Here is a 55,822-nt window from a genome sequence, read left to right on the forward strand (position 1 = left end):
CCGTCCCCGACCAGCGCCACCACAGGGCGGTCGGGTTGGGCGAACTTCGCGCCGATCGCGTACGGGACCCCGGAGCCCATGGTGGCCAGCGTGCCGGACAGCGAGCCGCGCATCTGGCCGCGCATCCGCAGGTGGCGGGCGTACCAGTTGGCCACCGAGCCCGAGTCGCAGGTGAGGATGGCGTCCCCGGGCAGCAGCGGGTCCAGGCAGTGGGCGACGTACTCGGGGTTGATCGGATGGGCGGTCAACTCGGCGCGCCGCCGCATCACCTCGCGCCACCGCCGCACCCCCGCGACGATCTCGTCCTGCCATGCGCGGTCCTCCCGGGACCGCAGCAGCGGCATCAGCCGCAGCAGGGTCTCGCGGGCGTCGCCGACCAGGTTGACCTCGTACGGATAGCGCATGCCGATCATGTGCGGATCGAGGTCGATCTGCACGGCCCGGACCTGACCGAACTCCGGCAGGAACTGGGTGTACGGGAAGCTGGAGCCGATCGTCAGCAGCGTGTCGCAGTCCCGCATCAGCTCGTACGAGGGGCGGGTGCCCAGCAGCCCGATGGGGCCGGTGACATACGGCAGTTCGTCGCTGAGCACATCGAGGCCGAGCAGCGCCTTGGCCACCCCCGCGCCCAGCAGCTCGGCGGTCCCCTCGACCTCCGCCCGCGCCCCTGCCGCGCCCTGGCCGACCAGGATCGCCACCCGCTCACCGGCGTTGAGCACATCCGCGGCCCGCTCCACCGCGCTCGCGGAGGGCACCGCCGACCAGCCGCTGCGGTCCAGGCTGGAGGGCACCATCTTGAAGTCGTGGGTGGGCGGGGAGTAGTCCAGGTCCTGGACGTCCGCCGGGATGATCACGGCGGTGGGGGAGCGGCGGGCGTACGCGGTGCGGATCGCCCGGTCGAGCACGTTCGGCAGCTGCTCGGGGACCGTCACCGTCTCCAGGAAGTCGGACGCGACGTCCTTGAAGAGATTGTGCAGGTCCACCTCCTGTTGGTACGAGCCGCCCATCGCGCTGCGGTACGTCTGGCCGACCAGCGCCACCACCGGCGCGTGGTCGAGCTTCGCGTCGTACAGGCCGTTCAGCAGGTGGATCGCGCCGGGTCCCGATGTCGCCGTGCAGACCCCGAGCCGCCCGCTGAACTTGGCGTACCCGACGGCCTCGAAGGCGGCCATCTCCTCATGCCGCGCCTGTACGAACCGCGGCTCGTTGTCGGCCCGCCCCCACGCGGCGAGCAGGCCGTTGATCCCGTCGCCCGGGTAGCCGAAGACATGCCGGACGCCCCACTCGCGCAGCCGGGCGAGTACGTAGTCGGCGACTTTCTCGGTCATGGTGGTCACTCCTGTCGACCGGCTCAACCGGTCAGCTGCGGCAGCACCTTCGTGCGGTAGAAGTCGAAGAAGCCGCGCTGCTCGGGGCCGATCTGGTTGACGTAGACGGTGTCGAAGCCGGCGTCGGCGTACGCGCTGAGCGCCGTCACATGCGCGTCCGGGTCGTCGCCGCAGGTCACCCGCCGGGCCACGCGCTCGGGGGTGACGAGTTCGCAGACATGCTCGAAGTGTGCCGGGGTGACCAACTGGTTCAGCAGCGCGCGCGGCAGCGCCTGGGTCGGCCACAGCCGGTGGGCGGTGCGCAGCGCTTCGTCGGCGTCCGGGCCGAAGCACACCTTCAGACCCCCGCGGACCGGCTTGGCGTTGCCGCCCGCGCCGCTGCCGCGCCGGAACCGCGCGACCAGCTCGGCATCGGGGATCGTCGTGATGAACCCGTCGCCGACCCGCCCGGCCAGCGCGGCGGCGGCCGAGCCGAACGCGGCGATGTCGATGGGCACCGGCTCCTCGGGCACCGTGTACAGGCGGGCGCTCTCCACCGTGTAGTGCTTGCCGTGGTGGCTGACCTGGTGCCCCTCGAACAGCTGGCGGATCACCGTCACGGCCTCCTCCAGCATCTCCAGCCGGATGGCCGCCTGCGGCCAGCGGTCGCCCAGCACATGCTCGTTCAGCGCCTCTCCGGTGCCCACCCCCAGCCGGAAGCGGCCGCCCAGCAGCACCGCGCTGGTGGCGGCCGCCTGCGCGACGATCGCCGGATGGATGCGCATGGTGGGGCAGGTCACCGCGGTCTGCACGGGCAGCGAGGTCGCCTGGGCGAGCGCGCCGATCACCGACCAGACGAAGGGGGACTGGCCCTGTGCCCTGTTCCAGGGGTGGTAGTGATCGGAGATCCACAGATGGGAGAAGCCCGCCTGTTCCGCCATCCGCGCCTGCTCGACGAGCTCGGCGGGCCCGTGTTCCTCGGCGGCCAGGAAATAGCCGTACTCGGTCATGGGGCCCTCCTCGAACGCTCGTGCCCGTCAGGCGCTGGAGCCACTCGTGCCACTGGCGCCACTCACGGTCCTGCTGCCACGGGGCGACGGGTAACCGGGGTGCGAGGAAGGAAACACCGCGGAGCCATGGGGGAGCTGCTGGGGATCTACGACGGATGTACGGCGGATGTACGGCGGATGTACTGCGGAGCTACCGGGGCAGGGCTCGGTTCAGCGCGAGGGCGATATGGCGGGAGACCCGGTCCGCCACGCCCGCCTCCGCCATCTCGAACGCCCCGCGCCCACCCGTACGGAAGAGCGTGAGCGCGCCCCGGACCGGCTCCGCGGGCGAGGCGCGCAGCGGTACGCACAGCAGCGAGGTGACCTCCTCGCGGACCAGGACGGGCGCGCCCGAGGTGTCGCGGCCGAAGGCGTCCGCGTCAGGGGGCCGCACCCGCAGCGCGGCGACCCCGTCGCGCAGCGCCTCGGCCACCAGCGGACAGCCGGCCGGGTCCTGTTCGGCCACCGGGACCACGCGGCCACCCGCGACGGCCTCCGGCGGGCCCAGCGTCACCAGCCGGCGGGCGATCCCGGGCCGCGCCGGGTCCGCGGACACGTCATCCGTGATGACGTCCACGATCACCCAGTCCGCGAAGCGGCCGTGCAGCACGGCGGCCGCCCGCCCGAGCACGGCCTCGGGCCCGCCGTCGGCGGGCGCGGGCGGGGCGAGCAACGCGGTGGCCATGTCGTCGAGCAGGTCGAGCAGCTGGGCGTGGCGGGTCACCTCGTCCAGGTCTGGCCGGGACGTCGACAGCCGGTCGTCCGCGTCGGCCTGCGCGGGGACGGGGTCGCGGCCCTGGGCTGGGTCGCGGCGCTCGGCAAGTACGGGGTCGCCGCCCGGGGCGGGTACGACCGGAGCGGCCAGGGTGGCCACCGCGTCCTCGGCATCCGCCGCATCCGCCGCATCCGCCGCATCCGCCGCATCCTCCGCGCCCTCGGCCGTGGGCTGGAAGGCGGCCAGCACGGCGGGGTACGGCTCGCCCGGCGGATGCAGCGCCGCGAGCGTCACCCGCAGCGTCGTCCCGTCGCTCCCGGGCCCCGGCAGCCGTACCACCAGGCCCCGCCCGCCCTCGCCGCGCGCGACGGCGGCGACCTGGGAGCGCAGCACCGCCCGCCCGCCGGGCCGCAGCGAGTCGGTCAGCGGGCGCCCGGCGGCGTAGCCGGGGCGGGTCCGGAACAGCCGCGCGGCCAGGGCGTTCATCCGCCGCACCACACAGTCGCGGTCCAGCAGGACGACCGCGACCGGAAGCCGCTGGAACAGGGCGCGCAGCAGCCGCTGTTCGCGGGGGTCGGCGCGGCCCCCGCCCCGGGCCAGGTCGTCCGCGGCCAGCCGCTCGTACCGTGGCCACAGCACCTCCGCCGCATGCTGGAGCTCGATGAGAGCGGCGTCCAGTACGGCGAGCCGTTCCTGCGCGGGCAGGGCCCGCGCGGTCTGCAGTTCGGCGACGCGGCTGCGGAAGTCCGCCAGTTCGGCGCCGTATTCCTGTGCCCCGGACATGCGCTCACCGTAGCCCGCTCGAACGAGGGGCGTCGCCCGCAGGCCGTTTCCCCCATGGCGCAGTGGGCAGCCGAAGAGGCGGGATGAAGCAGACGGAGCACCGGACCAGGCGCCGAGAAGCGCGCAGTGAAAGGACTGGACCCGACCATGCCGGAGCGTGCCCCCACTCGCAGCCGGTCCTGCCGGACCGACGCGCCCTCGCTGGACCGTGGCCTCGCCGAGCTGGCGGACCGGGCCGCGTCGTGCACCCCCGCCAGCTGCGGAGCCACCGCCACCGCCCTCCTCGGCCCGGACCTCGGCGGGTTCGGCCCCGAGGAGCCGAGCGCGGCCACCCATCCCGATCTGTCCGCGCTGGTCTCGGTGCAGCTTTCCTCCGGCGAGGGCCCCATCCAGGCCGCCCGGGCCACCGGCCGCCCGGCGGGCGCCGACGATCTGCTGCGCGACCGCAGGTGGCCGGGCTACCGGGCCAGGGCCCTGGACGCGGGGGTGCGCTCCAGCGCCACCCTGCCCTTCGTATGGGAGGGCATGACCGTCACGATCTCCGTCTACGGGCTGCGGCCCGGCCCTCTTGAGGAGGCGGCCCGGGGAGCCACCCGGCTGCTCGGCGACCTCGCCACCGAGAGCCTGGCCCGCGACCGGCGCTACCGCGCCGCGCTGACCGAGCTCGACCAGCTGGGCGCCGCGCTGCGCTCGCGCCCGGTGGTCGACCAGGCATGCGGCATGGTGATGCATGTGCTGGGCTGCGACGCGGACGCCGCCTTCGACCTGCTGCGGCGCGCCTCTCAGCGGACCAACCGCAAGCTGGCCGAGCTCGCCGAGACCGTCGTACGGACCCGCGGCCGCGGTATCGAGGCGGATCTGATCAGGCTTGTGGGGCCGGGCCGGAACCGGTCGGTCCGGAGCCGGAAAGCCACTCCCGCACCCGCTCGGCCAGCGGACGCTCCTTGCTGACCCCGCCGGCGTCGGACGACGGATTCTGTGTCCCGCTGCCGTGCGCTTCGCCGCCCTGGGTCCCGCAGGGGCACGGCTCGGTCGGGGTGGCGGACTTGGCCTCGCCGACCCGCAGCCCGAGGGCCATCCGCTCCTCGGGGGTCAGCCGCTCGCGCAGCTCGGGGAAGATCACGTCCTCCTCGCCGCGGATGTGCATGGACACCACGTCGTACAGCTCGCGGACCAGCGCGTCGAACCGCCGGTCCGCGGTGTCCAGCCGCTCCAGGTCGCCCAGGATCCGCTCGGCCTCGGACAGCTCCTCCATCTCCCGCTCGGCGACCTCGTCCCCGTTGGGCAGCGCCTTGCGGACCGCCGGGTACAGATACTGCTCCTCGGCGACCGAATGCCGCACGATCTCGACGGTGATCTGTTCCATCAGCAGCCGCCGCTCCCCGGGGTCGGCGCTCGCCCGGTACCCCTCGAAGAGTTCCTGTACCTCGCGGTGGTCCGCGGTGAGCAGGTCCACCACGTCGTGTTGCTGAGGCATCCCTGTCATGTGGGCCGGGTGCCCGCCGCCGCACCGGGCAAACGGCACCGGCCACGTGTCGGCTCCGCCGCCACATCCGCCGATCTGCGAAGGTGGACAAGTCGGGACAGATGCATGGATAGGCGATTCTGTCGATCCGGAGGTGTGTTTCGAATGCAGCGGGAGCTGACCGCCCCGACTCCGGCGGACCCGGAGGACGGCGGTCTGCCGGTCCTCCCGGAGCTGACCGCGCGCTTCGCCGGGGCGGCCGGCCGTACCGCCCCCGAACCGGTCGGTGGCGGCCCGGCGCTGCGCACCGCCGCCTGCGGCTACTGGGAGCGGCGCGGCCTGTGGACCGATCCGGAGCATGTCGCCGCCGCCCCCGGCGGGCAGCCGCTGCTGCTCTCCCTGCTCACCGCGGCCGGCGGTGACGTCCTGCTGACCCGGCCCTGCGCCTCCTGGTACGCACCGCTGGCCCGGCTCGCCGGCCGCCCCGCCTACCATGCGCCGGTGCCCGCCGAGTGCGGTGGCGTCCCCGACCCGTTCGCGCTGCTGGAGACCGTACGCCGGGTGCGCGCGGAGGGCGGTGAGCCGCGGGTGCTGCTGCTGTCCGTCGCCGACGACCCGACCGGCACCACCGCCCCGCCCGAGCTGCTGCACGAGGTGTGCGAGGCGGCCGTGGCCGAGGGGATGCTGATCGTCAGCGACGAGACCTGGCGGGACACCGTGCACCACCCCCATGGCACGGTGCTGCTCAGCCCCGCCGAGATGTGTCCCGAGGACGTGGTGGTGCTCACCGATCTGGCGGGCGCCTTCATCCCGCCCGGCTGGCCCGCCGCGGTCGCCCGGTTCCCCGCCACTGAGCGCGGCGTCGAACTGCGCGCCCGGGTGCTGTCCACCCTGGACGCGCTGCGCGCCGCGCTGCTGCCGCCCGTCGCCGCGGCCGCCGCCCACGCCCTCGACGAGCCCGAGCCGGTCCGCGAGCGCACCGCGGCCGCGGCGCGGGCCCACGGGGCGGTGGCCGCGGCGGTCTACCGCGCGCTCACCGCGGTCGGCGCGCTGTGCCGGCCGCCGCAGGCCGGCCGCCAGCTGTACGCCGACCTCGACGAGTTGCGCGGCGACCTCGCGGCCCGCGGCATCACCGACTCGGTGGAGCTGGAGCGCGAGCTGACCCGGGGGCTTCGCCGCCCCGTACCGGGCGGCCACCGCTTCGGCGACGCCCCGCACACCCTGCGGGTGCGGCTGTCGACGCTGCCGCTGCTCGGCGCCGGGGACCAGGCGCGGCTGGCCGCCCTCGCCGCCGCGGACCCGCTGCGGGTGCCGCATGTGGCCGAGGCGCTGGCCGCCTTCGACACGGCTTTCCGCGAGCTGACCCAGGCCGGACCGAGGCCGACCGGCACCGGCACCGGCACCGAAGGGAGCCCACTGTCATGACCGACCAGGCCGACCAGGCCCAACCGGCCGGGCGACGCCCCGCCGGGCGGGCGCGCCCCGCCTCGTGGACACCGCCATGGACACCGCCGTGGACAACCCCGCGGCTGGGCCCCATCCGGGAGATCTTCTCCGGCCCGCGACGCCGGCTGCGGCGGCTCGCCGCGCCGCCGGAGTCGCCCGCCTCGTCGCGGCAGGGGGCATCACCCAGCGGCAGCGGGGGGAGGCATGTCGACCGCGGCACCCCGTACGAGGGCGATCCCTCGTCGTACGCTCCTCCGCCCGGTCATCCTCCTGCGGCGACCGCCGGGAGGGGGCACCTCCCAGCGGTAGCGGGGGGAGACCGTCTGCTGCCGCAGGGGGCGCCTCCCGGCCGGCGGCCGGGGGAGTCGCAGCCTGGGCGACCGCCCGGCGGGGGCCCCGCCGCCCCGCGCCCCCGCGGTGAGCTGCGCACCTGGCCGCGGTCGTTCGCCCACCGGCTCACCTCCCCGCTGCCCGGTGTCCGTGCGATCGCCCGGCTGGCCCGGGAGGGGAGCCTGCGCCCGCCGATCGAGGCGCTGCGGCAGATCCCCGAACTCCCCTTCGAACCGGGCCCGGCGCCGGCGGTCGGGCCCGGCGACACCGCGGTCACCTGGGCGGGGCACGCCAGTTGCGTGCTGCGGACCGGCGGGCTGACCGTGCTCACCGACCCCGTCTGGTCCCGCCGGATCCTCGGCACCCCGGCCCGGGTCACCCCGGTCGGGGTGCGCTGGGAGGATCTGCCGCCCATCGACGCGGTGGTCATCAGCCACAACCACTACGACCACCTCGACGCGCCCACGCTCAGACGGCTGCCGCGCGACACCCCCCTGTTCGTACCCGCCGGGCTCGCCGCCTGGTGCCGGGCGCGCCGCTTCACCGACGTCACCGAACTCGACTGGTGGGAGGCGGCCGAACTGCCGGGCCCGGACGGGCCGGTGCGGTTCGACTTCGTACCCGCCCACCACTGGAGCAAGCGCACCCTGACCGACACCTGCCGCTCCCTGTGGGGCGGCTGGGTCGTCACCGCCCCGGACGGCAGCCGGACCTACTTCGCGGGCGACACCGGCTACGGACACTGGTTCGGGGAGATCGGCCGCCGCTGCCCGGGCATCGACCTGGCGCTGCTGCCCATCGGCGCGTACGACCCGCGCTGGATGCTCCGCCCGGTGCACACCGATCCGGAGGAGGCCGTACGGGCGTTCGGGGATCTGGGCGCGCGGGTGATGATGCCCATGCACTGGTCCACCTTTCTGCTCTCCGCCGAGCCCCCGCTGCAACCGCTGCTGCGGGTCCGCGCCGCATGGGAGGCGGCGGGGCTGCCGCGCGGGGCGCTGTGGGACCTGCCGGTCGGGGGCTCGCGCGTGCTCGACCGCGACGACTGAACACGCTGACCCACGCCGCATCACGCTGAACCGGCGACCCGGCTTGCGCTCTGACGCGTCATGGCAATTAGTGCATCAGTGGCCATAAGTGGCAGGTGGTGCGCACCCCACCTAGCTTCCTGTTCATGCGCACTCGACAGCTTCGCTACCTGGCGGTCCTCACGGCCGCCCTTGTCATCGAACTCGGTCCGCTGCCCACCGCCCACGCCAAGACCCAGCACGTCGTCAAACCGGGTGAGTCGATCCAGGCCGCGGTGAAGGCCGCCAAGCCCGGCGACACCATCCTCGTCAAGGCCGGTACATACCGGGAGAACGTACTGATCACCACCTCGAACCTGACCCTGAGCGGGGAGGGCAAGAAGACCGTCATCAAGCCGCCCGAGAAGGCGTCCGCCAACGACTGCGGCAAGGCCGAGACCGGTATCTGCGTCACCGGTACGGCCGAGCAGCCCCTCACCGATGTGCGGATCCGCTCGCTCAAGGTCACCGGCTTCGCCAAGAACGGCATTTGGGGGAAGCACACCGACCGGATGGACGTACGCGAGGTGACCGCCGCGCAGAACGGTCAGCAGGGCATCGGCCAGGAGAAGTCCACCCGCGGCACCTTCCGCATCAACACCTCCAAGGACAACGGCCAGTCGGGCATCTTCCTCGCCAACACCGTCGACGAGGAGGGCGCGGCCATCGACACCAAGGGCGCGGTCGTCCGCGACAACCGGCTGACCGGGAACCGGGTCGGGGTCGGCATCCGGCGTCTGCGGGTCCTGACCGTCCAGGGCAACACCCTCACCGGCAACTGCGGCGGCGTGTTCGTCGTCGGCGACGAGGGGACGCCACGCGCCGGGGACCTGTCGGTCATCAACAACAAGGTCTACGAGAACAACAAGTACTGCCCGCCCAACCCCCGCCTCGACTTCATCCAGGGCACCGGCATCCTCCTCACCGGCGTGGAGGACACGCGGGTGACGGGCAACGCGGTGCGGGACAACGTGGGCGCCTCGCCGATGTCCGGCGGGATCGTGCTCTTCCCCAGTGTCGTGGGCACCAAGAACGCCCGTAACACCATCAAGGACAACGTGCTGGCCAACAACCTGCCCGCCGACCTCGCCGACCGTGACGCCGGCTCCGGCAACACCTTCGAGGGCAACACCTGCACGGTCTCCGAGCCCGCCGGCAAGTGTGAGAAGGGGGCGTCATGACGTCGATAAGGACCGCTGCGGCCACCGCGGGGGCCGACCCCGCCGCCACGAACACCGCCACCGGCACCAGCACTCACATCGGCTCCGGCTCCGGCACCGCCTCCGCCGGTGGTGTCCCGTCGAAGGCCGCCCCGCAACTGCGCGAGCTCGTCTTCGGCGCGGCCCGGGCGGCGGCCGTCCGGGCCGCGGCCTCCCTGGGCGTCGCCGACGCCCTGGGGGAGCGGCCCGCCACCGTCGCGGAACTGGCGACCGCGGTGGGCGCCGAGCCCGAGCGGCTGGGCCGGCTGCTGCGCTCCCTGGCCTGCTGCGGGGTGTTCGCCGAGACCGGGGACGGCCGGATCGCGCACACCGAGATGTCCCGGCTGCTGCGCGAGGACGCCCCCGACAGCCTCAAGTACATCTGTCTGTGGTGCACCGAGCCGTGGACCTGGGAGACCTGGCCGCGGCTCGATACGGCCGTACGCTCCGACACCATCGCCTTCAACGACATCCACGGCAAGGACTTCTTCACCTATCTGCACGAGGACGCGCCTGCCTCGGCCCGCGTGTTCGACAAGGCGATGACCACCTCCAGCAGACAGTCCGCCGTGGAGCTCGCCGACTTCCTCGACCTCGACGGGGCCAAGGAGGTGGCGGACATCGGTGGCGGCCAGGGGCATGTCGTGGCGTCCCTGCTGGAGAAGCACCCGAAGCTGCGCGGCACGCTGCTCGACCTGCCGCAGGTGGTGGCGAACGCGGACCCGCGGCTGCGCGACGGCGGGCCGCTGGCCTCACGCGCCCGGCTGGTGCCCGGCGACTGCCGCCGCGAGATCCCGGTACAAGCCGACCTGTACATCATCAAGAACATCCTGGAGTGGGACGACGAGTCCACCCGCAGGACGCTGGCCAACGTGGTGGCGGCGGCCCGGCCGGGCGCCCGGGTGCTGGTGATCGAGAACCTTCTCGACAACAGCCCCTCGATGCGGTTCACCACCGCCATGGACCTGTTTCTGCTCCTCAACGTGGGGGGCCGGAAACACTCTTCGGACAGCCTGGTGACACGTATGACGGAGGCCGGGCTGAGCGTCACCGGCATCAGCCCCGTCAATCCGTATCTGCACGCTTTCGACAGCCGCGTACCGGACCGCGTGGCCGCGTGACCACTCACGGCCGGGTGCCCGCGTGACGATGTTCACGCGGGCACCCGGCCGCCCGGCCCCATCCGGCCTTCCTCCAGGGCGGGCTCAGGCCCACTGGAAGGAGTCGAGGTGGGCGAACACGACGACATTGGCGGTGTAGTCGCGGACGGCACGGTCGTACGAACCGCCGCAGGTGATCAGGCGCAGCTGCGCGTCGGGGGTCTGCCCGTACACCCGCTCGTCGGGGAAGTTCGCCTTGTTGAACGTCTCCACCGAGTCGACGACGAACGTCGCGACGATCCCGTCGGCGCGGGTGATGGTGACCCGGCTCCCGGTCTTGAGCGAGCTGAGCGGATAGAACACCGCCGGGCCCGTCTTGGTGTCCACATGCCCCGCCACAATGGCGTTGCCCCGCTCGCCCGGTGAGGGGCCACCGTTGAACCAGCCGACCAGGTTGTTGTTGTCGGCGGGCGGCGGGATCAGCACCCCCGACCGGTCGAGCGTCAGCTCGGTGAACGGTGCGCTCACCCCGATGGAGGGGATGTCCAGATGCCTGGCGGGCGAGCGCGGCAGCGCCGGCCCGAGCCGGACCTCCTGAGGGGCGGCCGTCTGGGGGCGGGGGGTGAGTGTCGGTCCGGAGATCGCGGGCTTCTTCTGCGAGGGCTGTGTGGAGGCCGCGTCGACCGAGTTGTAGATCAGGAAGACGCCGATGAGGGCCGATGCGGCGGCCCAGCGGATGACGCGAGTGTTGCTGTCGGCACCGCCCTGTTTGCCCATGGATTCTGCCTTTCTGGCCGGTGGAGAGCCCACCGGCAAAGAGCGTGGCGCTGCCGTGGCCGACCGCCACAAGCGGTGTCGGCCACGGCAGCGGGGTCGGGGCTACGGAAAACGGTCAGCTCAGATCGCGGTCCCAGTGGGCTTGCGGCGACGCAGGGCGTAGGCGCCGGCGCCGAGGCCACCGAGGAGCAGGACCGAGCCGGCCGCCATGCCGCCACCGGTGGTGGCCATGCCGCCGCCACCGGTGTGGACACCACCGTGCGGCTTCTCGTGCTCGCGCTCCTTGCCGTACGAGCTGCTGCCGCCCCAGCCGTGCTCTTCCTTGCCCTTGCCGTAGCCGGACTCTTCTTCCTTCTCCTTGCCGTAGCCGCTGCCGTAGCTGCCCTTGCTGTAGTCGTCCTTGCCGTAGCCGGACTCTTCTTCCTTTTCCTTGCCGTAGCCGGACTCTTCTTCCTTGCCCTTGCCGAAGCCCGACTCCTCTTCCTTCTCCTTGCCGAAGTCGGACTCCTCCTTGCCCTTGCTCTCCTTCTCCTTCCAGGAGCCGCCGGAGCCGTAGTCCTCCGACTCCTGACCGCTGGAGTAGCCGCCGTGGCCGCCCGGGTCGGAGACGTCAGCGGCGAAGGCGGCGGCAGGTGCGCCCAGAGTCAGGGATGCGACAAGCGCGGTCCCGGCGATGAGTGCGCGAGTTGATCGCATGAGTCATTCCTTCCGGCACCTGCACGATTACTGACATTTGCCAGATAAAGGGATCGCGTAGGTGTCTCATCAACCGTCAGCGACGCGGGGCCCCGCTGCCACTTGGCGCGGCCCGCTTTCGGGCCGGTTGTAAGCCCTCCGAGTGGAGATCGCCGTGGTCTTCACTCGTTCGCCGCGCGAATGGGCTGACGATGAATCATCTTTTCGGCCCATCGTTTCGATCAGCCCCGTGGTGTGCGTCGCCGACCGGAACTCCGGGCGTGCCAGCACCCGCCGCAGAAACCCCAGCGTCGTCCGTACGCCCCCGCCACCGACCCGGAACTCGCCCAGCGCCCGGTCCATACGGGCCAGCGCCTGCTCGCGGTCCGGCGCCCAGGCCACGGTCTTCGCCAGCAGCGAGTCGTAGTCCGGGCCCACCCGCCAGCCCGGGAAGGCGTGCGTGTCCACCCGTACGAAAGGCCCCCCGGGCGGTACGAACTCCGTCAGCGAGCCGGGTGTGGGCGCGAAGCCGCGGTCCGGGTCCTCGGCGTTGACCCGGCACTCGATCGCCACGCCCCGCCGTACGACATCGCTCTGACCGAACGTCAGGGGCTGCCCGGCCGCGATGAGGATCTGCTCCCGGACGATGTCGATCCCGGTCACCATCTCGGTGACCGGGTGCTCGACCTGGAGCCGGCAGTTGATCTCCATCAGATAGAACTCGTGGTCGGGGGTGAGCACGAACTCGAAGGTGCCCGCCCCCACATAGCCCACCGCCGCCGCGCCCCGCACCGCCGCCGCGCACATCGCGGTGCGCCGCTCCTGGGGCAGATTCGGCGCGGGGGCCTCCTCCACCATCTTCTGGTGGCGCCGCTGTACGGAGCAGTCACGCTCGCCGAGGTGGACCACCTTGCCGTGCCGGTCCGCGAGCACCTGCACTTCCACATGGCGGGCATGCTCCACGAACCGTTCCATGTACAGGCGCTCATCGCCGAACACCGCGCGGGCGTGGGCCCGTGTCTCGTTGAAGGCGGGCACCAGGGCGTCCGGCTCGCGGACCACCGCCATACCGCGGCCACCACCGCCCGCCACCGCCTTGAGGATCAGCGGATAGCCGATCCGCCCGGCGATGTCCTTGGCCTCCGCCGGCGTGGCCACCGCGCCCGTACTGCCCGGCAGCACCGGCAGTCCCGCCTCCGCCATCAGCGCGCGGGCCGCGGCCTTGTCGCCGAGCCGCTGCATCACCGAGGCAGGGGGGCCGATGAAGGTGATCCCCGAGTCCTCGCACACCTCCGCGAAGTCCGGGTCCTCGGACAGGAATCCGTACCCGGGGTGGATGGCCTGCGCCCCGGTGCGGTGCGCCGCCTCGATGACCGCCGGGACGCTGAGATAGCTGGCCTTCGACTGCGGCGGACCGATGTGCACGGCCTCGTCCGCGAGCCGGACCACGGCCGAGTCGCGGTCGGCGGTGGAGTACACCGCGACGGTGCGCATGCCGAGTTCCCGGCAGGCGCGCAGAACACGCAGCGCGATCTCGCCGCGGTTGGCGACGAGGACGGTGGAGAACACGCGGATCACACCGGCCCGGCGGCGGGCCCGGGCTCCACCGCGATCAGGGGCTGCTGATACTCCACGGGCTGCGCGTTGGGCACCAGGATCTCCACTACCCGCCCGGCGGCGTCCGATTCGATGGTGCTCATCATCTTCATGACTTCCAGCACACCGACCGGCTGCCCCGGCTTGACCATGTCCCCGACCCCGATGAACGGCGGGGCACCCGGCTCGGGCGCGTGGTAGAAGGTGCCGACCGTCGACGCGCAGATGTACCGCAGCCCGGCCCCCGCCTGCCGGCCCCCGGCCTGCGGCCGCATCCCGTCCGCCACGGCCACCTGCGCATGCGGATGGGGATGCGCCTGCGCCTGCGGATGCTGCGGCGGAGCGGCTGCGGGCCCGGACGGCGGTGCGTGCTCGTGCTCGCGCTTGGGCTCGTGCTCGGCCGGATCGGGCCACTCCATCTCAACTGATGTCTGCCCGTGCCGCAGCGTGATCCGGCGCGGGTGCTTGTCCGCGGCCTTCGCCAGCTCCGTCACACTGCGGCACAGGGAATCCAGCGTGGCATGCGGGGGCAGCACGACCGCGCCCGGCCGGTGCCCGTTCTCGCGATGGTCCGTGATGTGGCTGTCCGCTGTCACGATGCACCTCTTTTGGTGTGTAGCTGTGTGCCGGCCGACCCGGCGGGGACCCCCGTGTCAAGACCGAAGCGGCGGAACCGCTCCGCCCGCGCCGCCAGCAGCCGGTGCGTCTCCCACGGCACCAGCTCGCCCAGCGCCTCGACGAGCGCGTCGCCGAGCAGGGCCGCGGCCTTCGCGGGATCGCGGTGGGCGCCGTCCGGCGGCTCCGGTACGACCCCGTCGACCACCCCGAGCCGCAACAACTCCCTCGGGTCCAGCCGCAGAGCCGCCGCGGCGGCCTGGGCCGCCTCGGGGTTCTTCCACAAGATGGCGGCGCAGCCCTCCGGGCTGATGACCGAGTAGATACCGCCCGCGCTGATCAGCACCCGGTCGGCGAGCGCCAGCGCGAGCGCGCCGCCACTGCCCCCCTCGCCGACCACCGCGGCCACCACGGGCACCGGCAGCCGCGCCATCAGCCGCAGATTCTGCGCGATCGCCAGCGCCTGACCGCCGCGCTCCGCGTCCGGACCAGGGTTGGCCCCTGGCGTGTCCACCAAGGTCACCACCGGCAGGCCGAGCTTCGCCGCCATCCGCATCAGCCGCGCGGACTTGCGGTAGCCACTGGGCGCGGGCATCCCGAACCGGTGCGCCTGCCGCTCCGCCAGGCTCGCCCCGCCCTTGTGCTGCCCGATCACCATCACCGGCAGCCCGCCGATCCGCCCCGGACCGCCGACCACGGCGGGGCAGTCCTCGGCGAGCCGGTCGCCGTGCAACTCGTGGAAGTCGTCGACGATATGGCCGATGTAGTCCATCACGGTCGGCCGATCAGGATGCCGAGCCCCCCGCACCGCCTCCCAAGCGTCCCGCTCCGCCACCTCCCCAACCTCCCGCATGACCGCCCTCCGCGCGGCCCCGGCGCGAGCTGCACCGGCCGCGCCCGGCCCGCCGCCCGGGGCGGCGCGCTCCGCCTCCGCCTGCGCGTTGGCGGCGCCCGCGCGACTGTTCGGGGTGGTGCGCGGCCCGTCGACCGCCGCATCGGCGGGGCCGTGGGCTGTCGTGTTCGGGTGGGTGGCGGGGGTCGCGTGCGACCCGGCACCGGGCACGGCGTGCGATTGCCCGCACTCGGCGGCCCGCTGCCCGCCGTGCGGGCCGGTTTCCGCCTCCCCGCCCGGGGCGGCGCGCTCCGCCTCCACGCCGCTCGGGTGGCGGGCCGCCGCGCTCAGAGGGGCGGCGGGGGCTTGCGGGCTGCCGTCCGGTACCGCGTGCGGTTGCCCGTACGCGGTGGCCTGCCGCTCGCCGCGCGGGGCGCCGTGCTCCGCCCCTGTCTGTGCGTTGGCCGGGCCGTGCGCTGCCGCGCCTGGGTGGGTGGTGGCGGCCGCGTCCGGCTCGCCGTGCGGCGCCGTGTCCGGTCCCCCGTACGCGGGCGTGGGCGCGGTTGGCCGCCCAGCTCCCGGGGCGGCGTGCCGCCGCCCGGTCGCTGCGTCGGGCGGGGCCGTGCCTGTGGCGACTGGCGGTTGCCCGATCGGGGTGGTGTGCGGGCCGACGACCGGCGTGCCCGGATGGGTGGTGGCGGCCGTCTCCGGCTCGTCGTGCGGCGCCGCGTCCGGTCGCCCGTACGCGGTGGCATGCCGGCCCCCGGCCGAGGCGGGGGTTGGCCTCCCAGCCGGTGCGTCCGCCGGCCCGCCGTCCGGGTGGCGTGCCGCCGCGCTCAGGGGGGCGGCGGGCGCCTCCGGCCCGCCGTACGGGGGCGCGGCGCGCTGCCCGCCCGACACGTCGGGCGCGGCCGCGCCCGGGTGGGTGGCCAGCGTCGCCGCCCCGCCCGCCCCGCCGGAGGCGCCCCGCGCTGGGGTCCCGGCCGCCGGGCCTCCGGGCCCCGGCGCGCCCGAGCCGCCCAGGGCCAGCAGCCGGGCCAGGGTGGGGCGCAGGGCGGAGCGGGGGATGATGTCGTCGACCATGCCGTGTTCCATCAGGAACTCCGCGGTCTGGAAACCCTCCGGCAGCCGCTCCCGGGTCGTCTGCTCGATGACCCTGGGCCCGGCGAAGCCGAGCCGCGCGCCGGGTTCGGCGAGGATGACATCGGCGAGGGTGGCGTAGGACGCCGCCACGCCCCCGTACGTCGGATCGGTGATGAGCGAGACCGTCAGGATCCCGGCCTCGTCGAGTTCGGCCATCGCCTGCGCGGTCTTGGCCATCTGCATCAGGGCCAGCGCGCCCTCCTGCATCCGGGCCCCGCCGGAGGCGGTGATCAGCAGCAGCGGGACGCGCCGGGCGAGGCTGGTCCGGGCCGCCTCGCAGATCAGCGCGCCCACGCCGCAGCCCAGGCTGCCGCCGAGGAACCGGAAGTCCATGGCCGCCACGACCACGGGCTGGTCGTCGATCCGGCCCAGGGCGCAGATCACCGCCTCCTTGAGGCCCGTCTTCGCCCGCGCGTCCGCCAGCCGCTCCGCGTACGGCCGGGTGTCGGCGAACTCCAGCGGATCGTGCAGCGGCTGCACCTCGCCGACCGGCGCCGCGGAGTCGGCGTCGAGCAGTTGGTCCAGCCGCTGCCGTGCGGTCAGCGGGCTGTGCCAGCCGCAGTCCGGGCATACGCGCAGGGTGCGCGCGAACCTCTTGCCGTAGATCAGGTCGGCGCAGCGCTCGCAGCGCACCCAGTCCGCGACCACAGTGGTGCTCCCTTCCGGTCCCTTCCGGCCCCTTCCGGCCTTGTCCAGGCGTGCCTTGCTCAGGCGCGGTCGCGCTCCCAGCGGTAGAACTCATGCGCCATGGCGTCCTTGGGCTCGCGCCACGTCTCCGGGTCGTACGCCTGCACAAACGGCTGGAGCCGGGCGCTGACGTCACGGAACTCGGGGTGCTTGGCGTACCGGGCGACCTGGTCGGCCGGCGGCTGCTCGGCCTCGATCAGATGCAGATACACATCGCCGAACTGGAACAGGCTGCGCCCGGTGACCCCGATCAGCCCGGGCAGTTCACCCCGGTCGGAGTGGGCGAAGACCTTGGCGATGTCGGGCCCCGCGTCCCGGTTCATCTTGGCGACGATCATGGTGCGGTACATCGTCAGGCCTCCACCGTGGCGCGGGCGCGCTGTTCGATCTTCTCCCGGATGAGCTCCATCTGGATCTTGGAGTTGCGGTTGATGAGGTCCGTCATCCCCGCGTCGTCGATCGGCGCGTCGGGTCTCATCTCGAAGTCCTGGGTCCAGCGCATCCGGGTGCCCTTGGGCGTCTCGTCGTACTCCCAGCGGATGTTCATGAAGGCGAACGGGCCGGTCTCGACCCGGCGCGCCCATACGGTGTGCACATCGCGGGCGGTCTCGCGCTCGGACACCCAGCTCCAGACCTTGCCGTTCTCGTCGGGGTGCATGGTCAGCCGGAAGGTGGTGGTGTCACCCTCCCGCCGCAGCACCTCGACCGAGGCGTACTCGCTGAACAGGTCAGGCCAGTTCTCGATGTCGTTGGTCATGTCCCACACCAGGTCCATCGGTGCCGCGATGGTGATCTCGTTGTCGGTGTGCCCGGGCATCTCATGCTCCTGCGGTGATTGAGGCGTTGATGACGTCGATGAAGTCATTGGGGGTCTTGCAGCTCTCGGCACCCGGTTCGATCGGGGTGCCGTAGTGGTTCTCCAACTCGCCGACGATGGCGAGCAGCCCGAGCGAGTCGAGCCCGAACTCGGTGAAGGTCATCTCCGGCGACCCCGCGAGGGCGGCCGGGTCGACGGTCAGGCCGGCGCACTTCTTCATGAGCGCGGCCAACTCCTGGTGGGTGAATTGACGGGACATCACATATCTCCTTCCGGGCCGCGGAGCACGAGCGCCGCGTTGTAGCCCATGAGCCCCCGGCTGAGCACCAGCGCACACCGCGGCTCGGCGGGCCGGGGACTGCGGGTGACCAGGTCGAGCTCATGGCAGACGTCGGTGACATACGGCGTGGGCGGCACCATGCGGTGCTCCATGGCGAGCACCGCGGCCGCCACGTCCAGCGTGGGAGCCGCGCAGTGCGCCCGGCCGAAGCCGGTCTTGGGCGCGGTCACCGGGACGCGGGTGCCGTGCGGGCCCAGCGCGTCGGCGATCGCCAGCGCCTCGGCCCGGTCCGCCTCCGGCACGCCGAGCGCGTCCGCGAACACCACGTCGATCTCCTCGGGCGCGCACTGCGCGTCGTCCAGCGCCACGCGGATCGCGCGGGCCAGCCCCTCCCGGGACTCCTCCCACCGGGACGCCCCGGTGAAGGTCGCCCCGTAGCCGCTGATGAACCCGCGGATCGGCACCCCGCGGCGCCGGGCCGCCCCCTCCTCCTCCACGACGAACATGGCCCCGCCCTCGCCGGGTACGAAGCCGCATGCGTCGGTGGTGAACGGCAGATACGCCCGGCCCGCCTCACGGGCCCGGCTGAGCTCCCGCCACCCCAGCTGGCACACCATCGAGTACGGGGCGAGCCCCGCCTCGGTGGCGCCCGCGACGATCGCGTCCGCCCCGTGTCGGATCGACCGCCGTGCGTGCGCCAGCGCGTCCAGTCCGCCGGCCTCGTCGTCCGCCACCACACCACACGGCCCCTTGAAGCCGCCGCGGATGGAGACCTGGCCGGTGCTGGCCGCGTAGAACCAGGCGATGGACTGGAACGGGCCCACATGGCGCGGGCCCTTGCCGTACAGCTGCTGCAGCTCGCGCTGGCCGAACTCGCCGCCACCGGAACCGGCCGCGGTGACCACGCCCACGGCGAACGGCGACAGGTCGTCGACCGGCAGCCGCGAGTCCTCCAGCGCGAGGTCGGCGGCGGCCAGCGCGATATGGGTGAAGCGGTCGGTCTGGACCAGCAGCCGCTCCTCGATCATCGTGGCCGGATCGAAGCCGCGGATCTGGCCCGCGACCCGCACCGGGAAGTTCTCGCTGCCCTCGCGGGTGAGCCGGTCCAGGAAGCTGATCCCTTCCCGGGTCGCCTTCCAGAAGGCGTCGGTGCCCACGCCGTTGGGCGCGATGACCCCGAGCCCGGTCACCACGGCCCCGCGGGCCCGGGCGGGCGCCCGGGCACTCATGCCCCTCCTCCCCGCTCAGTCTTGGCGCGCTTCCACGCGCGGGCTTCCTTCGTCACTCCTCGCTCCTTCGTCGCTGCGCGGCTCCTCAGCCCAGCCCGCGCAGCTCGCCAAGACACGCTCATCTCGAACCCCCCGCCCGGCTCAGCACCACCGCGGACTGGAAGCCGCCGAACCCGCTGCCGACCGACAGCACATTGCGCAGCGGCAGGGCGCGCGCGGTGCGCGGGACATAGTCCAGGTCGCACTCGGGGTCCGGGGTCTCGTAGTTCGCGGTCGGCGGGACCACGCCGTGGGCCAGCGCCAGGGCGCAGGCGGCGAGCTCGATCGCGCCGATCGCCCCCAGCGAATGCCCCACCATCGACTTGATCGAGCTCATCGGCGTCTTGTACGCATGGGCGCCCAGCGACCGCTTCACCGCGGCCGTCTCGTGCCGGTCGTTCTGCTTGGTGCCGGAGCCGTGCGCGTTGACGTAGTCGATCTCGGTGCCGTCGATGCGGGCGTGGCCGAGCGCATGGTTGATCGCCTCGGACATCTCCAGGCCCTCCTGGGTCAGACCGGTCATGTGGTAGGCGTTGCCGTAGGTGGCGAACCCCTTGAACTCGCAGTACGCATGGGCCCCCCGGGCCCGGGCGTGCTCCAGCTCCTCCAGGACCAGCACGGCCGCGCCCTCGCCGAGGACGAAGCCGTCGCGGTCGGCGTCGAACGGCCGGGAGGCGTGGGCCGGGTCGTCGTTGTTCGTCGAGGTCGCCTTGATGGAGTCGAAGCAGGCCACGGTGAGCGGGGTGACCGGGGTGTCCGCCGCCCCCGCCACGCACACATCGGCCCGGTTCTCCTCGATCGTCTGGAAGGCGTACCCGATCGCGTCAAGACCCGACGTACAGCCCGTCGAAACGGTCTGCACCGGCCCGTGGGCGCCCGCCAGCTCCGCCACGCCGGAGGCCAGCGCGCTCGGCGAGAAGGCGTGGTGCAGATACGGGCCCGCCCGCCGGTGGTCCACGTCCCAGCGCGCCCCGGACTCGCTGACCTTGACGTAGTCCTGCTCCAGCCGGGTGGAGGCGGCCACCGCCGAACCCATCGACACGCCTATCCGCCAAGGGTCCTCGGCTCCGGACCCCCCGGGCTCGATCCCCGCGTCCCGCATCGCCTCGGTGGCGGCCACCAGCGCGAACTGCACATACCGGTCCGAGCGTTCGATCTGCTCGGCCGTCAGCCCGCAGGCCACGGGGTCGAAGTCGCACTCGGCGGCGATCCGCGAGCGGAACCTCGCGGCGTCGAACAGCGTGATGCCGCGGGTCGCCGTGCGGCCCGCGGTGAGCATGTCCCAGAAGGCCGGGACGCCCACGCCCCCGGGAGCGACGACACCGAGCCCGGTAACCACCACCCGTCGGGTCACGACGCCGCCTCGGCGGGTTCGGCGGTCTCGGTGTCCACATGGCCCAGCTCCGGGCGCGGGGCCAGCGGGCCGAGGTGGAAGACCATCCGGGCCTCGGTGTCGCCCACGTTGCGGAACCGGTGGCGCATGTTGATGGGGATCAGAAGCCCCTGGTCGGCATGGAGCGGATGCGCCGTATCGTCCAGGTCCACTTCCAGCTCACCGCACACCACGTACACGAACTCCTCGGAGTACGGGTGGTAGTGCTCGGTGACGCGCTCGCCGGGCTGCACGACGGCCATGCCCATGAAGCCGCTCGTGGCGCCCACCGTGGTCGGGGTGAGCATGGCGCGCACATCGCCGCCGCGGCGGCGGTTGGGGGCGACCGCGGACAGGTCGACGATGAGGTGGGACTGCGTGGTCATAGTGGCCTCCAGAAGGCGGCGAGGCCGCCGCACACGACGGAGAATGGGTGAGGGTTGGCGGGTACGGGCTTGGGAGGGGGAGTGTCAGTAATCCGCCGCGCGGCGGTCGGTGACCGGTTCCATGTCGCAGTCGGTGAGGAAGCGCCGCAGCCCGGCCTCGCTCGACAGATCGATCTTCTTCTTGCCGTTGGCCCCCGCGTCGAGGAGCCGGGCGTCGAGGAGCCGGCCCAGCACCGCGGCCGCGCGCGGCCCGCTGACCCCGGCCGCCACCGCGAGATCACGGTCGAGCGGTACGTCCATGTCCACCATGCGCACGACGATGTCGTCGCGCTGGAAGACCGTGCTGCTCACGATCGTGTGCTGCCCCTCGCCGCCGTCGGACGCCATCGCCGCCTTCGGCTTGGTCACCGCCAGGTCGTCCTGACGGGCCAGCAGACTGGCCACCGCCGGGCCGCAGCCCTCCTTGACCGGGTAGAGCAGCATGTGGCGCCGGAGGTTCGGCGGGCGGCTGGGGTCCGCCGTCAGGTGGTGCACCACGGGCAGCGCCGCCCGCATGAAGAAGTCCCGTGCGGCCTCCGGGTCGTCCAGGTCGCGGTCCTCCTCCAGATGCGGGTTGATGGCCTCCTCGACCGCACGGACCTCCGGCTGCCTGGCCACATGGCGCAGCGCCGCCACCAGATCGCCCTTGACCTCGACCGCCCGTACGACACGGTTGCCGCTCATGAACAGCGAGGTGCGGCACAGCCGGGTGTTCTCGTCCACGCGGGCCTCGGGCGCGGCGTAGTCGGCCAGGATCTTGGCCACGCATCGCGAGCTGCCGGGCTTGACGGTGAAGGTCAGGGCGTGCCGCACCAGGCCGTCGCCGACCCGCGGGGCCAGCTGTACGGGGGGCGCGGCGCGGCGGCCGGCCGCCTCCTTGGCCGAGAAGGTCTCCCGCAACACGCTGAACCGCAGCGACCGGGTGTCCTCCACACATCCGTGGAGGGGCTTGACCATCTCGCGGTGCTCGGGGCTCTCCACCCAGCTCAGAAACGGCGGAGCGCTCTCCCACTCGCTGGTGATCAGCCACTGCGAGGGGTTCTCGATCGACTGGCACAACTGGTCGCTGATGTGGCCCGGGACCGCGGCCACCTGCTGGGACAACTGCTCGTAGGCATGCAAGAAACGCTCTTCGGCGCCCGCGTGGACCGACACCAGCAACACCACACGCAGCCGGGCGTCGGTGAGCGTGGAAGGCCGAGGCGGGGGCTCGGTCGTCGTCGCGGACTTCGCGGGCCGCGAAGTCTTGGGCAGGGTGCTCATATGTTCCACTCCTCCTCCGGGGGCGTCCTTCGCCGGACGCGGCGCCCGTTAGTCGATCGTGGAGCGCTCCCACGGATGCCGCGAGATATGTGAGCCATCCGGGCGAAGGGGCTCGCCAGACGCCTGACCAGGGCCAAAACCCCGGGAATAGCAGCGAGATGAATCCCCATGTCGATGAGCGTGTGCCAGTACTCGTCGTGGGCGGATCCCTGGTGGGACTGTCCGCCTCACTTTTCCTGGGCCGGCTGGGCGTCGGACACCTGCTCGTGGAGAAACACGCGAGCACCTCCACGCACCCGCGCGGGCGCGGAAACAACCTCCGCACCATGGAGTTGTTCCGGACCGCGGGAGTGGAGTCCGCGATCCACGAAGCCGCGTCCGTCCTGGCCGGCAACCATGGCATCCTGCAGGCCGAATCCCTCACCGGAGTGGACCACCACTGGCTCTTCCGGGAGATCGACCCGGGCGGCGCCATGCGCGGGCTCAGCCCCTCCGGATGGTGTCTGTGCAGCCAGAACGACCTTGAACCGGTCCTGCTGCGGACCGCCCAGGAACTGGGCGGCGAGCTGCGCTTCTCCACCGAACTGATCTCCTTCGAGCAGGACGCCGACGGGGTGACCGCCGTCGTCCAGCACCGGGAGTCCGGGCGTACGTCCGTGGTGCGCGCCGACTACCTCATCGCCGCCGACGGCCCCCGCAGCTCCGTACGCAGACGCCTGGGCATCGGCCAGACCGGCCGCGGCGAGCTGTTCCACAACGTCAGCATCACCTTCCGCGCCAAGCGGCTCGCCGATGTCGTGGGCGACCGCCGCTTCATCGCCTGCTATCTGACCAACCCGGCCGCCGACGGGGCGCTGCTCCCGGTGGACAACGCCGAACAGTGGGTCTTCCACGCCCCCTGGCACCCCGAGACCGGCGAGACCCTGGAGGACTTCACCGACGAGCGGTGCGCCGAACACATCCGCAAGGCCACCGGTGTCCTCGACATGGAGGTCGAAATCACCGGCAAGGCTCCCTGGCACGCGGCCGAACGGGTGGCCGAGCGCTACCGGGACGGCCGGATCTTCCTCGCCGGCGACTCCGCCCATGAAATGTCCCCCACCGGCGCCTTCGGCTCCAACACCGGCATCCAGGACGCACACAACCTCGCCTGGAAACTCGCCGCCGTCCTCGGCGGCTGGGCCGGCCCCGGGCTGCTGGACACCTACGGCGTCGAACGCCAGCCGGTCGCCGTGGCCACCAGCGCCCGCGCCGCCGCGCGCTCCGCCGAACACAACCACCCCGGCTACACCGCGCCACCGTCCACCGGTCCGCAGCGCGATGTGCTCGCGGTGGCCATGGGCTACCGCTACGCCTCCGACGCGGTCCTCGGCGCCGACCCCGCCACCCCCGCCGTCCCCGACCGCTTCACCGCGGGCGGCGAACCCGGCAGCCGAGCCCCCCATCTGTGGGTCGACCGCGACGGCCTCCGCCTGTCCACCCTCGACCTGTACGAGCGCACCTGCGTCCTGCTCACCGGCCCCGAAGGCGCCGCCTGGCACGGCGCCGCGCTACGCGTCGCCGACCGCCTCGACATCCCCCTCGCCGCCTACCGCCTCGGCCTCGACCCCACCCACGACCTGACCCCCGACCCCGGCACCGACTGGACCGAACTCCACGGCACCACCCCCCAGGGCGCAGTCCTCGTCCGCCCCGACGGCTTCATCGCCTGGCGCGCCGAGGGCGCCGAACACGAACCGGAGCGAGTCCTGGCCGACGTCCTCCAATCCGTCCTCTGCCGCTGACCTGCCGCTGCCCCCGGACCCCGCCCGCCGAGTGCCCGAGCAGGCCCGGCCGACCGCGCCGTGACTCCGCGGCGGCCGGGCCCAGTACGGCCTTCATGCGGCGTCGGGGCCCGAGGTGTCCGGGAACGAGTGGTGCTCATGTGCTCGTCATCGGGCATGGAGCAACCCCCTGCCATCTCGGCCACACCGCCGCGCGGTGATCGCCGCGGCGCGGCAGCCGGAAGGAGCGAGGTCAGCTCGTCGCCTCGCCGTGTGCCTCGCGGCGGGCACGGGTGCGGCGCCAGAGGGTGGGGGCGGTGCTGATCAGGACGGTCAGGGCGATCGCGGCGGCCACGCCCTCCCAGGGCCTGGCGAAGAGCGACCCGCCCAGGATGCCGATGAGGGCGTAGGCCCCGGACCAGGCCAGGACCGCCGGGGCGTCGCCGCGGGCGAAGCGGCGCATCGGCATACGGGAGAGCAGGCAGGCCAGCATCACCGGGATGCGTCCGGCGGGGAGGAGACGGGAGAGCACCAGCACCGCGACCCCGTGCTCGTCGAGGCGGGTGCGGGCCTGGGCCAGACGTTCGGGGGCGGCGCGGCCTTGGAGCTGGGCGAGCCAGCGGGAGCCGTTCTTCGAGCTGAGGCCGCGGCGGCCGAGCCAGTACAGGGCGATGTCCCCGAGGAAGGCCGCGAAGGAGGCCACACAGAAGACGACCAGCAGGGACAGGGGCGGCACGCTCTGGTGGATCGCCACCACCGCCGCCGAGCTCACTACCGCGCCCGTCGGCACCACCGGCACCAGCGACCCCAGCACCACCAGCAGGAACAGCGAGGGATAGCCGACCGCCTGCTGGGTCGACTCGGGCGGCACGCCGCGCGCGAGCTCGCCGATGCCGTCGAGTACATGGCCGGTCATCCGGTGGTCTCCAGGTGTACGCATTCGCCGTGCCGCAGCGCATGCACCACCGCGTCGGGGGCCAGCCGTCCGGCGTGCCGGACGAAGTCGTCGCCCGGTGAGTGGAATTCGTGCGGCCGGATCCCGTCGAGGCCGATCGGCCAGTACGTGCCGTAGTGCACGGGCACCGCGCTGCGCGCGCCCAGCCGGGCGAGCGCCTGGGCGGCCCGGTGGGCGTCGAGGTGGCCGTGGCCGAGGTACGGGCCCCAGCCGCCGACCGGCAGCAGCGCCACGTCGCAGTCGCCGACCGCCCGCGCCATGCCGTCGAACAGCCCGGTGTCGCCCGCGAAGTACGTCGTGGACTCGCCCCGCAGGACGTAGCCGAGCGCGGGCACCCGGCTCGGCCCGTACGGCAGCCGCCTGCCGTCGTGCGCGGCCGGTACGGCCCGGATCCGCACCTCGCCCACCGCGATCTCCTCGCCCGGCCGCACCTCCGTGACCCGCAGCTCCCGCGCCCGGGCCACCCGCCGCAGCCCCGGCACGGCCCGCCCGGCGCCGCGCGGCACCACCAGCCGGGTGCCGGGGCGCAGCCGCATCAGCGAGGGGAGGTGGAGGTGGTCGGCGTGCAGATGGGAGACCAGCGCGACATCGGCGACCTCGGCCGCGGGCGGCGGCACGGGCCCCCGGCGGCGGCGCAGATGCGCCAGCCGCCGTACGAACAGCGGGTCGGTCAGCACGCGCACGCCGGAGTCCCGCACGGTGGTGGTGGCATGCCCCCACCAGGTGATCTCCACCGACACTCGGACCCTCCCTCATGGCGCCGCCCGGAGCGCGCCGCCCGGACCGGCGGACGGCGTGGACGGTTACGTCCGCGTCGATCCTCTCACCGCGCCCGGCGTCGGCGGACGGCCCCCGCCCGTTCACCCCGCCCGTTCACCGACGGGTGCTCAGCCGCTGAGCGCGAACGCCAGCACGACCGCCAGCACCAGCAGCGCCCCCCACCACAGCAGCAGCCTTCCTCGGCGGCTGCCGACGGCCGGGGGCGGCGGAGGAGGGGGGTCTGGCTTCGCCGGCCGTCTGGCGCGCACCCGGAACGGGGGCGAGACGGACCACTGGGCCCGCTCCGCCGATGCGTTCGCAGGGAAGCTGAGGGCCTTGGACCGGACGGGGGCCAGGTCGTACCGGTCCGTCTGCCAGAACCGTTGGAAGGCGGGGACGTTGTGTTCATGGGCGGTCCGCAGCGCCCCCTGCGGCACCCACGGGCGCGGTCCGCCGTCGGACGCGACCGCCGGGAGCGTGCGCAGCACCCCTTCGATCAGATAGATCGGGCGGGAGTGCGCGTCGTACAGCGGCCCCCGCTGTTCCCCCGCCTCGACCGGATCGGGGCGTATCACCCGGAACACCAGGGCGAGGTCGTCCGCGTCGGACCGCTCGACGACCCGGAACCGCAGCTGCCCCTCCGGGGTGGGCTTCCCGCCGGCCGCGTCCAGCAGCACCGGCTCCAGCCCGTCAGCCGCGCCGCCGGGCAGATCGGGCACCACGACCGTACGGAAGGGGGTGCGGCGCCCTCGGCTGATCAGGAAGGGCCACCACTCGACACGCTCCACGGGACCACCCACGCCTCAGGCCAATATGGAGTCCGGCTCGGCCCGCTCGAACTCGCCCAGCTGGCCGACCAGGCGGTGAACGGTGTGGTGCACGGCGGACTTCTCGTCCTTGACGGATTTTACGCGGCGCCCGCGCCACGACCGCTGGAGCCTTTTGGCCCTGCGGACCTCTCTCGGCGACCGGGAGGCCAACTGGCCGAGCACCCCCAGCGCGGCATCCAGGAAGCCCGCCAGCACGGCGGGGCTGACGGTGATCCCGGACTTCATCAGCTGCGCCTGCAACTGGGGTGACAGGCCCGCCGCGAGGAGCTTTCTGACCCGCCCGGGGGAGCCGGGCGCCCCGGCCTCGCTCTGGTCGCCCTGGTCCTGGCCGAGGTCCTGGCCCTGGCCCGCTTCCTGGTCCTGCTGCGGATCCTGGCCGGCCGCCCGCCGGGCCTCACTGATCCGCAGCGCTTCGTATGCGCGCACACACAGATCCGGCAGGACCGAGACGAGCGGGATCTCCACGTTCATGGGCTTGGGGTTCGTCCGGTCCAGCTTGCGCACCTTGCCCTCGCTGTCGAGCACCGCGAACCCCCGGCCGACGGCGCTCACCGGGATGAGCCGGATCCGGCCGGGCGGGACCGGGAATCTTCGGGTCTTCCCGGGCGCGCGGCTGGCGACGAGCTGGCTGAAGGTGGGCTCCCGCATCAGCCGCTGTCTGACGTCGGCCAGCGTGAAGTTCTGCTCCACGAGGTCCCATTTGGTCACCACGAAGTGGATGGGCCCCGGGAAGCCCTGCATCAGGGAGAACATCGGCGCCAGATCGTCCCTGAGGAAGTCCTCCGCGCCCCGGTTCCCGAACAGCAGGCCGCGGATCTTGACCCCGTCCAACAGCCCGAGCAGCGCGTCGGCCGTCTCAAGACGCTCCTCGAACCAGTCCTGGACCTGTGACCCTTCGCCGACGGGGTGGGTCAGATGCTCCCCGGCGTAGTCGATGTACTCGATCTGCATCGTCTCGAACACCCCGAACCGGGTCCACATCCGGCAGGTGAACGTCCACTCGGGGGTCTCCGTACGGTCGGTGGGCGCCGGCCAGTCGCCCGAGCTCGCGACCTCGGAGTACACCTCGGTGAGCTTCCGCTCCTGGTCGCGGGGGAGCCGCACATGGAATCCCAGCTCCGGGTCCTGTGTACGCAGCCGCTCCTGGAGCGCCGCCAGATACACGGTCTTGCCGGAGCCGGACGGTCCCAGCGCCACCACGTTGAACTTCTCCACGCTCATATCCCCCTGGCGCCCCGACAACAGCCATGCCGGTGGGACGGTACCGCTGGAACGGCCGATACCGGCTCATGGATGCGACGATTCATTCGAAAGGGTGTTGACAGCCCCGTCGCTCGACTTGTTGTCCCACCGGATATTCCGTGGCCCGGCGCCCCACCCGTACGGCACCATGGCCCCGTTTCCTGCCTCGCCCCGGCCCTGACCTGAAGGAAAGCCCGCACGTGACCCTGGACCCGCATCTGGAACTCCACCGCCGCGCGGTGGTCGCCGACGCCCATAACGACCTGCTGATCGCGGTCACCGCCCGCCCGCCGCACCGCTGGGCCTCCTTCTTCCGCGACCAGTGGCTGCCCCAGCTGCGCGAGGGCGGGGTGGATCTTCAGGTGCTGCCGGTCTTCATCGAGGACCAGTTCCGCCCCGAGGGCGCGCTGCGCGAGACGCTGCGGATGATCGAGTGCGCGCACACCCTGGCCGAGGGCAACGCGGACGAGGTACGGCTGTGCCTGGACGGGGACGACATCGACCGCGCCCTGGACGAGGGCAAGATCGCGCTGGTCCTGGCGCTGGAGAGCGCCCCAGGACTGGATGCGAACGTGGAGCTGATCCCGACCCTGCACCGGCTCGGGGTTCGCATGGCGTCCATCGCCCACTGGGGCCGTACCGCCCTGGCCGACGGCAGTGGCGAGGACGCCACCGGCAGTCGGCTCACCGAGGCGGGGGTGGCGGCGCTGGCGGAGATGGAGCGCCTGGGGATCCTGTTCGACGTGTCGCATCTGGGCGCCTCGGGCGTGGCCCATGTGCTGGAGCTGGCCACCCGGCCCGTGCTGGCCACGCACTCCTCCGCCCGCGCCCTGCTCGACCACCACCGCAACCTCACCGACGAGCAGATCCGCGGCCTTGTCGCGACCGGTGGCATGGTGTGTGTGAACTTCCTCGGCGAGTTCGTGGCCACCGACCCCGCCGAGCGCACGGTGGACCGGCTGGCCGATCACATCCTGCATATCGTCGAGGTCGCGGGCGTGGACCGGGTGGGTCTTGGGCCCGACTTCATCAAGGAGGTCAGCGCGGACACCAGCCCGCCGTGCTGCGAGGATCTGGAGTACGCCGAGCTGGTGGTGCCGGGCCTCGAAGGCCCCCGCGGGCTGCCGCTGGTGACGGAGGCGCTGGTCCGCAGGGGCCTTTCCGAGGGCGACATCCTCAAGATCCTCGGCGGAAACGTCCTGGAGCTGTTCCGCAAGGAGCTCGGCCGCCCCGCGTGAGTCGTCACCGCTCCGGTGCGGATCCTGTTTTCAGGTGTACGACGTTGGACCCCTTGCCGTAGGAGAAGGCCCGCACCCGGTACGTGGCCCGCTTCTCGTTCGGAAGGGTGATCAGGCCGAAGGAGTTGATGTTCCGGTCCAGGACGGCCACCGGCCGGAAGCGGTCGCCGCCCTGTGGCCGGTCCTCCAGCAGATAGCCCTGCTCGTCGGAGGCGTGGTCGGTCCAGGTGAACCGGATGCCGTTGGCGTGCATGACGGTCGCCTTCAGCCCGGTGGGGGCGGCCGCCCCCACCGTGGCGGCGTCTTTGACGGAGCCGGTGTGCACGGCCGTTTGGCGCAGCGTCCGGGGCGGCGCCCACTCGTGGTCGCTCTTCTGCTCCTTCGCCGTGAAGTCCCCCTTGGGCAGCCGCACCTCGACCGGCCGCGAGGCGGGCCCGTAGTAGGGGCGGACGCGGTAGTAGAAGGGCGTCTGCGGCATCAGATCGGGGTGCCGGTACGAGGTCTGGCCGAGCGGCACGTACTCAAGGATCGTGTACGGCCCCTCGGGCGCGGTCGCGAACTCCACGATCCGCCCGGCGGCCCCCGGCTCCGTGCCCGTCCACCTCAGGGTGATGTCCACCGGCGAGGTCAGGGTGGCGGTGAGCCTGGTGCCGGTGGCGGAGGAAGGGGCCGGTTGGGCGGGGCGGGTGGCCGGCTGTGGTGACGAGCAGCCGGCCAGGGCGGCGGCGACGAGGACCGCCGCCGCCAGGGCTCTCGGCGCGCCGCTCACTTGCGCCAGAACTTGACGTTGCTCCACACCACCGTGGCCGGGCCGTTGCCACTGCTGGTGCGGTAGGCGCCGAACTTGTCGTAGAAGCTGCCGCCGGGGCTGTCGACGGTGTGCTTCAGCGATCCGTTGATGTACGTGCGGTGTTCCCTGCCCACCTGGTGCACGGTGTTCACCCGCACCGTCGCGCCGACGGTCCCGGCGTTCGAGAGGGTGTCCCCGCCGTGCACGGCGTACAGCCGCCCGCCACGCTCGACGGCCAGCATGAAGTACGGGCCCGCGCTGCCGTCCGTGTCGTTGAACGTCTGCTTCAGGCTGATCCGGGTGCCGCCCATGCTGGTGACCTTGAAGTACCCCTCGAACTGGTGGGTGCCACCGGTGTAGGTGTCATACCGCCGCTCGGCGCGCTGGTCCCCGCTCGCCTGATGTGGCGGTGCGCCGCACCACCACATCAGGACGTAATCTATCTGCTACGCTCAGTGCATGGTCGGAGGCGACAACCAAGTCTCCGACAACCCGAGCGAGTCCTGTACTTGCTCCGGCGGCCGGGAGGGTCGTCGTCGGACAGGCATGACCTGTCAAACTCCCCGGAGCGATCCAGGGGAGAATCTCCCGGATTCATCCGGGAGAGAACTTCAATTGACCCAATAGTGGATGTTGCGGAACCGGGCCTCGGCCCGGCCGCTGCCATGGTGGTACACACCGTTCTTGAAGTGGCGGGTCGCGGATCCCCGGTCGGCGACGGTCAGGACCAGCTGGTCGTCGGCGTAGACCTGGATCTTTCCGGCGTCCGCGTCGTGCGCGACCTTCAGGTTCCACCACTTGTTGTAGACACCGGACTTGATGACCTGGTCCGTGTAGCGCTTGACGGTGCCGCCGCTCTCGTTCGACACCCGCAGCATGATGTCGGTCGCGGGGGTGCCGGAGGGGTGCTTGACCCGCAGGATCTGCATGAAGTCCGCGCCGTTGGTGCCGGACGGGATGTACACATCGGCGTCCCACATGTGCTTGCCCGAGGTGTACTCCTGATTCCAGCGCATCTCGGTGCGCGGATCGGTCGAGCTGCCCTCCTCCAGGGGCTCGTCCGTGGAGTACACCCACATGGTGTGCGTCTTGGTGCCCGAGTCGTAGCGGTAGCGCTCGCTGAGGTCGAGGTTCCAGGGCTTGTGCATGGCGTAGGTGAAGGACTTCTGCTGCCAGCCGTCCGTCGGCGCGGTCGCTGTCGCCGGTGCCGCCGACGCCAGGCCGGTCGGCGCCGCCATGAGCGCGGCGACGGCGACGGCCATGGCCACTCGGGTGCGTAACGCGGGCATGCGCTCATCACCTCCAGTCGATTTCCAGTCGAGCTCCGGTTGATTTCCCATCGATGGATCATGGTCTAGACCAAGAATCACGGTAGGCCCGTGTGCATGGCGTGTCCATATCAATGAACGAGATTCTTATAGAGAAACGCCACGGCCGGGCCCGAGATCCGCTGTGACAGGCTGGGGGCCGGTCCGCGAGTGCCGAGCGGGCGTGGATACGCGAGGTGAGTGACGGCGTGCAGATGCCCCGTTGGAAATCCGTGGGCGCGGCCCTGCTGCGGGTGCTCGCGGTGTGGGCCGTGTCCACGCTCACCATGCTGGCCCTCGCGGGCATCCTGCCCGACTTCCGGCTGCAGTCCGCCGACGGGGACAGCACCACCCGGATCGCCATCACCGCGGCGAGCGGCGCCGGGGCCTTCGGTCTGCTCAGCGCGCTGGTGTGGCCGCTGCTGGTGCGGGCCCTGCTGCTGGTGCCCGCGTTTGTGCTCGGGCTGCTGGTGTTCGTGCTCAACGGCTCGCTGCTGCTGGTCGCGTTGAACCTGATACCGGACGGGCGTGGCGCCGCCGAGCCGGAGACCGCCGTGGTGGTCGCGGCCGTGATGTCCGCCGCGTCCTCGGCGACCAGCACCTTCCTGACCGTACGGGACGACGGCGCCTACCGCCGGCGGCTGGCGCGGCTCGCAGACCGCAGACAGGGCAGCCGGCGCAGACAAGGCGGGACGGGCGGGCCGCCGCAGCCGCCCGGGACGGTGTTTCTGCAGATCGACGGCGTGGGACACGATGTGCTGCGGGACGCGGTGCGGCCCCGTGGCAACCGGCCGCCGATCATGGAGACCGTCGCCGGCTGGGTGGACACCACCCATACGCTCACCCCCTGGCGCACCGACTGGTCCAGCCAGACCGGCGCCAGCCAGCTCGGCATCCTGCACGGCTCCACCGAGGACGTGCCTGCCTTCCGCTGGTACGAGAAGGAGGCCCGGCAGGTCATCGTCAGCAACCGGCCGACCAGCGCGGCCGAGCTGCAGCGCCGGGCCGCGGCCCGTACCGGGGACGAGGGGCTGCTCACCGTCGACGGGGCCAGTCGCGGCAATCTGTTCACCGGCGGCGCCGAGGAACTGGCCCTGGTGCTCTCGGTGGCCGCCCGGCGTGGCCGCCACAACCGCTCCCGCAGCGGCTACTTCGCGTACTTCAGGGACCCCGCGAACGCCACCCGCACCGCGGGCTCCTTCCTCGCCGAGATCTTCCGCGAGCTCGGCCAGTCGGCGCGCGCCAGACTGCGGCGCGAGACGCCGCGGGTGGGGCGGGGCGGGCTGTACCCGTTCATCCGCGCCTTCGCCACCGTCGTGGAGCGGGACGTCGTGGTCGCCGCGGTGATGGGGGACATCCTGTCCGGGCGCACCGCGATCTACGCCGACCTGGTGGCGTACGACGAGGTCGCCCACCACTCCGGGCCGCGCAGCCGCGACACCCACCAAGTACTGCGCCGCCTCGACCGCAGCGTCGCGCTGATCGCCAAGGTCGTCGAGCACGCACCGCGCGACTACCGCATCGTGCTGCTCTCCGACCACGGGCAGAGCCCCGGCGCGACCTTCGCCGACGCCTACGGCCTCACCCTGGAGGACCTGGTGCGGGCCGGCTGCGCACTGCCCGTGCCCCGGCAGGCCGGGCGGACCGGGGTGCACCGCCCAGCGGTAGCTGGGGGAGGCGCCGAGGCGCGCGAGGCGGCGCGTGCCGCGCTGCGCAGGCCCGAGCGGGACGGCGACGGACACGGCCCGTCCGACCCGGTGGTGCTCGCCTCCGGCAACCTGGGGCTGGTCTCCTTCCCCGATGTGCCGGGCCGGATGAGCCGCGAGGAGATCGACCGCCGCCACCCCGCGCTGCTGCGCACCCTCGCCGACCACCCCGGTGTGGGCTTCCTGCTCGTACGTTCCGAGCGGCACGGCGCGGTGGTGCTGGGCGCGGACGGCGCCGAGCACCACCTCGACACCGGCCGGGTCGTGGGGCGCAGCCCGCTCAAGGCCTTCGGCGACGGGGCCGTGGCCGCCGTACGGCGCACCGCGCGCTTCCCGAACGCCCCCGACATCATGGTCAACTCCGCCTACGACCCGGCCACCGGCGAGGTGCACGCCTTCGAGGGGCAGATCGGCTCGCACGGCGGGCTCGGCGGGGCGCAGAGCCACCCCTTTCTGCTGTGGCCCATCGAGCTCAGCCCGCCCACCCGGCCGGGGGAGCAGTTGGTGGGGGCCGAGCGGGTGCACGCGGTGCTGCGGCGCTGGCTGCGGGAGGCGGACGGACCGCAGGTCCCGGAGCGTACGGACGGACCGCAGGTCCCGGCGACCCCACCGGCCCCGCAGGTCCCGGAGAGCGAGGAATCACGGCTGCTCGGCGATGTCACCGCAGCATCTCCGGCGGCCCCGCCGCCCCTGCCGGACAAAACGCGGTGATTTGGTGCACCATGCATGATTCCCCGACCATGGCGGGATGCACGACCCGCACCCCGCCCGCCGCTTCGGCCTGCCCACGGCGACCGCGCTCGTCATGGGCAACATCATCGGCGGCGGCATCTTTCTGCTGCCCGCCTCCGTCGCCCCGTACGGCACCGTCAGCCTGCTCGCCTTCGTCGTCCTGACCGTCGGCGCGGTCGCGCTCGCGCTGGTCTTCGGGCGGCTGGCGGAGCGCGATCCGCGCACCGGCGGGCCGTACGTCTACGCGCGCGCGGCGTTCGGCGACTTCGCGGGCTTCCTGTCCGCCTGGTCGTACTGGACCATGACCTGGGTCAGCAACGCGGCGCTTGCGGTCGCGGCCGTCGGCTATGTCCATGTGCTCGTCCCCGGCCATGAGTCCAAGGGCGTCGACCTGGCCGTGGCGCTGCTCGCGCTGTGGCTGCCCGCGCTCGCGAACCTGGCGGGCACGCGGTGGGTCGGTGTGGTGCAGATCGTCTCCACGGTGCTCAAGTTCGTGCCGCTGCTCTTCGTCGCCGTAGCCGGGCTCTTCTTCTTCGACCCGGACAACCTCGGCCCGTTCCACTCCGGTGGCGGCAGCGCGGTCGGCGGGCTGTCGGCGGCGGCCGCGATCCTGCTCTACAGCTATGTGGGCGTCGAATCGGCGTCGATGAGCGCGGGCGAGGTGCGCGACCCGGAGCGCAACGTCGGGCGGGCCAGTGTGCTGGGCACCGTCGGCGCCGCCGTGGTCTATCTCGTCGGCACCCTGTCGGTCTTCGGCACCGTCGCGCACCGGGACCTGGTGAACTCCACGGCGCCCTTCTCCGACGCCGTGAACGCCATGTTCGGCGGCTCCTGGGGCGGCACCCTCATCGCCCTGGCCGCCGTGGTGTCCATCGTCGGCGCGCTCAACGGCTGGATCCTGATGAGCGCCCAGGCACCGTACGCGGCCGCCCGCGACGGGCTCTTCCCCGCCGCGTTCGCCGCCAAGCGGCGCGGTGTGCCGACCTTCGGCGTGCTCGTCGGCACCGTCCTCGCCTCGCTGCTCACCGTTCTGAACTACACCTCAGGCTCGGGTGGGGTCTTCGAGTCCCTGGTCCTGATCACCACCTTCTCGGCGACCGTCCCGTATCTGCTGGCCGCCGGCGCCCAGGTCCACTTCCTGCTGTCGGGGCGCCGGGACGAGGTGCGCGCCGGCCGCTTCGTCCGGGACCTGGTGCTCGCGCTGCTCGGCTTCGGCTTCTCCTTCTGGCTGGTCGCGGGCGCCGGATACGCCGCCGTGTACCAGGGCACGCTCTTCCTCTTCGCCGGTGTGCTGGTCTACATCCTGATGGCCGCCCGCCGCGCCGCGACCCGGCCCCGCGCTGAGGCCGCCGCGGAGACGGGCCCTGCGGACGGCGCGCGCTCGGCCGCCGACACGGCCGGCTGACCCAGGCAGCGCGGCGGCCAGCGGCACCCCGGCCGCGGCGACGGCCGCCAGGACCACCAGCGTGGTGGCCGTCGTGGTGAGGGCCATCAGCATGGTCGCCACGGCGACGCCCAGCGCCGGGCCGACGTTCAGGGCGGTCTGCTGAAGCCCGCCGACCACCCCGGCGTGGTCCACATGCGCATGGCGCACGATCACGGCCGTCGCGGTGACCATCACCGCGCCGAACCCGGCGCCGATCGCAAGGAAGCAGCCGCCGATCGCCACGGCCGTGGACTCCTCGTCGAGCCGGGAGAACAGCAGCACGCCGAGGGCAAGCAGCGCCATCCCCGCCACGGCCGTCCGCCGGGGTCCGTACCGGCGCAGCAGTACGGCGCAGACGGGCGCGCCCAGCACCATCATCGCGGGCAGCGGCAGCGCCCTCAGCCCGCTCTGCAGCGGGTCGAGCGCGAGCACGTCCTGGAGGAAGTACGTGCCGAGGAACAGCGCCCCGAACACCGCGGCCGACGCCGCCACCAGGACGCCGAGCGCCGGGGCGACGGCCGCCGAGCGCAGCAGGCCCGGCGGCAGCAGGGGGTGCGCGGTGCGCCGCGCATGCCGGGCGAACGCGGCGCCTGCCGCTGCCGTGGCGAGGACTCCGAGGGCGGTCGCCGCCGTCCAGCCGCTCTCCGGCAGCGTGACGAGCGTGTACACCACGGACGCCAGGGCCAGCGCGAGGAGGAGGGCACCGGGCAGATCGAGCGGGAGGTCGGCGGTCCGCTTGGGCTCCGGGATCCGGACGACGAGCGCCAGGACACCGATCAGCAGCGCGGGCGCCACGGTGAGGAAGAAGACGGAGCGCCAGCCCAGCTGGTCCGTCAGCGACCCGCCGATCAGCGGACCGGCCGCGGCCGCCAGCCCGATGGCGCTGGTGCGCAGCGCGATGGGCATACCGATCCGGTCCGGCGGATACGCGGCCCGCAGCATCCCCAGCGTGGCCGGTTGCAGCAGCGCGCCGAACACCCCTTGGGCGACGCGCAGACCGATCACCCAGCCCACCCCCGGCGCCAGGCCGATGCCCGCCGACGCGGCGGCGAAGCCCAGGGTGCCGAGGGCGAACAGCCGCTGATGGCCGTAGCGGTCACCCAGGCGGCCGGCGAACACCAACAGGCCCGCCACCGCGATGAGATAGCCGGTGCTGGTCCACTGCACCGCGGCGAACGAGGCGTGCAGATCCCGCCGCATATCGGGCTGCGCGATGGTCAGCACGGTGCCGTCCAGGGCGACGATCGCGGCCCCGGCGACGCCGGCGACCAGCGTGAGCATCCGCTGGTATTTCATGGCCGCTCCGGCCCGAGATGCGCCTCCAGCGCGGCGCGCAGCAGCGGTTCGACGTCGTCGGTGCCCGTCGCGAGCTGGAGGCTGCCCCACCCCCACAGCTGGGCGATGCCGTGCAGATTGGCCCACAGCGCGCCCGCGACGACCTGGGGCGCGGCATCGACGGCGGGCCGTGCCCGGGCGACCAGGTCGACCAGCACCTCGAAGAGCGGCAGGCTGGTTTCGCGCAGCCCGAGGTGGTCGCTCTCCAGCAGGTCATGGCGGAACATCAGCTCGAACATGCCGCGGTTGGTCAGGGCGAAGTCGAGGTAGACCCGCCCCAGCGCCATCAGTTGGGCGCGCGGCTCCACCCGTCCGTCCCCGACCGCTTCGGCGACCCCGGCGGCCAGCTCGGCGAAGCCCTGGCGGGCGATCGCGGACAACAGCGCCAGGTGGGTGGGGAAGTAGCGGCGCGGGGCTCCGTGGGAGACCCCGGCCCGGCGGGCGATCTCCCGGAGGGACAGGGACTGCATCCCTTCCCTGGTCACCAGATCCACGCCGACCTCGATCAGACGGGACCGCAGCCCCGTGTCGTGCTCGCTCATAGACACTGTCTACCAGGATCCGTAGACAGTGTCTACTGGGTTCAGGGTCCGGTCGGTTGGGCCAGAATGATGCACCCACGCATAGGTGACGACTCGTGAGAAACCTTGAGGCAGACATGACTGAGCAGCAGCCCCCGACGCCCCCTCAGCCCCAAGGGCTTCCCCCGCAGCCCCAGGGGATTGCGCCACAGCCCGCGGGCGTGCCGCCGCAGCCGGGGCAGTTCCCCGCCGCGGTCCCGGCCGCGCCCCCGAGCCCGCAGGGCCGGATCTCGTTGCGGAATCCGCTGGTGGCCGCGGCCCTCGGCCTCGTGGTCGGCCTCGCCGCGGTCGGCATACCCGCCCTGCTCTCGGACGACGGCGACGGCGGCGGGGGCTTCGGTGGCGGGGGCGGCGGGGGCGAGCTCAGCGCTCCGGCGAAGCTCGACGGGCTCAGATCCTTCGCCGACATCCAGCGCGCGGCAGGCGTCCCCAAGGCCAAGAAGATGGCGGACGGCATCGCCGAGGAGGACCGCAGGAGCGGCGAGCGGCTGTCCGAGGCGTACGGCGGTGCCGCCGCCGTGGTGAAGCGGTACGCGGACGCCGATGTCCAGACGACCGTAACGCTGATCGCGGTCCGCAGCCGGTCCCCGCAGCCGTACGTCCCCTACCAGGACCACAAGCGCCTTGCCCTGGCCAAGCCGCAGGACGAGCTCAAGACCATCGGCGATGTCTCCTGCGTGCTGTACAACCAGCCCACCCCGGCCGGTTCCAAGCCCACCGCGGACTCCGTGCACGTCAGCTACTGCCAGCGCACGGGCGACGGGCTCACGGTCCAGATCCGCGCGGTCGGCAGCGGTATGGCCAACCAGCCCGAGAAGGTCGCGGCCGTGGTCGAGAAGGCCTGGTCGGAGCTGTCCTGAGCCGGGCCGTCCGGAGCCGGGCCATCGCCATTACCTGGCGGGTAATCGACCGGGCGAGCCGTCGGCGGCATGGTTGGGGCATCGGGTTCCGGGCCGGCGCACTCCGGCTCGGAACCCGGCCTCACCAGCACTTTTCATCATGAGGAGAGCCCTGCCATGACCGCGCAGACCCAGTACGAGACCGCCGTCGCCCGCTACTTCGAGGCGTGGAACGCGACCGACGCCGAGGCCCGCTCCAAGGCCGTCGCCGCCGCCTGGACCGAGGACGGCAGCTACACCGACCCGCTCGCCGCCGTCAGCGGCCACGACCAGCTGGCGGCGGTCATCGCCGGGGCCCAGGAGCAGTTCCCCGGCTTCGTCTTCCAGCACACCGGGACCGTCGACGGCCACCACGACACCGCCCGCTTCACCTGGGAGCTGGTGTCGACGGCCGACGGCTCGGCGCCGGTCGCCGGGTTCGATGTGATCACCCTGGCCGAGGACGGCCGGATCCGCTCCGTCCTCGGCTTCCTGGACCGTATCCCGGCGGCGCCTACGGCATGAGCCGCCGCAGGGTCTGCGCCGTCTCCGGGTCGGCCGGGAGCAGGGTCTCGATCGCCAGCTCGGAGACGGTGACGTCCATGGGGGTGTTGAAGGTCGCGATCGTGGACACGAAGGACAGCACATGTCCGGCGTGCTCGATCACCATCGGCAGCGCGAACGGCGCGTGGTCCCCGCCCGCGGCCGCCCGCTCCTGGCCCCCCGCGCCCAGTGGATAGGCGCTGACCTCGTCGTACAGCTTCCGCAGCGGCGAGGACCGCATCAGCGCCAGCTGCCGCTCCATCTGCTCCAGCAGATGGCCCCGCCACTCACGCAGATTGAGGATGCGCGGGGCCAGGCCGTCCGGGTGCAAGGTGATGCGCATCGCGTTCATCGGCGGCCGCAGGAGGTGGTCCGCGACCCCCTCAAGCAGCATCGCCATCCCCTGGTTCGCCGCCACCACCTGGTACATGCCGTCGACGACGATGGCCGGGTACGGGTCGTAGCCCGTCAGCAGCCGCTCCATCCCCTCGCGCAGCGGGCCCATCGACGGGTCGTCCACAGAGGTCTCCGGGTAGTGCGGCGCGTAACCGGCCGCGATCAGCAGGGCGTTGCGCTCCCGTACGGGTACGTCGAGGTGTTCCGCGAGGCGCAGCACCATCTCCTGGCTGGGCCTGGCCCGTCCGGTCTCGATGAAGCTGATGTGGCGGGCGGAGGAGTCGGCGCGCAGTGCGAGCTCGAGCTGGCTGATCCGCCGCCGGTCCCGCCATTCGCGCAGCAGTGCGCCCACCCCCGGGGCAATCACGGCAGTCGTCATGCCCCGACGGTAACCGAACACGCGTCTGCGCCTCGCGCGCGGCCCGCACGGTGCGTGGGAAGGTGAGGGCAGTCACGACGAAAGGGGCGCCCCATGGCAGTCCAGCCGCTGTCGAACGAGGAGATCGAGCGGGGTCTGGAGGACCTTCCCGGCTGGTCGCTGCGGGACGACCGGCTGGTGCGCGGATACTCCTTCCCCGGACATCTGGCCGCGGCCCGCCTGGTGGCCGAGGTCGCCGAGGCGCAGGAGGAGCTGGGGCACCACTCCGACCTCACGCTCGGCTACAACAAGGTCGGCGTCTCGGTGAACACGCACAGTGTCGGCGGCAAGGTGACCGAGCTGGACCTCCGGCTCGCCCACCGCATCGAGGACATCGCCCGAGGACAGGGTGTGTCCTAGAACACCGCTTTTTGCTGAGGGTGTTGGTCTGATCTGATCACTTCGTTAGCCTCCCGGCAGCCCCCCAGATACGCCGCTCCGAGGAAGACGACGCAGTGACGAACCCTCAGCCCCCTCAGGACCCCCAGGACCCGCAGGCCCCTCAGGCCGCGCGCAGCGCACCGGATGCCCCGCCCCCGGGCTGCCCCGCCCACACCGCGCGGCTGTACGGACCGGACTTCCGGCGGGAACCGGCCGAGACATACCGGCGGATACGACGCGAGGGACAGGTCACCCGCGTCCTGCTCGAAGGCGACGTCCCCGTCTGGTTCGTCGTCGGCTACCGCGAGACCCGCCAAGTGCTGAACGACATCGAGACCTACGGCCGTGACCCGCGCCGCTGGAACGGCTGGGACAGTGTGCCGCCGGACTGGTCCCTCATGCCGTGGGTGCGGTACACCCCGATGATGCCCTTCACGGAGGGGGAGGAGCACCTGCGGCGTGCGGCGGCCGTCAGCGAGGTCCTGGCCACGCTCGACCCCTTCGTGCTGCGCGGGCACTGCGAGCGCTTCGCCGATCAGCTGATCGACAAGTTCGCCGTGACCGGCCGTGCGGATCTGGTGTACGACTACATTTACTCGGTGCCCACCCTCGTCATGGGCGAGGTGTTCGGCCTGGCCGAGGACGAGGACGGACTGGCGGTCCTGGCGGAGGGGCTGACCTCCTCGTTCGTCTCCGGCGAGGACGCCATGGCCGCTCAGCAGCGGGCCGCCGCGTATGTGGCGGGGCTGGTCAAGGCCAAGCGCGAGGCACCGGGCCCCGACCTCACCTCGCGGTTCATCCAGAGCACCCCGAACCTCACCGAGGAGCAGCACATCGCGGACGTGATGATGCTGATGGCCGCGGCGCTGCCGCTCACCTCGTACTGGATCGGCAACACGCTGCGGCTGCTGCTCACCGACGAGCGCTTCGCCACGACCCTCACGGGCAACCGCCGCAGCATCGGCGAGGCCATGAACGAGGTGCTGTGGGTGGACACCCCGCTCCAGAACCTGATCGGGCGGTACGCCACCCGCGACACGGTCCTCGGCGGTCAGCGCATCCGCACCGGCGACCTCGTCGTCCTCGGCCTGGCCGCCGCCAACGCCGACCCGCTGCTGTGGCCGAACGGCCACGTCGGCCACGCCGGGAACCACTCCCATGTCGCCTTCAGCGCCGGCGAGTACGGATGCCCGGTGGGCGGCCCCGAGACGGCCAGGATCATCGCGGAGACGACGATCGAGGTGTTGCTGGACCGCGTTCCGGACCTGGTGCTCGCGGTGGCCCCCGAGGAGCTGAGGTGGGTGGACTCCGTCTGGTACCGCTATCTGGAGTCGCTGCCCATCACCTTCACCCCCACCGGGGTCACGGGGAGCTGATCCCGCCTCGGGGCAGGTGGCGGCCCGCCTTGCCGAACCGGCAACAGTGTTTGTCGATCGGGCGGGGCGGGAGCAGGCTCTGCGGCATGAGCGGACACCAGCACACCCACACCGACCACACCCATTCCCACACCCACGGCGGCCCCGCCCATGCCGATGACGCGCACCCGGACTGGGCCGCCTTCGGGGAACTCCTCGAACTGAGCGCGGATGTGCACACCTCAGCCGTCGAGCAGACCGCCGAGTGGCTGCGCGGGCTCCTCAGGCTCGATGGGGGACACGTACGGCGCGCGCTCGACATCGGCAGCGGGCCCGGCGGCGCCGCGTGCGTGTTCGCCCGCGCCTTCCCCGACGCCGAGGTGGTGGCCGTGGACGGCAGCCCGGAGCTGCTGGCGCGGGCCCGCGACCGCGCCGCGCGGCTCGGGGTCGCCGACCGCGTACGGACCCACCTGGCCGAACTGCCCGAAGGGCTGGCCGAGGTGGGGGAGGCGGAGCTGATCTGGTCCAGCAAGGCGGTGCACCACCTGGGGGACCAGCAGGGCGCCCTCGACCGGCTCGCCGCCGCGCTGCGCCCCGGCGGGGTGCTGGCCGTGGCCGAGGGCGGGCTGTCGCTGCGCGCGCTGCCCCGCGACATCGGCATCGGCCGCCCCGGCCTGCTGACTCGGCTCGACGCGCTGCAGGAGGAGGCGTTCGCCGAGATGCGGACCGGGCTGCCCGACGCCAAGGAGACGACCGAGGACTGGCCGGCCATGCTCGCGGCGGCCGGGCTGACCGGGGCCCGCAGCCGCAGCTTCCTGATCGACCTGCCCGCACCGCTCGACGCCCCGGCCCGCCGTCTGCTGCACGCGGACCTGACCCGGCTGTCCGACCATCTGGCCGACCGCCTCGATGCGACGGACCGCGCCACGCTCGACCGGCTGCTCGACCCGGACGACGAGGCGGGCGTGTTGCGCCGGCCGGATGTGTTCTGGCTGAGCGCGCAGACCGTCCACGCGGCGGTCAAGCCGCGGTGATCAGGTCCCGGTGGCAAGGGCTCGGTGAGCCGGCCGTGGGCAGTCCCCGGTGACCGGGGCCTGCCCACGGCGCGTCAGGTCCCTCAGCCGGTGGTGAGGGTGAGGCCGTACGCCTCGAGGATCGGGTTCACCGGCTGGAAGTACGTGGTGCCGCCGGCCGTGCAGTCGCCGGAGCCTCCCGAGGTGACGCCCTGGGCCTGGCTGCCGGAGATGTACGAGCCGCCGGAGTCGCCGGGCTCGGCGCATACGGTCGTCCGGGACAGCCCGCTGACCATGCCCTCGGAGTACCGCACACTGGTGTCGAGCTGCTCGACCGTGCCGCAGTGCCAGCCGGTCGTCGAGCCGGAGCGGCAGACCGAGGAGCCCACCGGCGCCTCCTGGGAGCCGGCGACCGTGACGACGGAGCCGCCGGGGCCGAGCACCACGGGCTTGGGCGTCCAGGTGCTGTTGACCGCCACCCAGGCGTAGTCGTTGCCGGGGAAGCGCGACGCCTGGAAGGTGCCCTGTGCGGCCTTGTTGACGCCGGTGGTGGTGGCGCCCGCCTCGCCGCAGTGGCCCGCGGTGACGAAGCCGCCCTGGGAGCCCTTCGCCACCGAGAACCCGATCGAGCAGCGCGCGGTGCCGTTGATGTAGTACGCCTCGCCGCCGCGTACGTCGTCCAGCGGTTTCGGCTGCTCGGCGGACTCCACGATCCGGACCATGCCGCGGTCCACGCCGCTGGCGGTGACGAAGGCCGAGGCCTGGTCGGGGTCGGCCGACTGCACCACCACGCTGTTGCTCTTCACATCCACGTACCAGACGGCGGCGGCCGCGGCCGACGGCGCGCTGTGCTCGGCGGCGCGGTCCAGGGTGCCCTTCGCGGCGGTGAGGTCGTCGAGGCTGTGGCTGACCGTCACGGGCTTGGCGCCGGCGGCGCTGATCATGCCGTGTCGGCCCTGGTCGGTCGTGGCGACGGTGAGCTCGGCGGTCTTGCCGGTCACCCACGCTCCGCCGAACGCGGTCCCCAGGCTTTTGCGGAGAGCGGGGGTGGCCGTACCGGCCCGGTACTCGTTGCTGATCCGGGCCCTCGCCTCGTCGGCCGTGAGGCCGAGGTCGCGCCGCATCGCGTCCAGCATCTCGGCGGGGACCCCCGTGGGGGCCTCGGCGGTGGGGCCGGGCTCCGCCGCGGCGGATGTCACGAGGGCGGGTATGGCGGTCAGGGAGAGAGCGGCGATGGCGATGGCACAACCAGCGGTGAGGGCAGGTCTGTGTCTGCGGAGCATCGGGTGTCTCCTCGTGTCGTGGGGGCTTGCGCCAACGTAAGCCGCCCCGACACACGCCGCCCACCTGCCCGCTCTCCCCGGTTGCGCCCTCCGGCAACACCCGGCACGACCGCCCGTGGGCCCGCTCCCATGCCCGTCGCCGGAGGCGGCCCGGCGCCGGCTGGCCGACGGCCGGGGCACGAGGACGCCACCCGAACAGCCGCCGCCAATCCAGCGGTTACGCGATCCAGCGGTTACGCGTGTGCCCCCGCCCTGCGGGCAGGGCGGGGGCACACGACAGGCCGGGCAGGGCTCGGCATCACACCAGGTTGAAGGTGTCCGGGTTCGGGCCCAGGCGGTTGCCGGAGTCCATCGCGTCGATCGTCGCGAGGTCCTGGGCGTCCAGCTCGAAGTCGAACACGTCGATGTTCTCCGCGATGCGGGACGGCGTGACCGACTTGGGGATCACCACATTGCCCAGGTCCAGGTGCCAGCGCAGCACCACCTGGGCCGGGGACTTGCCGTGCTTCCCGGCGATGGCCTTGAGCCGGTCGTCCTCCAGCAGGCCCTTGCCCTGGCCGAGCGGGGACCAGGCCTCGGTCACGATGTTGTGCCGGGCGTTGAAGGCGCGCAGCTCCGACTGCTGGAACTGCGGGTGCAGCTCGACCTGGTCGATGACCGGGGCGATCTCGGTCTCCGAGAGCAGGCGCTGGATATGGGCGGGGTGGAAGTTCGAGAGGCCGATGGCCTTGGCGCGGCCCTCGGCGGCGATCTTCTCGAACGCCTTCCACGTGTCCACGTACTTGTCGACCCCCGGCACCGGCCAGTGGATCAGATACAGGTCCACGTAATCGAGGCCGAGCTTGGACAGCGAGGTGTCGAAGGCGCGCAGGGCGGAGTCATAGCCCTGCTCGGCGTTCCAGAGCTTGGTGGTCACGAACAGCTCGTCGCGCGGGATGCCCGACGCGGCGATGGCCCTTCCCGTGCCCTCCTCGTTGCCGTAGATCGCGGCGGTGTCGATGCTGCGGTAGCCGGCGTCGAGCGCCGTACGGACCGCGGTGGCCGCCTCGTCGTCCGGGACCTGCCAGACGCCGAAGCCGAGCTGGGGCATCTGGACGCCGTTGCTGAGGGATATGAAGGGGACCTTGCTCACGAGCGGTCGATCCTTACGTCGAATACGAGTAGGTACAACGTCAGGGAGAACGGTTGACGGGAGTGTCGTATTCCCGTTCGACCGCTCCGTACGCTGCTTCCCGGCGTGCCCCCGCACCACACCCTGGGCCGTCGGCGACCCGGCCCGCGGCGACCGCTTTGGCCACCGCGGACCAGAACGCGCGGTCCTCACCCCGTGGCGAGCAGCAGCGGCTCGGGGAGCTCCGCCCGGAATCGCCGCCGCATATGCCCTTCGCGCACCGTCGCGCCCACCTCGACGGCGGCATGGCTGACCGTGGCGCGCGGCGCCCGCACCACCATGGCCAGCCGGTAGGTACCGCCGATGCCGGCCGTGGGGGTGCGGCGGATCTCCCAGCCCGGGTCGGACCTGAGCTCGCGCCGCGCCTCCAGACAGACCCGTGCGCCCCGCGCGGCTCGATCCTGCCCGACGAACCCCAGCCGCGGGCCGAGATGGACCGCACCGGTGGCCCGGACTTCCCCACTGAGCTGCAGCGGGAGCATGGACCAGGCCACCGGCTGGAAGGCGGCCCGGCGATTTCCGGCCGGTTCGGCCGAGAGGGTCAGATCAAGATTGACCGTATGCAGTTGAGGACTGGCTGCTTCTTGTGCGCAGCTGACCGAAAGATGCACCAAGTGGTAGGCCGCGCTGTGTGCCTCATCGGCCTTGTTGGCCTCCGATTCCACAAATGCCTTGAGCTCCGGAACCCGGCCCACGAGTTCCGTCGTCACCGGCACGGACAGCGGCCCGCCCAGCGTGACCCGCCCGGCCAGGGCGGCGGCCGCGGCGGGCCGCCGTGGGACATGGCCCGAAGGCCCGGAGATTTCCTCGGATACCAGTGCCAGCTCGCGCTCGGGAAGTTCGGGGAGAATGATGTCGATCATTTCCGTGCCCCCTTTGCGGCTCAGGATTGGTAGAGCGCCTCGATTTCGACGGCATACGCCTGCTCGATCGCCTTTCGCTTCAATTTCAGCGAAGGCGTCAGGAGACCATGCTCCTCCGAGAACTGAGCTGCAAGTATTCGGAACGTACGAATCGACTCGGCTTGGGAGACCAGTGTGTTGGCCGCGACCACCGCCCGCCGGATCTCCAGCTCCAGCTCCGGCTCGCGGACCAGCTCCTGCGCGGGCAGTTCCGGCCGGCCGCGCATCGTCAGCCAGTGCGCGACGGCGTCGGCGTCCAGCGTGATCAGCGCCGCCACATACGGCCGGTCGTTGCCGACCACGATGCACTGGGCGACCAGCGGATGCGCCCTGATCCGCTCCTCCAGGACCACCGGCGACACACTCTTGCCGCTGGAGGTCACCAGGATCTCCTTCTTCCGCCCGGTGATCGTCAGATAGCCGTCGTCGTCCAGGGTGCCCAGGTCACCGGTGGCCAGCCAGCCGTCCCGCAGCACCGCGTCGGTCGCCTTGGGGTCGCCGAGATAGCCCTCGAAGACCTGGTCGCCCGAGAGCAGGACCTCGCCGTCGTCCTCGATGTACACGGTGGTGCCCGGCAGCGGAACCCCCACCGTGCCGAAGCGGGTCCGGTCGGGCGGGTTGGCGACGGCCGCCGCGGTGGTCTCGGTGAGCCCGTACCCCTCGAAGATCGTGACGCCCGCGCCCGCGAAGAACAGCCCGAGCCGGCGCTCCATGGCCGAGCCGCCCGAGAAGGCGTGCCGGACCCGGCCGCCCATCGCCGCCCGCACCTTGCTGTAGACGACCTTGTCGAAGAACTGGTGCTGCATGCGCAGCGAGGCGCCGGGCCCGGGCCCGATGCCAAAGGCCCTGGCCTCCTGCGCCTCCGCGTACCGCACCGCGACGTCCACTGCCTTGTCGAACGGGCCCAGCCGGCCCTCCGCCTCGGCCTTTCTGCGGGCCGCCGCGAAGACCTTCTCGAAGATGTACGGCACGGCCAGGAAGAACGTCGGCCGGAACGACTGCAGATCGGGCAGCAGCGCGGCCGCGGTCAGGCTCGGCTGGTGGGCCAGTTTCACCCGGCCGCGGATCGCGGCGACCTCCACCATCCGCCCGAAGACATGCGCGAGCGGCAGAAACAGCAGCGTCGCGGCCTCGTCGCCGCGCTTGGAGTGGAAGACCTCCTCGTACAGGGCGACCACCGTGTCGCACTCGGCCATCAGATTGGCGTGGGTGATGACACAGCCCTTGGGGCGGCCGGTGGTGCCCGAGGTGTAGACGATGGTCGCGGGGTTCTCGGGCTGCAGCGCCTTGCGGTGGCGATGCACCACGTCGTCGTCCATCGACGCCCCGGCCGCGGTCAGCTCGTCCACCGCGCCCGCGTCCAGCTGCCACAGCCGGGTCAGCATCGGCAACCGCCCGACCACCGAGCCGATCGTCATGGCGTGATCCTCGTGCTCCACGACACAGGCGGAGACATCCGCGTCATGCAGCATCCAGAAGACCTGCTCGGCGGAGGAGGTGGGATACATCGGCACGCTCTGCGCCCCGATGGACCACAGCGCGAAGTCGAACAGCGTCCACTCGTAGCGGGTACGGGACATGATGGCGACGCGGTCGCCGAAGCGCACCCCCTGGGCCAGCAGCCCCTTGGCGAGCCCCATCACCTGGTCACGGAACTCGCCCGAGGACACATCGAGCCACTCGCCGTCCGCCGTTTTGCGGCCCAGCGCCACCCGGTCCGGATCCGCGTCCGCATGGTCGAACACGGGATCCGCCAGGCCTCCGGTCTGCGGCGGGCTCGTCAACGGGGGGACGGTGAACTCGCGCAATGACTAGCTCCTTGAAGCGCTCCGCACAGCGCCGTGACCGTATCTGATCTGGGGCTATGAGCCCGTTGTGCGGCTCATGTGTGACGACTTTCTCCACCGAATCTCTCCCATCAGGGCACAGCTCGGGGCGCGGGTCAATGCATCACGCACGGGTTGGTGCGCTGGTCACGGCACGGGCCCGGCCAGGATCGCGGCGGCCAGCCGGTCGGCCGCGGCCCGGGCCGCGGAGTCCCGCTGCCGCCTCCCGTGCAGCAGTACGAACTCCACCGGGCCGAGATCGGGCAGCCCGGCCCGGTCCGGGATGCGCGCCAGGCCGGGCGGGATCAGGCCGCGGGTATGCGCCATGACGCCCAGGCCCGCGCGCGCCGCGGCGACCAGCCCGTTGAGACTGCCGCTCGTGCACACGATCCGCCAGGGCCTGCCGTGCCGCTCCAGCACCTCCAGCGCGCGGGCCCGGGTGAGGCCCGGCGGCGGGAAGACGATCAGCGGCAGGGGGCGGTCGGGGTCGAGACGCAGCCGCTCGGAGCCGATCCACACCAGCCTGTCCCGCCACACCAGCCGGCCCCCCGGCCGCTCCTCGGACCGCTTGGCCAGCACCAGATCCAGCTTGCCCGCCGCCAGCCGCTCATGCAGCGTGCCCGATAGCTCCACGGTCAGCTCCAGGTCCACCTCGGGGTGGTCGCGGCGGAACCCCTCCAGGATCTCGGGGAGCCGGGACAGTACGAAGTCCTCCGACGCGCCGAAGCGCAGCCGACCGCGCAGCCGGGTGCCCTGGAACCAGCTCGCCGCCCGCTCGTTCGCCTCCAGGATCGTCCGGGCGAAGCCCTGCATCGCCTCGCCGTCCTCGGTCAGCTCCACCCCGTGGGTGTCGCGGGTGAACAGCGGCCGGCCGACCTCGTCCTCGAGCTTGCGCACATGCTGGCTGACGGTGGACTGGCGCAGACCGAGGCGGTGGCCGGCCTGGGTGAAGCTCAGCGTCTGGGCGACCATGAGGAACGTGCGCAGCTGGGACGGGTCGTACACACCGCAAGTGTAGGCGGGGGTCATCGCGGTTCACGATGACAGTCAGAGCGGTCAGCGGGATTCCCGATAGCGGTGATCAAGAGCATGGTGGAGAGGGCATCCGTTCGTGCCGCCCGGGACGCAGAGCGAGCCAAGTGAGCCGAGCGAGCCAAGTGAGCCGAGAGAGCTGAGAAAGAGAGCGCATGCACCGCCGTAAGATCACCCTCCCGTCCTGGCTCCCTCTCGACTGGTTCATCCTCGCCCTGATCGGCACCGTCGTCCTCGCCGCGCTGCTTCCCGCCGACGGCCGCGCCGCGACCGCCGCCGACGGGGCGACCACCGTCGCGGTCGCCTTTCTCTTCTTCCTGTACGGCGCGCGTCTTTCCACCCGCGAGGCGCTGGACGGAATGCGCCACTGGCGGCTCCATCTGACCGTACTGGCCTGCACCTTCGTCATCTTCCCGGTGCTGGGCACGGCCGCCCGCGGCCTGGTGCCGTATGTGCTGACGCATCCGCTCTACACGGGGCTGCTCTTTCTGTGCCTGGTGCCCTCCACCATCCAGTCCTCGATCGCCTTCACCTCGATCGCCCGGGGGAATGTCCCGGCCGCCATCTGCGCGGGCTCCTTCTCCAGCCTGATCGGCATCGTCATCACCCCGCTGCTGGCCGCGCTGCTGCTGGGCAACGGGGGCGGCGGATTCTCGGCGGACTCGATGCTGAAGATCGCCCTGCAGCTGCTGGCGCCGTTCCTCGCCGGGCAGCTGCTGCGTCCCTGGATCGGCGGCTTCGTCGCCCGCCACCGCAAGGTCCTCGGCTATGCCGACCGCGGCTCGATCCTCCTGGTCGTCTACGCCGCGTTCAGCGAGGGCATGGTCCGCGGCATCTGGCACCAGGTGACGCTGGGGCGGCTGGGCGCGCTGCTGGCCGTGGAGGCGGTGCTGCTCGCGGTGATGCTCACGCTCACCTGGCACGGCTCCCGGCGGCTGGGCTTCAACCGCGAGGACCGGATCGCGATCGTCTTCGCCGGGTCGAAGAAGAGCCTGGCGTCCGGGCTGCCCATGGCGAGCGTGCTGTTCGGGGCGCAGGCGAGCCTGGCGGTGCTGCCGCTGATGCTCTTCCACCAGATGCAGCTGATGGTCTGCGCGGTGCTGGCCCGGCGCTTCGCCAGGTCGGCTCCGGAGCCGATGGCTCCGGAGCCGATGGCCCCGGAGCCGACCTCCGCGACGGCGAGGCCGCAAGAGGCTCAGGCGCAAGAGACTCAGGCGCGGGAGGCGGCTCAGGCGCCGGTCGGCGCCTGAGCCTGAGGGACTAGTCGTCGGCGGGGCGGACACGGTCCAAGGGAAGCCGTACGAGCTCGGCGGGATCCTTGCCGTGCCCGTCGTCCAGCGTGGCGTTGAACTCACGGACCTGCCGCAGCTCGGTGTCCGACAGCGCACGCGCCCACACCCGTAGCTCGTCCAGATCGCCCGTCAGATGCGAGCGGCTGTCGACGGCCTCGCCGACATGGATGCCGAACGGCGAGGTGCGGGTGACCGGCCCGGGCACATCGGCGGTGGAGAACGCCGTGCCCCCGTCCACGGTCAGGGTCAGCCGGCCCCCGGCGCGGGTCAGCGCCGCGTGGTGCCACTGCCCGTCGTTGTACGCGGAGTCGGTGCTCACCGAGGCGCTGGTGAAGGTGGCGGGGCCGTTGACCGTGGTGATCAGCGCCCGTACCCGGCCGCTGGACGGCTCACCGCGCAGCCACACCTGCGGCTGCTTGTTGCCGATGCCGCCCATCCACAGGAACGGCTGCTGGCCCGAGGTGGCGGTGTAGCGGAACCACAGGCTCACCGTGAAGTCGCGGGTGCCCAGCGGCAGCGAGGGCCGGAAGGGGATGTGCACGGCGTCGTCCGTACCGTCGAACGACAGCCCCCGTCCGAACCGCCCCTCGGCCAGGGCCGGGCCGCCGAGCACGGTGGCCGGGCGGGCGTCGGGCGCCCGGTCGGAGGTGGTCGGATCGGGACCGCGGCGCGGGCCGAGCCAGTCCTCGGTGAAGCGGGCGAAGCGGATCTCGTCGCGGGCGTCGACGGCGCCGCCCTCGTACATCAGCCCCACCTCGTCATGCGAGATGGCGACCATGTCCGAGTAGCCGGACCAGTCGGTGGTCACGACCTTGCCGCGGTCGACGCTGTCCCAGCTGCGGCCCTCGTTCCAGGAGGAGCGGATCATCATGGTGCGGCGCCGGTCGGGGTCGGCGGGCGCGGCGAACAGCAGACGGCTGTAGTCGTCCCGGTCCTCGCTCCGCAGCCGGAGGATCGAGCCCTGCACCTGCGGTGTGTACAGGTCGGGGATGGCGCGGAACGGCCCGGTGAAGCTCTCCCCGCCGTCCTTGCTGACGGCGAAGTCGCGGTGGCCGAGGTCCGTGCCGTCCTGTTCGCGCCCGTTGACGTAGACCGAGCCGTCCTCGCGCTCCACCAGCGTCATCTCGGAGGGCTTCTGGCGGAAGGTGCCGTCCGAGCCGACGGGCCAGCTGTCCACCGCGCCGAGGCGCCAGGTGTCGCCGCCGTCGTCGCTGTAGGCCAGCGCCGCGTGGTTGGCGGTGATCCGGGTGCCGTCGTGGGTCTCGGTGTTGACGGTGAAGAGCAGCCGTCCCCGGTGCCGGCCGTGCTGCAACTGGATGCCGTGCACGGGCCCGGTGGCGTACCAGGAGTTCCACGAGGCGGGCAGCAGCGAATCGCTCAGATCGCGCGGGGTGGACCAGGTCGCGCCGTCGTCGTCGCTGTACTGGAGGTGCGGGGTCCGGTCACAGGGCACATCACAGCCCTGCGAGTCGTCGCGCCCGGTGTTGTACGTACTGGCGAGCACGATGCGGCCGGTGCGCTGGTCCACGATGGGCGCCGGGTTGCCGTGGGTGTCGCCCGCGCCCTCGTTGATCACCTGGAGCGGTCCCCAGGTGCGGCCGCCGTCCGTGGAGCGCTTGAGGACCAGGTCGATATCGCCGGCGTCACCGCAGTTGTCCTTCCGCCCCTCGGCGAAGGCCAGCAGGGTGCCGTCCTTGGACTTCACAATGGCCGGGATCCGGAAACACGAGTATCCGCTGTCCTGGGAAGACTTGAAGAGGACTTGCTGCTCGAAGTCGGCACGGGCCGCGGCGGCGGACGACTCCGCTTCCGCGGCCCGTACCGGAATCGGGATCAGGGCCAGCGCCGCGGCGGCGAGGAGAGCCGACGCGCGGCGCCGCCATGGTCTGGACCGCTCATGTGTAGCGCGAAGATCTGACGCCATCGTCACCGACCTGCCCTTTCAGCGGCATCTGGACATCACGACATCAAGACATCCCACGTCTGATCGAGTGCTGCCGGAGAAGTGTCCCGTCTCGCCCCCGCGCCGGACAAGGACCCTGCGTCAGATCGTGTGCGAGCCAAGCGGGTTGGTCCGTCTAGCCCGCCGTTGCGAGACCGGCCGTGATCACCGTGTCCAACAGTGAACGCGAGGTCTCCAGCTCCTCGATGGCCGACGTCATCCGCGCCCGTTCGTCCTGCAGCTGTGCGATCAGCTCGGTGCAGGTGGGCACCAGGCCCTCGCCGTCGTCCCGTAGACACGGCAGGATCTGCGAGATCGTCGCGGTCGACAGCCCGGCGGCGAGCAGCGAGCGGATGCGGTGGACCACGGCCACATCGGACTCGCCGTAGACGCGGTAGCCGCTCGGCAGGCGCTCCGGCTGGAGCAGGCCCTGCTGCTCGTAGTAGCGCAGCAGCCGCTCGTTCACCCCGGTGCGCCGGGCCAGTTCACCGATGCGCATGCCATGTCCCCTCGTCACACCGCCGCCGGACGTCGCCCAGCAGGCTTCTCATGGATGTCAGAGTTTACCCGTCGCCCCGGCACAGCGCGTGATCTATCAGCGCCTTCACCGCCCGGTCGGCCTGTTCCTGCCGCCCCGTATCGGACTCGTCGAAGCTGTTGGTCGACACCGTCACCGCTCGGCGGCCGTCGGTGGTGACGCCGTTCTCGCTGGAGTAGCCGAGGGCGTTGCCGCCGTGGTGCCAGTAGAAGCCGCCGCAGCTCAGCGGGGTCGTCTCCAGGCCGAGACCGGCGCGGCGCCCCGGCTCGTCGGGTATCGGGACGGTCCGCCGCATCTCGGCGAGCTCGGCGGGGCGCAGCAGCCGCCCGGTGAGGAGCGCGCCGAAGAAGCGGTTGACGTCCATCGGGGTGGTGACCAGATCGCCGGACGCGTCGGCCGCGGTGGAGTTGAAGACCGTGGTGTCGACGCGGCGCCCGTCCTCCGCGTAGGTGTGGTACCCGTGTGCGTACGGCGCGGGCAGATACGGGTGGTCGCCCGGCAGGGACGTCCCGGTCAGCCCCAGCGGGCGGATGACCCGGTCGCGGACCTCCGTGCGCCAGGGGTGTCCGGTGACCCTCTCGATGATCATTCCTATGACGACATAGTTGGTGTTGGAGTAGCGGTAGGCCGCCCCGGGCTCGGAATTCGGGGGATGGCCCACCGCGGCGGCCACCAGCTCCCCGGCGGTGTAGTGGCGGAAGCGGTTCTCGTAGTAGCCCCGGGCGGAATAGCCCGCGGGGAACACTTCGGGGATGCTCGTATAGCCGCGCAGCCCGCTGGTGTGCTGCAGCAGCTGCCGGACCGTGATGCGCCGGCCGTCGTTGCCGTGGCCGCTGACGACGCCGGGCAGCCACCTGTCCACCGTGTCCTCCAGATCCAGCCGCCCCTCGCCGACCAGCTGAAGCGCGACGGTGGCCACCAAGGTCTTCACCGTGCTGCCCGCGCGGTAGTGGGCGTCGGTGCGCATGGGGGCGCCGGTGCGCAGATCGGCCTCTCCCGCGCGGGCCGTAGCAGTGCCGGACGGGGTGTCCAGTACGGCCGCCACCCCGATCGCCCCGGCCTGGTGGACCGCCGCCGTGTCGCGCCGTAACACCTCCGCGCTGCCCCTCCCCGGGGAGCCGCCCTTCCCTGGGGAACTGTCCTTCCCCGGCGCGGGGGCCGACGCCACCAGAGCGGCGACGGCCGCCAGGGCGGCCAGGGACGCGGCCACGCGCCGCCTCACCGCGCTCACCGGCGCGCCACCTCACCGCACATCACCCGGTCCAGAAGCGCCTGTACGGCCTTCTCCGCCCTGAGCAACCGCTCGTCGTCCGAGGTGGTCCCGCTGGCGCTGATCACCACCGAGCGCCGCCCGTCCGCGCTGAACGCCGTCCTCACCGTGCCGCCTTCGAGGTCGCCGCCATGGCCCCAGCGGTAGCCGCCGCAGCTCAGCGGCTGCCGCATCAGCCCGAGCCCGTACCGCAGTCCGGGGAACGCCATCTCGAAGTCGGCGCCCACGGGGACCGTACGGCGCATCTCGGCGAGCTGCGCGGCGGGCAGGAGGCGACCGCCGAGCAGGGCCGTGAAGAACCGGTCCAGGTCCCGCTGGCTGGTCACCAGCGACCCTGCGGCATCGGCCCACGAGATATTCCGAACCGTGGTGTCGGTCCACCGGTCGGAGTCGGGGAAGCGGTGGTAGTTATGGGCGTACGGCTGCTTCAGATAGGGGTCGTCGCCGGGCTCGTAGGTGTCCTTCAGCCCCAGCGGCCGGATGATGCGGTCGCGCACCTCATCGGCCCAGGGCCGCCCGGTGGCCTTCTTGATGATCAGGCCGGCGAGCATGTAGTTGGGGTTCGAGTAGTTCCATTTCGGTTCCGGGTCGTCCGGGTCGGCGGGCGGGAAGTCGGGGCTGTGCCGCATCGCTCCGGCGATGCTCTGCTCCGGATCGAAGTGGTAGAGCTTCGTCCGCTCGAAGTCCTCTGCCGTGTTCCCCAGGTCTTCCTCCAGGCCGTAGTTGTAGATGCCGCTGGTGTGCTGGAGCAGATTCCGGATGGTGATGCGGCTGCCGTCGTTGCCATGGCCCGACACCAGGCCCGGCAGCCAGCTGTCGACGGTGTCGTCCAGCGACAACCGCCCCTCTGCGGCCAGTTGCAGCACGACCGTGGCCACGAAGGTCTTGGTGACGCTGGCGGCCCGGAAGTTCGCACCGTACGGAACCGGGCGGCCGGTGTGCAGCTCGGCCTCGCCCGCGCGGGCCAGGATCCGACGGCGGCCGTCGCGCACCTCCACGGACATGCCGATGTACCCGGCCTCCCGGAGGGTCCTGGCCACTTCGTCACGCAACTCGTCCTGGCCGGGCGAGGTGTCCGAGGACGCCGCGGCCGGCACCGCCGCGACGCCGCCGGCCGCGACCACGGCGAGCGCCGCGGCCGCGGCCATGCCCCTCAACCGGAGCTTCTTCGAGCGGAGTTGCCCCCGTCGGAGCTTGTGTGCGGACGTTGGGACGGAGGGTGTCATGGCGGTTTCCTTCATGCTCACCACCCTCCCGGAGGTGGTGGTGCCGGGACCATCACACCAGCCCTAGTCCCGAGGTCACGCCAGCCCTACTCCTCGGGTATGGCCAGCCCTACCCCGACGGGCCGTCAAGCCGAGGACCCGCTGTCGATGACCAGGTCCGTACCGACCACCGCGCCGGCCGCGGGCGAGGCGAGGTAGAGCACCGCGGCCGCGACCTCCTCGGTCTCCGCGAGCCGGCCCAGCGGGGTGTCCCGCTTCATCCGCTCGGCCCGCCCGGCCTCCGTCTCTCCGGGCCGCAGCGACATCGAGGTGGCGGCGGCCCCCGGGCTGACCGCGTTGACGCGGATGCCCTGGTGGATGTGGTCGAGGGCGGCGGCGCGGGTGAGCGCGGACACCGCCGCCTTCGAGGTGAGGTACGCGGCGAGGTTGGGGATCCGGAGGTGTGCGCCCAGGTTGGAGGCGATGTTGACGATGGCGCCGCCGCCGTGGTCCTTCATGTGCGCGATCTCGTGCTTCATGGCGAGCCAGACGCCGGTGACATTGGTCCGCTGCACCGCGTCCCAGTCCTCCTCGCTCACCTCGCCGACGGGCCCCACGCCGCGCAGGATCCCGGCGTTGTTCACCGCGATGTCCAGCCCGCCGAACCGGGTGACGGTCTCCTGGACGAGCGCGTGGAGCTGCCCGGAGTCGGTGACATCGGCCACGGCCGCGGCGGCCTTCCCGCCGGCGGCCTCGATCAGCCCTACGGTCTCGTCCAGCGTGGCCGCGGTACGCCCCGCGGCGACCACGGACGCGCCTTCGGCGGCGAAGGCGAGCGCGATCGCGCGGCCGAGTCCGGAGCCCGCGCCGGTGACGAGCGCGGTCTTGCCGGGGAAGCGGTTCATCGGTGTCTCCTTGAGAGGGATGGGTGATGGGTGGTTCAGGAGGCGGTAGGTGGTTCGGGAAGCGGCCGGCCGGTGGCTCAGCACGGCCGTGGTCCGCTGCGCCGGCTCAGCGCCGTGAGGGCGGCGAGCGCCGCCAGGGCGGCCCCCGTCACGGCCAGGGACGAAGCGTCGCCGCCGAGCGTGAGCAGGACGGCGAACAGGACGGTCGGGCCGAACTCCATCGCCGTGTTCATCACGCCGCCCGCGAGCCCGGCCTGCCCCCGGGGCACGCCGTCCGTGGCGAGCACGGCGGCGCCCGCGAAGGAGGCCGCCGTACCGAGCGGCAGCAGCACAAGACCCGGCAGCAGCCCGTACGCGTACGGCGTGCCCGCGTCGAGCCCGCCGAGCGCGAGCAGGACGAGCCCCGCGCCGCCCACGCCGAGCCCGGCGGCGGTCACGGCCCGGGCTCCGTAGCGCCCGATCAGCGGCTCCGCCGCCCGCCCCGAGACGAGCAGCGCGACGGCGAACGGCACGAAGGCGGCCGAGGTGCGCAGCGCCGACCAGTCGCGCTCCTGCTGGAGGTGGAGCGAGAGGACCACAAAGGTCATCGCGGTCCCG

The 55,822-nt window shown here is 72.3% G+C and carries 51 protein-coding genes and 1 pseudogene (2 of these 52 cut by a window edge); 15 read left to right on the top strand and 37 right to left on the bottom strand.

Features of this window, described 5'->3' with window-relative positions; genetic code table 11:
* The 3 genes from ACH4U7_RS33225 to ACH4U7_RS33235 form a co-directional block, all read right to left on the bottom strand.
* Positions 1-1,328, bottom strand: partial view of a thiamine pyrophosphate-requiring protein gene (locus ACH4U7_RS33225; protein WP_398531477.1) — the 5' portion only. 493 nt of this gene lie to the left of the window's left edge; only the first 1,328 of its 1,821 coding nucleotides appear in the window; it begins with the start codon at positions 1,326-1,328; its stop codon lies beyond the left edge, outside the window.
* 23 nt (positions 1,329-1,351) lie between these two features.
* On the bottom strand, positions 1,352-2,317 hold the full coding sequence (locus ACH4U7_RS33230) for a TIGR03557 family F420-dependent LLM class oxidoreductase (RefSeq protein ID WP_398531478.1): 966 nt from the start codon (positions 2,315-2,317) through the stop codon (positions 1,352-1,354).
* 190 nt (positions 2,318-2,507) lie between these two features.
* On the bottom strand, positions 2,508-3,854 hold the full coding sequence (locus tag ACH4U7_RS33235) for a PAS domain-containing protein (RefSeq protein WP_398531479.1): 1,347 nt from the start codon (positions 3,852-3,854) through the stop codon (positions 2,508-2,510).
* A 147-nt stretch (positions 3,855-4,001) separates the two neighbouring features.
* Between ACH4U7_RS33235 and ACH4U7_RS33240 the strand changes: the two genes are divergently transcribed.
* Positions 4,002-4,805 (top strand): ANTAR domain-containing response regulator, encoded by an 804-nt coding sequence (locus ACH4U7_RS33240; protein WP_398531480.1) that lies wholly within the window; start codon positions 4,002-4,004, stop codon positions 4,803-4,805.
* Here the strand turns inward: ACH4U7_RS33240 and ACH4U7_RS33245 are convergent.
* A complete protein-coding gene (locus ACH4U7_RS33245; RefSeq protein WP_398531481.1) occupies positions 4,717-5,331 on the bottom strand; it encodes a hemerythrin domain-containing protein in 615 nt (204 codons plus the stop codon). The two genes, ACH4U7_RS33240 and ACH4U7_RS33245, sit on opposite strands and share 89 nt — an antisense overlap.
* A 153-nt stretch (positions 5,332-5,484) precedes the next feature.
* Here ACH4U7_RS33245 and ACH4U7_RS33250 point away from each other — a divergent pair, with 153 nt between their 5' ends.
* From ACH4U7_RS33250 to ACH4U7_RS33265, 4 genes are all read left to right on the top strand, one after another.
* Positions 5,485-6,744: an aminotransferase class I/II-fold pyridoxal phosphate-dependent enzyme gene (locus ACH4U7_RS33250; RefSeq protein WP_398531482.1), complete on the top strand. Its 1,260-nt coding sequence runs from the start codon at positions 5,485-5,487 to the stop codon at positions 6,742-6,744.
* A 443-nt stretch (positions 6,745-7,187) separates the two neighbouring features.
* A complete protein-coding gene (locus tag ACH4U7_RS33255; RefSeq protein WP_398531638.1) occupies positions 7,188-8,144 on the top strand; it encodes an MBL fold metallo-hydrolase in 957 nt (318 codons plus the stop codon).
* Positions 8,145-8,269: 125 nt separating this feature from the next.
* On the top strand, positions 8,270-9,343 hold the full coding sequence (locus tag ACH4U7_RS33260) for a nitrous oxide reductase family maturation protein NosD (protein ID WP_398531483.1): 1,074 nt from the start codon (positions 8,270-8,272) through the stop codon (positions 9,341-9,343).
* Positions 9,340-10,482, top strand: a complete 1,143-nt coding sequence (locus tag ACH4U7_RS33265; protein ID WP_398531484.1) for a methyltransferase — start codon at positions 9,340-9,342, stop codon at positions 10,480-10,482. The genes ACH4U7_RS33260 and ACH4U7_RS33265 overlap by 4 nt, the downstream gene beginning before the upstream one ends.
* A gap of 84 nt (positions 10,483-10,566) precedes the next feature.
* Here ACH4U7_RS33265 and ACH4U7_RS33270 read toward each other — a convergent pair whose 3' ends face one another.
* The 12 genes from ACH4U7_RS33270 to ACH4U7_RS33325 form a co-directional block, all read right to left on the bottom strand.
* Positions 10,567-11,238: a class F sortase gene (locus ACH4U7_RS33270; RefSeq protein ID WP_398531485.1), complete on the bottom strand. Its 672-nt coding sequence runs from the start codon at positions 11,236-11,238 to the stop codon at positions 10,567-10,569.
* Positions 11,239-11,358: 120 nt separating this feature from the next.
* On the bottom strand, positions 11,359-11,934 hold the full coding sequence (locus ACH4U7_RS33275; RefSeq protein ID WP_398531486.1) for a hypothetical protein: 576 nt from the start codon (positions 11,932-11,934) through the stop codon (positions 11,359-11,361).
* 69 nt (positions 11,935-12,003) lie between these two features.
* Positions 12,004-13,482 (bottom strand): acetyl/propionyl/methylcrotonyl-CoA carboxylase subunit alpha, encoded by a 1,479-nt coding sequence (locus ACH4U7_RS33280; protein WP_398531487.1) that lies wholly within the window; start codon positions 13,480-13,482, stop codon positions 12,004-12,006.
* A gap of 5 nt (positions 13,483-13,487) precedes the next feature.
* Positions 13,488-14,105, bottom strand: coding sequence for an acetyl-CoA carboxylase biotin carboxyl carrier protein (locus ACH4U7_RS33285; RefSeq protein ID WP_398531488.1), 618 nt, complete (start codon positions 14,103-14,105; stop codon positions 13,488-13,490).
* Positions 14,102-16,747: an acetyl-CoA carboxylase, carboxyltransferase subunit beta gene (accD, locus tag ACH4U7_RS33290; RefSeq protein WP_398531489.1), complete on the bottom strand. Its 2,646-nt coding sequence runs from the start codon at positions 16,745-16,747 to the stop codon at positions 14,102-14,104. The genes ACH4U7_RS33285 and accD overlap by 4 nt, the downstream gene beginning before the upstream one ends.
* Before the next feature lie 59 nt (positions 16,748-16,806).
* Complete coding sequence (locus ACH4U7_RS33295; protein WP_385618509.1) at positions 16,807-17,136, bottom strand: TcmI family type II polyketide cyclase; 330 nt, start codon at positions 17,134-17,136, stop codon at positions 16,807-16,809.
* A 2-nt stretch (positions 17,137-17,138) separates the two neighbouring features.
* Positions 17,139-17,603 carry an SRPBCC family protein gene (locus ACH4U7_RS33300; RefSeq protein ID WP_089509015.1) on the bottom strand — a complete coding sequence of 155 codons (465 nt, stop codon included), beginning with the start codon at positions 17,601-17,603 and terminating at the stop codon, positions 17,139-17,141.
* A gap of 1 nt (position 17,604) precedes the next feature.
* The gene (locus tag ACH4U7_RS33305; protein ID WP_353590510.1) at positions 17,605-17,862 is read right to left on the bottom strand and encodes an acyl carrier protein; all 258 of its coding nucleotides are present in this window, start codon (positions 17,860-17,862) and stop codon (positions 17,605-17,607) included.
* On the bottom strand, positions 17,862-19,112 hold the full coding sequence (locus ACH4U7_RS33310; protein WP_398531490.1) for a ketosynthase chain-length factor: 1,251 nt from the start codon (positions 19,110-19,112) through the stop codon (positions 17,862-17,864). Before ACH4U7_RS33310 ends, ACH4U7_RS33305 begins: the two co-directional genes overlap by 1 nt.
* A gap of 118 nt (positions 19,113-19,230) precedes the next feature.
* The gene (locus ACH4U7_RS33315) at positions 19,231-20,505 is read right to left on the bottom strand and encodes a beta-ketoacyl-[acyl-carrier-protein] synthase family protein (protein ID WP_398531491.1); all 1,275 of its coding nucleotides are present in this window, start codon (positions 20,503-20,505) and stop codon (positions 19,231-19,233) included.
* A complete protein-coding gene (locus tag ACH4U7_RS33320; RefSeq protein ID WP_398531492.1) occupies positions 20,502-20,909 on the bottom strand; it encodes a cupin domain-containing protein in 408 nt (135 codons plus the stop codon). Before ACH4U7_RS33320 ends, ACH4U7_RS33315 begins: the two co-directional genes overlap by 4 nt.
* Positions 20,910-20,993: 84 nt before the next feature.
* The gene (locus tag ACH4U7_RS33325; protein WP_398531493.1) at positions 20,994-22,211 is read right to left on the bottom strand and encodes a SchA/CurD-like domain-containing protein; all 1,218 of its coding nucleotides are present in this window, start codon (positions 22,209-22,211) and stop codon (positions 20,994-20,996) included.
* A gap of 158 nt (positions 22,212-22,369) precedes the next feature.
* Here ACH4U7_RS33325 and ACH4U7_RS33330 point away from each other — a divergent pair, with 158 nt between their 5' ends.
* Positions 22,370-23,995, top strand: a complete 1,626-nt coding sequence (locus ACH4U7_RS33330) for an FAD-dependent oxidoreductase (protein ID WP_398531494.1) — start codon at positions 22,370-22,372, stop codon at positions 23,993-23,995.
* 232 nt (positions 23,996-24,227) lie between these two features.
* On the opposite strand, the gene ACH4U7_RS33335 is transcribed toward ACH4U7_RS33330, so the two are convergent.
* The 4 genes from ACH4U7_RS33335 to ACH4U7_RS33350 form a co-directional block, all read right to left on the bottom strand.
* Positions 24,228-24,890 (bottom strand): DedA family protein, encoded by a 663-nt coding sequence (locus ACH4U7_RS33335; RefSeq protein WP_398531495.1) that lies wholly within the window; start codon positions 24,888-24,890, stop codon positions 24,228-24,230.
* The gene (locus tag ACH4U7_RS33340) at positions 24,887-25,669 is read right to left on the bottom strand and encodes an MBL fold metallo-hydrolase (RefSeq protein ID WP_398531496.1); all 783 of its coding nucleotides are present in this window, start codon (positions 25,667-25,669) and stop codon (positions 24,887-24,889) included. The genes ACH4U7_RS33335 and ACH4U7_RS33340 overlap by 4 nt, the downstream gene beginning before the upstream one ends.
* 147 nt (positions 25,670-25,816) lie before the next feature.
* Positions 25,817-26,476: a hypothetical protein gene (locus ACH4U7_RS33345; protein ID WP_398531497.1), complete on the bottom strand. Its 660-nt coding sequence runs from the start codon at positions 26,474-26,476 to the stop codon at positions 25,817-25,819.
* Between the two features lie 15 nt (positions 26,477-26,491).
* Positions 26,492-27,733 (bottom strand): hypothetical protein, encoded by a 1,242-nt coding sequence (locus ACH4U7_RS33350; RefSeq protein WP_398531498.1) that lies wholly within the window; start codon positions 27,731-27,733, stop codon positions 26,492-26,494.
* A 227-nt stretch (positions 27,734-27,960) separates the two neighbouring features.
* Here ACH4U7_RS33350 and ACH4U7_RS33355 point away from each other — a divergent pair, with 227 nt between their 5' ends.
* Positions 27,961-28,998, top strand: coding sequence for a dipeptidase (locus ACH4U7_RS33355; protein WP_398531499.1), 1,038 nt, complete (start codon positions 27,961-27,963; stop codon positions 28,996-28,998).
* 4 nt (positions 28,999-29,002) lie between these two features.
* On the opposite strand, the gene ACH4U7_RS33360 is transcribed toward ACH4U7_RS33355, so the two are convergent.
* The 3 genes from ACH4U7_RS33360 to ACH4U7_RS33370 form a co-directional block, all read right to left on the bottom strand.
* Positions 29,003-29,767, bottom strand: coding sequence for a fibronectin type III domain-containing protein (locus ACH4U7_RS33360; protein ID WP_398531500.1), 765 nt, complete (start codon positions 29,765-29,767; stop codon positions 29,003-29,005).
* Positions 29,764-30,216 (bottom strand): hypothetical protein, encoded by a 453-nt coding sequence (locus ACH4U7_RS33365; protein ID WP_398531501.1) that lies wholly within the window; start codon positions 30,214-30,216, stop codon positions 29,764-29,766. Before ACH4U7_RS33365 ends, ACH4U7_RS33360 begins: the two co-directional genes overlap by 4 nt.
* Positions 30,217-30,399: 183 nt before the next feature.
* Positions 30,400-31,077: a cinnamyl alcohol dehydrogenase gene (locus ACH4U7_RS33370; RefSeq protein WP_398531502.1), complete on the bottom strand. Its 678-nt coding sequence runs from the start codon at positions 31,075-31,077 to the stop codon at positions 30,400-30,402.
* 233 nt (positions 31,078-31,310) lie between these two features.
* Here ACH4U7_RS33370 and ACH4U7_RS33375 point away from each other — a divergent pair, with 233 nt between their 5' ends.
* Together ACH4U7_RS33375 and ACH4U7_RS33380 are read left to right on the top strand one after the other, a co-directional pair.
* Entirely contained in the window at positions 31,311-33,512 is a 2,202-nt protein-coding gene (locus tag ACH4U7_RS33375) for a phage holin family protein (protein WP_398531639.1), read from the top strand.
* A 37-nt stretch (positions 33,513-33,549) separates the two neighbouring features.
* Positions 33,550-34,938, top strand: coding sequence for an amino acid permease (locus ACH4U7_RS33380; protein WP_398531503.1), 1,389 nt, complete (start codon positions 33,550-33,552; stop codon positions 34,936-34,938).
* On the opposite strand, the pseudogene ACH4U7_RS33385 reads toward ACH4U7_RS33380, so the two are convergent.
* Positions 34,900-36,255 (bottom strand): annotated as a pseudogene (locus ACH4U7_RS33385) (MFS transporter); the annotation flags it as partial. The gene ACH4U7_RS33380 and the pseudogene ACH4U7_RS33385 overlap by 39 nt on opposite strands.
* On the bottom strand, positions 36,252-36,836 hold the full coding sequence (locus ACH4U7_RS33390) for a TetR/AcrR family transcriptional regulator (RefSeq protein ID WP_398531504.1): 585 nt from the start codon (positions 36,834-36,836) through the stop codon (positions 36,252-36,254). The pseudogene ACH4U7_RS33385 and the gene ACH4U7_RS33390, both read right to left, overlap by 4 nt.
* A gap of 200 nt (positions 36,837-37,036) precedes the next feature.
* On the opposite strand from ACH4U7_RS33390, the gene ACH4U7_RS33395 reads away from it, so the two are divergent.
* Both ACH4U7_RS33395 and ACH4U7_RS33400 read left to right on the top strand, forming a co-directional pair.
* Positions 37,037-37,735, top strand: coding sequence for a hypothetical protein (locus ACH4U7_RS33395; protein WP_398531505.1), 699 nt, complete (start codon positions 37,037-37,039; stop codon positions 37,733-37,735).
* Between the two features lie 156 nt (positions 37,736-37,891).
* Complete coding sequence (locus ACH4U7_RS33400) at positions 37,892-38,278, top strand: nuclear transport factor 2 family protein (RefSeq protein WP_398531506.1); 387 nt, start codon at positions 37,892-37,894, stop codon at positions 38,276-38,278.
* On the opposite strand, the gene ACH4U7_RS33405 is transcribed toward ACH4U7_RS33400, so the two are convergent.
* The gene (locus ACH4U7_RS33405; RefSeq protein ID WP_398531507.1) at positions 38,268-39,071 is read right to left on the bottom strand and encodes a helix-turn-helix domain-containing protein; all 804 of its coding nucleotides are present in this window, start codon (positions 39,069-39,071) and stop codon (positions 38,268-38,270) included. The genes ACH4U7_RS33400 and ACH4U7_RS33405 overlap by 11 nt on opposite strands.
* Before the next feature lie 93 nt (positions 39,072-39,164).
* Between ACH4U7_RS33405 and ACH4U7_RS33410 the strand changes: the two genes are divergently transcribed.
* The 3 genes from ACH4U7_RS33410 to ACH4U7_RS33420 all read left to right on the top strand — a co-directional run bounded on the left by ACH4U7_RS33410 (position 39,165) and on the right by ACH4U7_RS33420 (position 41,880).
* Positions 39,165-39,470: a 4a-hydroxytetrahydrobiopterin dehydratase gene (locus tag ACH4U7_RS33410; protein ID WP_398531508.1), complete on the top strand. Its 306-nt coding sequence runs from the start codon at positions 39,165-39,167 to the stop codon at positions 39,468-39,470.
* Positions 39,471-39,565: 95 nt separating this feature from the next.
* A complete protein-coding gene (locus ACH4U7_RS33415) occupies positions 39,566-40,867 on the top strand; it encodes a cytochrome P450 (RefSeq protein WP_398531509.1) in 1,302 nt (433 codons plus the stop codon).
* 86 nt (positions 40,868-40,953) lie between these two features.
* Positions 40,954-41,880 carry a class I SAM-dependent methyltransferase gene (locus tag ACH4U7_RS33420; RefSeq protein ID WP_398531510.1) on the top strand — a complete coding sequence of 309 codons (927 nt, stop codon included), beginning with the start codon at positions 40,954-40,956 and terminating at the stop codon, positions 41,878-41,880.
* 83 nt (positions 41,881-41,963) lie between these two features.
* Here the strand turns inward: ACH4U7_RS33420 and ACH4U7_RS33425 are convergent, their stop codons facing one another.
* The 5 genes from ACH4U7_RS33425 to ACH4U7_RS33445 form a co-directional block, all read right to left on the bottom strand.
* Positions 41,964-43,142 (bottom strand): S1 family peptidase, encoded by a 1,179-nt coding sequence (locus ACH4U7_RS33425; protein ID WP_398531511.1) that lies wholly within the window; start codon positions 43,140-43,142, stop codon positions 41,964-41,966.
* A 298-nt stretch (positions 43,143-43,440) separates the two neighbouring features.
* Positions 43,441-44,274 (bottom strand): aldo/keto reductase, encoded by an 834-nt coding sequence (locus tag ACH4U7_RS33430; RefSeq protein ID WP_398531512.1) that lies wholly within the window; start codon positions 44,272-44,274, stop codon positions 43,441-43,443.
* A gap of 188 nt (positions 44,275-44,462) precedes the next feature.
* Positions 44,463-45,176, bottom strand: coding sequence for a hypothetical protein (locus ACH4U7_RS33435; RefSeq protein WP_398531513.1), 714 nt, complete (start codon positions 45,174-45,176; stop codon positions 44,463-44,465).
* Between the two features lie 20 nt (positions 45,177-45,196).
* Positions 45,197-47,023 (bottom strand): AMP-dependent synthetase/ligase, encoded by a 1,827-nt coding sequence (locus ACH4U7_RS33440; RefSeq protein WP_398531514.1) that lies wholly within the window; start codon positions 47,021-47,023, stop codon positions 45,197-45,199.
* Between the two features lie 165 nt (positions 47,024-47,188).
* Entirely contained in the window at positions 47,189-48,046 is an 858-nt protein-coding gene (locus ACH4U7_RS33445) for a LysR family transcriptional regulator (protein WP_398531515.1), read from the bottom strand.
* Positions 48,047-48,228: 182 nt separating this feature from the next.
* Here ACH4U7_RS33445 and ACH4U7_RS33450 point away from each other — a divergent pair, with 182 nt between their 5' ends.
* Positions 48,229-49,323 (top strand): bile acid:sodium symporter family protein, encoded by a 1,095-nt coding sequence (locus ACH4U7_RS33450; RefSeq protein WP_398531516.1) that lies wholly within the window; start codon positions 48,229-48,231, stop codon positions 49,321-49,323.
* 10 nt (positions 49,324-49,333) lie between these two features.
* Here the strand turns inward: ACH4U7_RS33450 and ACH4U7_RS33455 are convergent, their stop codons facing one another.
* From ACH4U7_RS33455 to ACH4U7_RS33480, 6 genes are all read right to left on the bottom strand, one after another.
* Entirely contained in the window at positions 49,334-51,289 is a 1,956-nt protein-coding gene (locus ACH4U7_RS33455; protein WP_398531517.1) for an exo-alpha-sialidase, read from the bottom strand.
* A gap of 154 nt (positions 51,290-51,443) precedes the next feature.
* Complete coding sequence (locus tag ACH4U7_RS33460; RefSeq protein ID WP_398531518.1) at positions 51,444-51,806, bottom strand: MerR family transcriptional regulator; 363 nt, start codon at positions 51,804-51,806, stop codon at positions 51,444-51,446.
* A gap of 64 nt (positions 51,807-51,870) precedes the next feature.
* Positions 51,871-53,076 carry a serine hydrolase domain-containing protein gene (locus ACH4U7_RS33465; protein ID WP_398531519.1) on the bottom strand — a complete coding sequence of 402 codons (1,206 nt, stop codon included), beginning with the start codon at positions 53,074-53,076 and terminating at the stop codon, positions 51,871-51,873.
* A complete protein-coding gene (locus ACH4U7_RS33470) occupies positions 53,073-54,263 on the bottom strand; it encodes a serine hydrolase domain-containing protein (protein WP_398531640.1) in 1,191 nt (396 codons plus the stop codon). The genes ACH4U7_RS33465 and ACH4U7_RS33470 overlap by 4 nt, the downstream gene beginning before the upstream one ends.
* A 203-nt stretch (positions 54,264-54,466) precedes the next feature.
* Entirely contained in the window at positions 54,467-55,225 is a 759-nt protein-coding gene (locus ACH4U7_RS33475; protein ID WP_398531520.1) for an SDR family NAD(P)-dependent oxidoreductase, read from the bottom strand.
* Positions 55,226-55,302: 77 nt separating this feature from the next.
* Positions 55,303-55,822 carry the final stretch of an MFS transporter gene (locus ACH4U7_RS33480; RefSeq protein ID WP_398531521.1) on the bottom strand. 878 nt of this gene lie beyond the right edge of the window, so only the last 520 of its 1,398 coding nucleotides appear in the window; its start codon lies off the right edge, out of view — the gene reads right to left on this strand; its stop codon occupies positions 55,303-55,305.

It is taken from the genome of Streptomyces sp. NPDC020845 (assembly GCF_044334165.1).
Classification (GTDB): domain Bacteria; phylum Actinomycetota; class Actinomycetes; order Streptomycetales; family Streptomycetaceae; genus Streptomyces.

What these genes read in the sequence shown, in the direction of transcription:
- ACH4U7_RS33265 (WP_398531484.1), top strand. Translation starts at nt 9,340, where the DNA reads ATGACGTCGATAAGGACCGCTGCGGCCACCGCGGGGGCCGACCCCGCC.
- ACH4U7_RS33245 (WP_398531481.1), bottom strand. Translation starts at nt 5,331, where the DNA reads ATGCCTCAGCAACACGACGTGGTGGACCTGCTCACCGCGGACCACCGC.
- ACH4U7_RS33455 (WP_398531517.1), bottom strand. Translation starts at nt 51,289, where the DNA reads ATGGCGTCAGATCTTCGCGCTACACATGAGCGGTCCAGACCATGGCGG.
- ACH4U7_RS33405 (WP_398531507.1), bottom strand. Translation starts at nt 39,071, where the DNA reads ATGACGACTGCCGTGATTGCCCCGGGGGTGGGCGCACTGCTGCGCGAA.
- ACH4U7_RS33295 (WP_385618509.1), bottom strand. Translation starts at nt 17,136, where the DNA reads ATGTACCGCACCATGATCGTCGCCAAGATGAACCGGGACGCGGGGCCC.
- ACH4U7_RS33460 (WP_398531518.1), bottom strand. Translation starts at nt 51,806, where the DNA reads ATGCGCATCGGTGAACTGGCCCGGCGCACCGGGGTGAACGAGCGGCTG.
- ACH4U7_RS33305 (WP_353590510.1), bottom strand. Translation starts at nt 17,862, where the DNA reads ATGTCCCGTCAATTCACCCACCAGGAGTTGGCCGCGCTCATGAAGAAG.
- ACH4U7_RS33270 (WP_398531485.1), bottom strand. Translation starts at nt 11,238, where the DNA reads ATGGGCAAACAGGGCGGTGCCGACAGCAACACTCGCGTCATCCGCTGG.
- ACH4U7_RS33230 (WP_398531478.1), bottom strand. Translation starts at nt 2,317, where the DNA reads ATGACCGAGTACGGCTATTTCCTGGCCGCCGAGGAACACGGGCCCGCC.
- ACH4U7_RS33380 (WP_398531503.1), top strand. Translation starts at nt 33,550, where the DNA reads ATGCACGACCCGCACCCCGCCCGCCGCTTCGGCCTGCCCACGGCGACC.
- ACH4U7_RS33475 (WP_398531520.1), bottom strand. Translation starts at nt 55,225, where the DNA reads ATGAACCGCTTCCCCGGCAAGACCGCGCTCGTCACCGGCGCGGGCTCC.
- ACH4U7_RS33325 (WP_398531493.1), bottom strand. Translation starts at nt 22,211, where the DNA reads ATGAGCACCCTGCCCAAGACTTCGCGGCCCGCGAAGTCCGCGACGACG.
- ACH4U7_RS33235 (WP_398531479.1), bottom strand. Translation starts at nt 3,854, where the DNA reads ATGTCCGGGGCACAGGAATACGGCGCCGAACTGGCGGACTTCCGCAGC.
- ACH4U7_RS33470 (WP_398531640.1), bottom strand. Translation starts at nt 54,263, where the DNA reads ATGGCCGCGGCCGCGGCGCTCGCCGTGGTCGCGGCCGGCGGCGTCGCG.
- ACH4U7_RS33435 (WP_398531513.1), bottom strand. Translation starts at nt 45,176, where the DNA reads ATGATCGACATCATTCTCCCCGAACTTCCCGAGCGCGAGCTGGCACTG.
- ACH4U7_RS33330 (WP_398531494.1), top strand. Translation starts at nt 22,370, where the DNA reads ATGAATCCCCATGTCGATGAGCGTGTGCCAGTACTCGTCGTGGGCGGA.
- ACH4U7_RS33375 (WP_398531639.1), top strand. Translation starts at nt 31,311, where the DNA reads ATGCCCCGTTGGAAATCCGTGGGCGCGGCCCTGCTGCGGGTGCTCGCG.
- ACH4U7_RS33275 (WP_398531486.1), bottom strand. Translation starts at nt 11,934, where the DNA reads ATGCGATCAACTCGCGCACTCATCGCCGGGACCGCGCTTGTCGCATCC.
- ACH4U7_RS33250 (WP_398531482.1), top strand. Translation starts at nt 5,485, where the DNA reads ATGCAGCGGGAGCTGACCGCCCCGACTCCGGCGGACCCGGAGGACGGC.
- ACH4U7_RS33365 (WP_398531501.1), bottom strand. Translation starts at nt 30,216, where the DNA reads ATGTGGTGGTGCGGCGCACCGCCACATCAGGCGAGCGGGGACCAGCGC.
- ACH4U7_RS33425 (WP_398531511.1), bottom strand. Translation starts at nt 43,142, where the DNA reads ATGCTCCGCAGACACAGACCTGCCCTCACCGCTGGTTGTGCCATCGCC.
- ACH4U7_RS33410 (WP_398531508.1), top strand. Translation starts at nt 39,165, where the DNA reads ATGGCAGTCCAGCCGCTGTCGAACGAGGAGATCGAGCGGGGTCTGGAG.
- ACH4U7_RS33240 (WP_398531480.1), top strand. Translation starts at nt 4,002, where the DNA reads ATGCCGGAGCGTGCCCCCACTCGCAGCCGGTCCTGCCGGACCGACGCG.
- ACH4U7_RS33370 (WP_398531502.1), bottom strand. Translation starts at nt 31,077, where the DNA reads ATGCCCGCGTTACGCACCCGAGTGGCCATGGCCGTCGCCGTCGCCGCG.
- ACH4U7_RS33335 (WP_398531495.1), bottom strand. Translation starts at nt 24,890, where the DNA reads ATGACCGGCCATGTACTCGACGGCATCGGCGAGCTCGCGCGCGGCGTG.
- ACH4U7_RS33300 (WP_089509015.1), bottom strand. Translation starts at nt 17,603, where the DNA reads ATGCCCGGGCACACCGACAACGAGATCACCATCGCGGCACCGATGGAC.
- ACH4U7_RS33390 (WP_398531504.1), bottom strand. Translation starts at nt 36,836, where the DNA reads ATGAGCGAGCACGACACGGGGCTGCGGTCCCGTCTGATCGAGGTCGGC.
- ACH4U7_RS33420 (WP_398531510.1), top strand. Translation starts at nt 40,954, where the DNA reads ATGAGCGGACACCAGCACACCCACACCGACCACACCCATTCCCACACC.
- ACH4U7_RS33320 (WP_398531492.1), bottom strand. Translation starts at nt 20,909, where the DNA reads ATGACCACGCAGTCCCACCTCATCGTCGACCTGTCCGCGGTCGCCCCC.
- ACH4U7_RS33310 (WP_398531490.1), bottom strand. Translation starts at nt 19,112, where the DNA reads ATGAGTGCCCGGGCGCCCGCCCGGGCCCGCGGGGCCGTGGTGACCGGG.
- ACH4U7_RS33260 (WP_398531483.1), top strand. Translation starts at nt 8,270, where the DNA reads ATGCGCACTCGACAGCTTCGCTACCTGGCGGTCCTCACGGCCGCCCTT.
- ACH4U7_RS33450 (WP_398531516.1), top strand. Translation starts at nt 48,229, where the DNA reads ATGCACCGCCGTAAGATCACCCTCCCGTCCTGGCTCCCTCTCGACTGG.
- ACH4U7_RS33400 (WP_398531506.1), top strand. Translation starts at nt 37,892, where the DNA reads ATGACCGCGCAGACCCAGTACGAGACCGCCGTCGCCCGCTACTTCGAG.